At 69.9% G+C, this 56,560-nt stretch carries 48 protein-coding genes (1 of these 48 running past the window's edge); 25 read left to right on the forward strand and 23 right to left on the reverse strand.

The window, feature by feature from the left end; all coding sequences use genetic code 11:
* Positions 1-190: 190 nt before the first annotated feature.
* On the forward strand, positions 191-1,081 hold the full coding sequence (locus ACN469_RS00245) for a zinc metalloprotease (protein ID WP_498762976.1): 891 nt from the start codon (positions 191-193) through the stop codon (positions 1,079-1,081).
* A gap of 158 nt (positions 1,082-1,239) precedes the next feature.
* On the opposite strand, the gene ACN469_RS00250 is transcribed toward ACN469_RS00245, so the two are convergent.
* The gene (locus tag ACN469_RS00250; RefSeq protein WP_498762978.1) at positions 1,240-2,571 is read right to left on the reverse strand and encodes a beta-helix domain-containing protein; all 1,332 of its coding nucleotides are present in this window, start codon (positions 2,569-2,571) and stop codon (positions 1,240-1,242) included.
* Between the two features lie 194 nt (positions 2,572-2,765).
* Here ACN469_RS00250 and ACN469_RS00255 point away from each other — a divergent pair, with 194 nt between their 5' ends.
* Genes ACN469_RS00255 through ACN469_RS00265 form a run of 3 tightly spaced genes read left to right on the forward strand, consistent with a single transcriptional unit; the run spans position 2,766 to position 5,190 of the window.
* A complete protein-coding gene (locus ACN469_RS00255; RefSeq protein WP_498762980.1) occupies positions 2,766-3,116 on the forward strand; it encodes a hypothetical protein in 351 nt (116 codons plus the stop codon).
* On the forward strand, positions 3,116-3,835 hold the full coding sequence (locus ACN469_RS00260; RefSeq protein ID WP_498763586.1) for a response regulator transcription factor: 720 nt from the start codon (positions 3,116-3,118) through the stop codon (positions 3,833-3,835). Before ACN469_RS00255 ends, ACN469_RS00260 begins: the two co-directional genes overlap by 1 nt.
* Positions 3,832-5,190, forward strand: coding sequence for a HAMP domain-containing sensor histidine kinase (locus ACN469_RS00265; RefSeq protein ID WP_498762982.1), 1,359 nt, complete (start codon positions 3,832-3,834; stop codon positions 5,188-5,190). Before ACN469_RS00260 ends, ACN469_RS00265 begins: the two co-directional genes overlap by 4 nt.
* On the opposite strand, the gene ACN469_RS00270 is transcribed toward ACN469_RS00265, so the two are convergent.
* The 5 genes from ACN469_RS00270 to ACN469_RS00290 are packed head-to-tail and all read right to left on the reverse strand — an operon-like array spanning position 5,187 to position 15,270.
* Complete coding sequence (locus ACN469_RS00270; protein ID WP_498762984.1) at positions 5,187-7,418, reverse strand: SpoIID/LytB domain-containing protein; 2,232 nt, start codon at positions 7,416-7,418, stop codon at positions 5,187-5,189. The genes ACN469_RS00265 and ACN469_RS00270 overlap by 4 nt on opposite strands.
* Positions 7,419-7,421: 3 nt before the next feature.
* A complete protein-coding gene (locus tag ACN469_RS00275) occupies positions 7,422-12,140 on the reverse strand; it encodes an alpha-2-macroglobulin family protein (protein WP_498762985.1) in 4,719 nt (1,572 codons plus the stop codon).
* Positions 12,137-13,762 (reverse strand): hypothetical protein, encoded by a 1,626-nt coding sequence (locus ACN469_RS00280; RefSeq protein WP_498762987.1) that lies wholly within the window; start codon positions 13,760-13,762, stop codon positions 12,137-12,139. Before ACN469_RS00280 ends, ACN469_RS00275 begins: the two co-directional genes overlap by 4 nt.
* Positions 13,759-14,337, reverse strand: coding sequence for a DUF1175 family protein (locus ACN469_RS00285; RefSeq protein ID WP_498762989.1), 579 nt, complete (start codon positions 14,335-14,337; stop codon positions 13,759-13,761). The genes ACN469_RS00280 and ACN469_RS00285 overlap by 4 nt, the downstream gene beginning before the upstream one ends.
* A 33-nt stretch (positions 14,338-14,370) precedes the next feature.
* Positions 14,371-15,270, reverse strand: a complete 900-nt coding sequence (locus tag ACN469_RS00290) for a DUF2135 domain-containing protein (RefSeq protein ID WP_498762991.1) — start codon at positions 15,268-15,270, stop codon at positions 14,371-14,373.
* Positions 15,271-15,508: 238 nt separating this feature from the next.
* Between ACN469_RS00290 and ACN469_RS00295 the strand changes: the two genes are divergently transcribed.
* From ACN469_RS00295 to ACN469_RS00335, 9 genes are all read left to right on the forward strand, one after another.
* Positions 15,509-16,198 (forward strand): DUF7693 family protein, encoded by a 690-nt coding sequence (locus ACN469_RS00295; protein WP_498762992.1) that lies wholly within the window; start codon positions 15,509-15,511, stop codon positions 16,196-16,198.
* Between the two features lie 125 nt (positions 16,199-16,323).
* Positions 16,324-16,941, forward strand: a complete 618-nt coding sequence (locus tag ACN469_RS00300) for a hypothetical protein (protein ID WP_498762994.1) — start codon at positions 16,324-16,326, stop codon at positions 16,939-16,941.
* On the forward strand, positions 16,938-17,507 hold the full coding sequence (locus tag ACN469_RS00305) for a hypothetical protein (RefSeq protein ID WP_498762996.1): 570 nt from the start codon (positions 16,938-16,940) through the stop codon (positions 17,505-17,507). Before ACN469_RS00300 ends, ACN469_RS00305 begins: the two co-directional genes overlap by 4 nt.
* A 209-nt stretch (positions 17,508-17,716) precedes the next feature.
* A complete protein-coding gene (locus tag ACN469_RS00310) occupies positions 17,717-19,564 on the forward strand; it encodes a glycoside hydrolase family 15 protein (RefSeq protein ID WP_498762998.1) in 1,848 nt (615 codons plus the stop codon).
* A gap of 17 nt (positions 19,565-19,581) precedes the next feature.
* On the forward strand, positions 19,582-20,940 hold the full coding sequence (locus tag ACN469_RS00315; protein WP_498763000.1) for a glucose-6-phosphate dehydrogenase: 1,359 nt from the start codon (positions 19,582-19,584) through the stop codon (positions 20,938-20,940).
* A gap of 97 nt (positions 20,941-21,037) precedes the next feature.
* Positions 21,038-21,499, forward strand: coding sequence for a DUF3302 domain-containing protein (locus tag ACN469_RS00320; protein ID WP_498763002.1), 462 nt, complete (start codon positions 21,038-21,040; stop codon positions 21,497-21,499).
* Positions 21,499-22,680, forward strand: a complete 1,182-nt coding sequence (locus tag ACN469_RS00325; RefSeq protein WP_498763004.1) for an HlyD family secretion protein — start codon at positions 21,499-21,501, stop codon at positions 22,678-22,680. The genes ACN469_RS00320 and ACN469_RS00325 overlap by 1 nt, the downstream gene beginning before the upstream one ends.
* 13 nt (positions 22,681-22,693) lie before the next feature.
* Positions 22,694-24,124, forward strand: a complete 1,431-nt coding sequence (locus ACN469_RS00330) for an efflux transporter outer membrane subunit (protein ID WP_498763006.1) — start codon at positions 22,694-22,696, stop codon at positions 24,122-24,124.
* Positions 24,125-24,273: 149 nt separating this feature from the next.
* On the forward strand, positions 24,274-24,636 hold the full coding sequence (locus ACN469_RS00335; protein ID WP_498763008.1) for a cupin domain-containing protein: 363 nt from the start codon (positions 24,274-24,276) through the stop codon (positions 24,634-24,636).
* 7 nt (positions 24,637-24,643) lie between these two features.
* Here the strand turns inward: ACN469_RS00335 and ACN469_RS00340 are convergent, their stop codons facing one another.
* Positions 24,644-26,254 carry a hypothetical protein gene (locus ACN469_RS00340; protein WP_498763010.1) on the reverse strand — a complete coding sequence of 537 codons (1,611 nt, stop codon included), beginning with the start codon at positions 26,252-26,254 and terminating at the stop codon, positions 24,644-24,646.
* A gap of 80 nt (positions 26,255-26,334) precedes the next feature.
* Between ACN469_RS00340 and ACN469_RS00345 the strand changes: the two genes are divergently transcribed.
* A complete protein-coding gene (locus tag ACN469_RS00345) occupies positions 26,335-27,183 on the forward strand; it encodes a hypothetical protein (RefSeq protein ID WP_498763012.1) in 849 nt (282 codons plus the stop codon).
* Between the two features lie 10 nt (positions 27,184-27,193).
* On the opposite strand, the gene ACN469_RS00350 is transcribed toward ACN469_RS00345, so the two are convergent.
* The gene (locus ACN469_RS00350) at positions 27,194-27,736 is read right to left on the reverse strand and encodes a DUF1579 domain-containing protein (RefSeq protein WP_498763014.1); all 543 of its coding nucleotides are present in this window, start codon (positions 27,734-27,736) and stop codon (positions 27,194-27,196) included.
* 24 nt (positions 27,737-27,760) lie between these two features.
* Between ACN469_RS00350 and ACN469_RS00355 the strand changes: the two genes are divergently transcribed.
* Together ACN469_RS00355 and ACN469_RS00360 are read left to right on the forward strand one after the other, a co-directional pair.
* Positions 27,761-28,882, forward strand: coding sequence for an ATPase, T2SS/T4P/T4SS family (locus ACN469_RS00355; protein ID WP_498763016.1), 1,122 nt, complete (start codon positions 27,761-27,763; stop codon positions 28,880-28,882).
* A 323-nt stretch (positions 28,883-29,205) separates the two neighbouring features.
* Positions 29,206-29,970 carry a TonB family protein gene (locus ACN469_RS00360; RefSeq protein WP_498763017.1) on the forward strand — a complete coding sequence of 255 codons (765 nt, stop codon included), beginning with the start codon at positions 29,206-29,208 and terminating at the stop codon, positions 29,968-29,970.
* Here the strand turns inward: ACN469_RS00360 and ACN469_RS00365 are convergent.
* Positions 29,951-31,501 (reverse strand): DUF4153 domain-containing protein, encoded by a 1,551-nt coding sequence (locus ACN469_RS00365; RefSeq protein ID WP_498763019.1) that lies wholly within the window; start codon positions 31,499-31,501, stop codon positions 29,951-29,953. The genes ACN469_RS00360 and ACN469_RS00365 overlap by 20 nt on opposite strands.
* A 137-nt stretch (positions 31,502-31,638) precedes the next feature.
* A complete protein-coding gene (locus ACN469_RS00370; RefSeq protein WP_498763020.1) occupies positions 31,639-32,046 on the reverse strand; it encodes an arsenate-mycothiol transferase ArsC in 408 nt (135 codons plus the stop codon).
* Between the two features lie 270 nt (positions 32,047-32,316).
* Here ACN469_RS00370 and ACN469_RS00375 point away from each other — a divergent pair, with 270 nt between their 5' ends.
* A complete protein-coding gene (locus tag ACN469_RS00375; RefSeq protein ID WP_498763022.1) occupies positions 32,317-33,297 on the forward strand; it encodes a TerC/Alx family metal homeostasis membrane protein in 981 nt (326 codons plus the stop codon).
* On the opposite strand, the gene ACN469_RS00380 is transcribed toward ACN469_RS00375, so the two are convergent.
* The 6 genes from ACN469_RS00380 to ACN469_RS00405 form a co-directional block, all read right to left on the reverse strand.
* Positions 33,294-34,151 carry a hypothetical protein gene (locus ACN469_RS00380; RefSeq protein WP_498763024.1) on the reverse strand — a complete coding sequence of 286 codons (858 nt, stop codon included), beginning with the start codon at positions 34,149-34,151 and terminating at the stop codon, positions 33,294-33,296. The two genes, ACN469_RS00375 and ACN469_RS00380, sit on opposite strands and share 4 nt — an antisense overlap.
* A gap of 132 nt (positions 34,152-34,283) precedes the next feature.
* On the reverse strand, positions 34,284-36,542 hold the full coding sequence (locus ACN469_RS00385; protein WP_498763025.1) for a sensor histidine kinase: 2,259 nt from the start codon (positions 36,540-36,542) through the stop codon (positions 34,284-34,286).
* Between the two features lie 278 nt (positions 36,543-36,820).
* Entirely contained in the window at positions 36,821-37,303 is a 483-nt protein-coding gene (locus tag ACN469_RS00390) for a thermonuclease family protein (protein ID WP_498763026.1), read from the reverse strand.
* Positions 37,291-39,195, reverse strand: coding sequence for a lamin tail domain-containing protein (locus ACN469_RS00395; RefSeq protein WP_498763028.1), 1,905 nt, complete (start codon positions 39,193-39,195; stop codon positions 37,291-37,293). The genes ACN469_RS00390 and ACN469_RS00395 overlap by 13 nt, the downstream gene beginning before the upstream one ends.
* A gap of 67 nt (positions 39,196-39,262) precedes the next feature.
* Positions 39,263-41,485, reverse strand: a complete 2,223-nt coding sequence (locus ACN469_RS00400) for a hypothetical protein (RefSeq protein WP_498763588.1) — start codon at positions 41,483-41,485, stop codon at positions 39,263-39,265.
* A gap of 124 nt (positions 41,486-41,609) precedes the next feature.
* Complete coding sequence (locus ACN469_RS00405) at positions 41,610-41,801, reverse strand: hypothetical protein (RefSeq protein WP_498763030.1); 192 nt, start codon at positions 41,799-41,801, stop codon at positions 41,610-41,612.
* Positions 41,802-42,020: 219 nt separating this feature from the next.
* Between ACN469_RS00405 and ACN469_RS00410 the strand changes: the two genes are divergently transcribed.
* Positions 42,021-42,794 carry an alpha/beta hydrolase gene (locus ACN469_RS00410; RefSeq protein ID WP_498763590.1) on the forward strand — a complete coding sequence of 258 codons (774 nt, stop codon included), beginning with the start codon at positions 42,021-42,023 and terminating at the stop codon, positions 42,792-42,794.
* Between the two features lie 10 nt (positions 42,795-42,804).
* Positions 42,805-43,377: a TIGR02265 family protein gene (locus tag ACN469_RS00415; RefSeq protein ID WP_498763031.1), complete on the forward strand. Its 573-nt coding sequence runs from the start codon at positions 42,805-42,807 to the stop codon at positions 43,375-43,377.
* A gap of 6 nt (positions 43,378-43,383) precedes the next feature.
* Here the strand turns inward: ACN469_RS00415 and ACN469_RS00420 are convergent, their stop codons facing one another.
* The 3 genes from ACN469_RS00420 to ACN469_RS00430 all read right to left on the reverse strand — a co-directional run bounded on the left by ACN469_RS00420 (position 43,384) and on the right by ACN469_RS00430 (position 46,451).
* Positions 43,384-44,547 carry an ATP-grasp domain-containing protein gene (locus tag ACN469_RS00420; RefSeq protein WP_498763032.1) on the reverse strand — a complete coding sequence of 388 codons (1,164 nt, stop codon included), beginning with the start codon at positions 44,545-44,547 and terminating at the stop codon, positions 43,384-43,386.
* 151 nt (positions 44,548-44,698) lie between these two features.
* Entirely contained in the window at positions 44,699-45,751 is a 1,053-nt protein-coding gene (locus ACN469_RS00425; RefSeq protein ID WP_498763033.1) for a GNAT family N-acetyltransferase, read from the reverse strand.
* Entirely contained in the window at positions 45,744-46,451 is a 708-nt protein-coding gene (locus tag ACN469_RS00430) for a hypothetical protein (RefSeq protein WP_498763034.1), read from the reverse strand. Before ACN469_RS00430 ends, ACN469_RS00425 begins: the two co-directional genes overlap by 8 nt.
* 392 nt (positions 46,452-46,843) lie before the next feature.
* Between ACN469_RS00430 and ACN469_RS00435 the strand changes: the two genes are divergently transcribed.
* On the forward strand, positions 46,844-47,443 hold the full coding sequence (locus ACN469_RS00435) for a PH domain-containing protein (protein WP_498763035.1): 600 nt from the start codon (positions 46,844-46,846) through the stop codon (positions 47,441-47,443).
* Positions 47,436-48,233 carry a PH domain-containing protein gene (locus ACN469_RS00440; protein WP_498763036.1) on the forward strand — a complete coding sequence of 266 codons (798 nt, stop codon included), beginning with the start codon at positions 47,436-47,438 and terminating at the stop codon, positions 48,231-48,233. Before ACN469_RS00435 ends, ACN469_RS00440 begins: the two co-directional genes overlap by 8 nt.
* Before the next feature lie 101 nt (positions 48,234-48,334).
* On the opposite strand, the gene ACN469_RS00445 is transcribed toward ACN469_RS00440, so the two are convergent.
* From ACN469_RS00445 to ettA, 4 genes are all read right to left on the reverse strand, one after another.
* Positions 48,335-49,978: a LysM peptidoglycan-binding domain-containing protein gene (locus ACN469_RS00445; protein WP_498763037.1), complete on the reverse strand. Its 1,644-nt coding sequence runs from the start codon at positions 49,976-49,978 to the stop codon at positions 48,335-48,337.
* A 395-nt stretch (positions 49,979-50,373) separates the two neighbouring features.
* Complete coding sequence (locus ACN469_RS00450; RefSeq protein ID WP_498763038.1) at positions 50,374-50,892, reverse strand: hypothetical protein; 519 nt, start codon at positions 50,890-50,892, stop codon at positions 50,374-50,376.
* Positions 50,893-50,929: 37 nt separating this feature from the next.
* On the reverse strand, positions 50,930-51,430 hold the full coding sequence (locus ACN469_RS00455) for a hypothetical protein (RefSeq protein WP_498763039.1): 501 nt from the start codon (positions 51,428-51,430) through the stop codon (positions 50,930-50,932).
* A 94-nt stretch (positions 51,431-51,524) separates the two neighbouring features.
* The gene (ettA, locus tag ACN469_RS00460; RefSeq protein WP_498763040.1) at positions 51,525-53,204 is read right to left on the reverse strand and encodes an energy-dependent translational throttle protein EttA; all 1,680 of its coding nucleotides are present in this window, start codon (positions 53,202-53,204) and stop codon (positions 51,525-51,527) included.
* A 332-nt stretch (positions 53,205-53,536) separates the two neighbouring features.
* Between ettA and ACN469_RS00465 the strand changes: the two genes are divergently transcribed.
* The 4 genes from ACN469_RS00465 to ACN469_RS00480 all read left to right on the forward strand — a co-directional run.
* Positions 53,537-53,977, forward strand: coding sequence for a hypothetical protein (locus ACN469_RS00465; RefSeq protein ID WP_498763041.1), 441 nt, complete (start codon positions 53,537-53,539; stop codon positions 53,975-53,977).
* 180 nt (positions 53,978-54,157) lie between these two features.
* Entirely contained in the window at positions 54,158-55,099 is a 942-nt protein-coding gene (locus tag ACN469_RS00470) for an ABC transporter ATP-binding protein (RefSeq protein WP_498763042.1), read from the forward strand.
* A 22-nt stretch (positions 55,100-55,121) separates the two neighbouring features.
* Positions 55,122-55,883, forward strand: coding sequence for an ABC transporter permease (locus ACN469_RS00475; protein WP_163863583.1), 762 nt, complete (start codon positions 55,122-55,124; stop codon positions 55,881-55,883).
* 99 nt (positions 55,884-55,982) lie between these two features.
* Positions 55,983-56,560, forward strand: the 5' portion of a protein-coding gene (locus tag ACN469_RS00480; RefSeq protein ID WP_498763043.1) for a serine/threonine protein kinase. 1,060 nt of this gene lie beyond the right edge of the window; the window shows 578 of its 1,638 coding nt (coding positions 1-578); its start codon is at positions 55,983-55,985; its stop codon lies off the right edge, out of view.

The following is a 56,560-nucleotide window of genomic DNA, read 5'->3' on the forward strand; positions in this document are numbered from 1 at the left end:
CTCCGGGCGTCAGTCGACACAATGAAAGACATTTTACAATCGCCCCACCAGGTGGAGCACCCTTGTCTCATCCGCCCCGGAGTACGTCATCGGACACACGGGGATTGTCTACAGATTCCCTCGGGGCGGCGTTGACTCTCGCTGTTTCATTCAGCTATTCAACGTATCTCCATCTTCCCTGGAGATGACAATGATTGGCAGCGTCGTGAAGAAGAATGGTCGTCTGGCCGTGTTTGCCGGTGCCCTGCTGAGCCTCGCCGCCTGTAAGGGCGAGGAGGCCGCGGAGGCCCAGACGCCGGCGGACCCCGCCGTGGAGCAGACGGCGCTGCACCGGGGTTGTGCGGCGGTGGAGCCCTCGGTGGAGGAGCGCGCGGCCATCGACGCCTTCCTGGCCGAGCAGAAGACGGCGATGCGCGCGGTGGGCTCGGTGACGGTGCCCACGTACTTCCACGTCATCAACAAGGGCTCGGGCATCGCGAACGGCGACATCCCGGACTCGCAAATCACCGCGCAGATGAACGTGCTGAACGCGGCCTATGCCAACACCCCGTTCCGCTTCGTGCACCAGGGCACGGACCGCACGACGAACACGAAGTGGTTCGCGCTCAAGGACGGCAGCGCGAACGAAAAGGCGATGAAGAAGGCCCTGCGCAAGGGTGGCAAGGAGAGCCTCAACATCTACACCGCCAACCTGAGCGGCGGCCTGCTGGGCTGGGCGACGTTCCCCTCCAGCTACACCTCACAGCCGCTGCAGGACGGCGTGGTCATGCTCTACAGCAGCGTTCCGGGCGGCACGGCGGCGCCCTACAACGAGGGCGACACGGGCACGCACGAGGTCGGCCACTGGCTGGGCCTGTACCACACGTTCCAGGGCGGCTGCACCGGCGCGGGTGACTCCGTGAGCGACACCCCGGCCGAGGCGTCTCCGGCGTACGGCTGCCCCACGGGCCGCAACACCTGCTCGACGGCGGGCGTGGACCCCATCACCAACTTCATGGACTACACGGACGACAACTGCATGAACACGTTCACCGCCGGCCAGTCGGCGCGCGCGGACCAGCTGACGGCGACCTACCGCTAGGACGTCTCACGACGGCACGGACTGTCGGCTCGGCGCCGGGGTCTCCCACGAGGAGGCTCCGGCGTCGTTGTTTTCAGCGGCGTCGGTCGCCCGGCGCCCGCATCGCGTCACGCTCCGGCGCCCATGACTCGCCTGGGCCCCCCCTGTTCCGTGAAGGCTCAGGGGCTGCGAGGACAGACGGGCGTCTCGGAGGGGCAGCGTCCGTCGCGGTCCTTCGGCTTCGTCTCCGTGCACTCGGCGATGCGCGCGAAGGTGGTGCTCGCCGCGAGGCTGAGGTCCGAGCCATTCCACCCGCGCAGGATGCCGTGCCCCGCGCTGTCCTCGATGCGCGAGTTCGCGATGAAGGGCGCCGTCGGCTCGTTGAACACGAGGATGGCCGAGCTGACACCGAACCCGGGCGGCAGGTAGTTGCACCCGTAGCTGGAGCACTGGCACGCCCCACCCGCGTACCGCACCACCACCGACTCCAGCCGGTTGGCCGCGTTCATCCCGTCGAAGCGGATGCCCGTCCAGTCACCCGCCCTGGGCGTCGTCTCGTCCGACGTGAAGGTGATGGGCCGCGCGGCCGTCCCCGCCGCGATGAGCGCGCTCGTCTCGTCATAGATGCGCAGCGTCGTCGCGGACGCGAAGCGCAGCTGCGTGCCCGCTTCGATGGTCAGCGCCGCCGGCACCCGATTCCCACCCACCTGGAGCCCCTCCAACCGGTAGGGCACCCCCAGGTCCTTCAGCGTGGCATTGGCCCCCAGGTAGAACACCGAGGCCGACGCGATGGATGGCCCCACGTAGATGGCGTCATCCAGGTTGCCCGTGTACGTGCCCGACGGCAGCGTCCCCAGGGCATTGGGATTGACGGCGAGCGGCTGCGGACGGGCCGTGCTGCCCGCCCCACGAATGGTCAGGTCCGAGGAGCCCGCCGCGAAGCCCGAGGTGCCGTTGAGCAGGATGCCGGGGCCCTGCGAGCTCTCGATGGTGACGTGATTGACGAACAGCGGCGTCAGGCCGGGAAGGTCCGCGCCCGCGTTCACCCGCACCGTGGCCAGGGCCGTCGACGTGTCTCCGCCTCCAGAAAACACCGTCCACTCCAGCCGCGCCGAGCCTCCCGTCCCGAGGAGCACCTGGCCCCACGGCTTGCCCGACTCGCGCGACTCGAAGCGCACGGGCTGGCCCTGCTTGCCCTCGACACGGAGCACGCCGCCGCTGTCCACCTGGATGGAGGTCCCCGCCGCGATGCGCACCGTCGCGCAGGCCGCCACGGTGACCTGCCCCCGGATGGAGAGGTTGTTGGTGATGACATGCGGACTGCCGGCGGCCCATGTCTCCGAGGTGGAGAGGATTCCCTGGTGCTCCACGACGGCGCCGGTGACCGCGGGACACCCTTCCTCCGTGTCGGGTCCGTCCCGCGGAGTCTGCGAGTCCTCGGAGCAACCAGACGACAACAGCGAGGCACTCAAGAGCAACGAAAGCGCGAACCGGCGCGATGCGACGTGCATGTCATCTTCCCCAAAAGTAGATGCAACAACCCCTCTGTCCGGGAACATCGCCGATTCCCGGGGAGGTGCCAATGCGCCCGCCCACCCTGGCGGCCCGTTACATTCGTTTACATTCCGCACATCCTCCCGCGACATCCCCGCGCTGAACTGCGCAGCATCCAATGGACCCCGAGGTCCTGGCCCTGGGAGGTTCGATGTCCCCACGCCCCACCCGACGTTTCCACGCGGTTGCCCCGCTCGTCGTCCAAGTCCTGCTGCTGCTCGCCTTCGCTTCGAGAGCCGCGATGCCCCCGAGCCTCGACACGAGGTCCAGCGCTCGACCACGAGACCTGGTGGAGCTGGGACAGCTCCTCGTCGACGGCGGCGTGTGGCAGGCGCGCCGGCTGATGCCCCAGGAGTGGGTGAAGCAACTCCTGACGCCGGGGGGCGCTTCCGCGACAGCTCTGCTCCTGCTCGACTGGCGGAGGCGGCTGGTGGGTGATGCCCTCCCGTGGTTCGACGGCGAGCCCGATGCGGCCAGGGTCCCACTAGACTGGGAGACATGATGGGACCCGCCACATCGTCACCTGGCATCGAGGTGCTCCTCATCGAGGACGACGCTCACCTGGCGCGCCTCACGGCCGAGTACCTGGAGCGCCAGGGCGTGCGCACGTGCCTCGCGCGAGATGGTGAGCAGGGACTCGCCGAGGCTTCGCGGCGTGCGTTCGACGCCATCCTCATCGACATCATGTTGCCCCGGAAGGATGGGCTCACTGTCTGTCGAGAGCTGCGGGAGCGCTCGGCGGTGCCCATCCTCATGCTCACCGCGCGCGGCGAGGAGGCGGACCGGGTGATGGGGCTGGAGCTGGGCGCGGACGACTATCTTCCCAAGCCCTTCTCGTCCCGGGAGCTGCTGGCGCGCATCCAGGCGCTGGTGCGGCGCAGCCGGGGCCTGCTGGGGCCTTCGCGCGAGGTGGTGCGCGTGGGCTCGCTCACGTTGAACCGGAGTGACATGCGGGCGTCGCTGGATGGACAGGTGTTGTCGCTGACGCAGCATGAATTCGCCTTGTTGCTCGGGCTCGCGGAGCGCGCGGGACGGGTGCTGTCGCGCGAGCAGTTGCTGGAGCTGGCGAAGGGCAGCGACCCGGACGGACCTGTGGACCGAGCCATCGACGTGCATGTGTCCCGGCTGCGGCAGAAGCTGGGGGACGACGCGCGCAACCCTCGGATGCTCAAGACGGTGCGGGGCGTGGGGTATGTGCTGGAGCGAGGCGAGGAGTCATGAAGCTCTTCGACAGACTCCGTCCCCGCCGGATGTTCTGGCGCATCTATCTGTATGGCCTGTTGATGCTGGGGGGCGCCGTCTTGTCCTTCTCCCTCATCATCAAGCTCGTGCAGGTCCAGGGGAACCAACCGAACATGGAGCACTTCACGGAGCTGGTGGACCTGGCCAACTCGGACTCCTCCGACCTCGCACCCATGCTCCAGGCCCTCGACTCGAACAAGAACGTCCAGGCCACCCTGTATGACCTCCAGGGCAACGTGAAGGTGTCTTCGGCGCACCCTCCGCTGAGGCCGCTCGACGACGACGAGTGGCGACAGGTTCGCAAGGCCGACAACTGGTTCGCGAGGGATGACCAGAACTATTGGGCGGCCCCCACGTGGCGCGGCGATGTCGTGACGGGCGTGCTGATCTACCGGACCGCGACCCATCATCTGGTCTACACGGCGCTGGGTAGCAGCCTGGCCGCCGTGCTCCTGTTCCTGGCGGGAATCTCCGTACCCCTGGCGCGTGCGATTGTCTCCCCGCTGGAGCAACTGACCACCGTGGTGGGCGAGTTTGGCCAGGGGAACCTGTCCGCGCGCGTGCGCTTGAAGGGGCGCAACGAGGTGGCGGTGCTGGGGCGCACCTTCGACGAGATGGCCGCACGGACGGAGTCGCTCATCCGAGGCCAGAAGGAGCTGCTGGCCAACGTGTCGCACGAGCTGCGCACGCCCCTGGCGCGCCTGGGCGTGACGCTGGACCTCGTGGAGGACGGACAGCCGGAGGAGCTGGCGACGCGACTGCCGGAGCTGCGGCGGGACATCGGCGAGCTCCAGCAGCTCGTGGATGGGGTGTTGCAAATGGCCCGGCTCGACCTGGAGGCGAACCAGGCGGGTCAGCCGGGGCCGCGCCTCCAGCGAGCGACGCTGCGGCTGACGGAGTTCCTGCAGGACGCCGCCGAGCGATTCCAGAAGGGCGCCCCCGAGTGTCCTCTCCAACTGGACGTTGCCGAGAACCTGCCGACGCTGGAGGCCGACCCGGTGCTGGTGCGGCGCGCGCTGCACAACCTGCTCGACAACGCGCGCAAGTACTCGGAGCCCGGCAGTCCGGTGACGCTGCGGGCCCAGGTGGCGGCCGACGCGGTGCACCTGGAAGTGGAGGACCGGGGCATCGGCATCAGCGACGAGGACCTGCCGAAGCTCACCACGCCGTTCTTCCGAACCGACCGCAGCCGCGCGAGGGAGACGGGAGGCACGGGCCTCGGGTTGACGCTCGTGCGCCGCATTGTAGAGGCCCACGGGGGAACACTGTCCCTTCAGGGTGTCACTGAAGGAGGAACCCGCGCCCGGCTCGTGCTTCCCCTCGCGAGGCCTTAATCCACGTCCCGAGGCTCGGGGCGGCTCCGTCCGTAGGCGTTCTCGAGAATCGCCTCACTGCGCAGTCCACTCGACTTCGCCGCCTCGACGTCCAAGCCCTCGCCGTGCCCGCGCCCGCGCCCCTCGAACACGAGCGTGTCCCCATTGAACGACGCCGTGCGCGGACATGACGGCAGCTTCAATCCCGAGCGCAACAGCTCACACGGCAGCGAGCGCCCGCTCTCGAAGGTCGACGCGCCCTCCTTCTCCGTGAGCAGGTATTGAACGCGACCCGCCTCGAAGCGCAGCGACACCAGGCCCTTGCCCAGCAGTCGCTCCACGTCCGCTCGCGGCCGCTCCTGCGTCCAGGGCTCCTGTCCTCCCTGTGAGAACAACAGCCACTCCCGCCACTTGAGCGCCGGGAGCCTCAGCGCCTTCGCGTCGTCTCGCTGCACCCGCACCGTGCCTCGAAAGGCCTGACAGTGCGTCGTGTCGCAGACGGCCCGGCCCGGGTGGCGACTGTGCTGCTCGTTGTGCGCCACCACCCGCGCCAACGCCAGCCGCGCCTCGCCCTTCAACGTCACATCCTCCGCCGCCACCACGCCCGCCGTGTACTGCAGCCGCGTCGTGCGGAACACGAAGTCCGAGCCCCTCCGCGCCTTCAATGCGCTCGGTGACGTGGGCACTCCCGCGGGCGGCCGGTACGCGGGCGGCGGCGACCAGGTGAAGACTCCCGCGTAGTCCCGCCCCTCCTCCGGCCCCTTCGGGAAACGCACCCGCCACGGCGCCCCCAGGCACACCGCGGCTCCGCGCGCCGTCAGTCCCTCCAGCCGCGCCCACTCCACTGGCGCCGCCTTCGGCAGCCCGTCCTCCACCTTGAAGCCCACCCCCGAGCACCGCGCCTCCACCTCGCGCGCGGGCACCAACCCCAACACCTGCACCCGCGCCGCCTCCACACCCGCCTGCTTGCGCGCCTTCGCCAGCGCCGCCGGAATCTCCTCCGCGAACTGGCGCGGCATCTTCCCCGGCCGCACCGCCACCACCACCAGGTCCCCGTCCACCGCCGCAATCCAGCCGTACTGCGGACGGCTCGCCGCGTCCCGCACCGTGCCCGTCTTCGTCGCCACGCCCACCAGCGCCTTCGACGCGGGCAGCTCCGCCAACGTCCCTCGCGCCGCGTTGTCCGCCAGCAGCGCCACCACGTCCGGCCGGGCCTCCGCCAACAACCGATACGCCTGCGCCATCCCCCACGGAGACAGCGCCAGCGTGGAGCGCAGCCCCACCACGTCCGCCATGTCCACCGGCGTCCCCGTCAGCCCCAGCGCCGACAGCACCGGCTCCCACGCACCAAACCCCTTCGGCGCCGAGCCGCCCGCCTCCCAGTCCAGGAAGTACCCGTTGCACGAGCGCAGCAGCGCCGTGCGCGCGTCCACCTTCGCCGGCAACCCCGGACCACACGCCCACTCCTGCACGTCCACGCGCGGCGCCAGCACCGGATGCCCCGTGCCCGCCGCGTACACGAAGGGCTTCAGTACGGAGCCATAGGGCAGCGCGCGCCGCACCTCGCCCTCCGACAGCAACACCTCACCGGAGTGACGACTCACCACCACCGTGGCCGGCCCCGCCGCGCGCACCTGCACGTCCGCCAGTTCGTCGATGGACAGCGGCACCACCCACCGCGCGCCGTCGTGACACTGGCGCAGCCGCCGCGACAGCGCCTTGGGAAACCCCACCGTCTCACTCAACAGCCGCGCCAGCGCCCGCCGCGCCCGCGTCGAGTCCACCGCGGGCGCCGCCGCCAGGTCCGAGGCCGCGCGTGACAGGGATTGATACGGGCCCTCGCGCCACGAGGGCAGCTCGCCGCTCAGCGCCACCGCGAAGGCCTCGTGGAACAGCCGGTCCTCGCTCGACTGGGGACACGCCCACCACAGGAGCTGATGCGCCAGCTCGTGCCGCAGCGCCACGCGCAGCCGCTCATCCAAGACGCCCGGCGTGTTCTGCCGCAGCTCCACGAGGCCCGGCCGGCCCTGCGCGTTGCGCTCGGGAGACAGGGCCACGCCTCGCTGGAGGACGATGGAGGCCGGGGCCTTCACCGGCGCCCCACCCGCCTCCGCCGCATACACCGATTCCAGCGCCGCCCAGCCGGCCTCCGCCTCGCGACGAAGGTCCGACTCGGGCGTCACGTCACCTCGCGTGACGAAGGTGGGGGTGGCCGTCAGCAGCACGGCCACCACGGAGGCCCACCCCATCAACTACAGGTCTCCCGTGCCCTTCTTCGACGGAATCACCTTCAGCGAGTCCGCGGCCGTGCGGCCGTGGATGCTCGCGGCGTACATGTCCTCGATGCTCGCGGGAGGCGCGGAGAACGTGCCGGGGAACTGCGCGCGCAGCACGTAGCCCACCGTGCGCGGGCTGTCGCTCCACCACGCCGGCTCCTCGAAGAAGAACGTCGCGCGCTCCGGGCTCAGCACCCGGCGCTTCAGCGCCTCCGGCACCAGCGGCAGCGAGTGCGGAGGACCGCGGAACGCCTTGTCCTCCTGGAGCGCCACGAAGCCCGCGGGCACCGCGTCCTCCACCACGTAGTACGCCGAACGCACCTTGTTGCTCCCACGCGCGTCCATCGTCAGCTCCACGTAGACCTCTTCGCCCTGCGACACCGTGTCCCCTGCGCCGAGCTTCACCTTCCCGCCCTCGCGCAGCACGTAGTACGCACGCGAAAGCGACATGCCCTCCGCCTGCGCACGCACCGCGGACAGCGGCGTGAGCGCGGTGGCCTGCAACGTCGCCACGCCGTCGAAGCCGCCCACGTCCACCGTGCGCGTCCCCGGAGCCAGCGTCGCGACGAGCCCCATGCCGCGCGGCGAGAACTTCACCCCGCCCTGGGTGCCCTTCACCTCCGGCGGCGTCATGCCCTTGAACGCCTTCGCGTCGCGCTCCAGCAGCCACAGCGAGTGCAAGAGCGCGGTGCTCCGGTCGAACGTGGACAGGTCCGGCTCCGACAGCATCTCCAGGATGCGCTTGCGAGCACGGGTGACATCCAGCGTGCCGAACGACGCCGCGTGCGCGGCAATCGCCGTCATGCCCACGCGACGCAGCGGGAAGCGGAAGAACGCCTCCGACGTCTCCAGCTCCTGCCCCGGCTTGTACGCGGCCAGCGTCGTGAAGCCCTCCGAGCTGCGCTTCACCAGCGAGTTGATGCGCGCCTGGAGCGCCGGCTCCTTGATGACTCCCGCCTTCTCCGCCGCGAGCACCGCCAGCGCCAGCGAGTACAGCTCACCGGACTCGGAGGCCTCCACCAGCGCACGCACGCGCGCCGCCTGCTTCGGCCCCTCCAGCCGCGCCAGCACGTAGGCCCGCGTGGCCTCGTACTCGGGAGGCAGGCCTTCCTGGGCCTCCAGCCAGCGCGCGCTCTCGACGAGGCGAGGGTCCGCGCGGTCCACGAGGCCCGCCTCGGCCGCGTACGCCAGACCGTCCAGCGCGATGAGCGTGAGCGGCAGGCTCGGCGTGCTGTAGCCACCGAACCACGTGAACCCGCCGCCCTTCACCGACAGGTTGAGGATGCGCGCGGTGCCCTGCACCGAGCGGCTGCGAGCCTCCGCCAGCAGCGCCTGCGTCTCCGTGTCCAGCTTCGCCAGCGCGCCCGCCTGCTGGAGCACCTGGTACACCGCCACGTTCGGCACCGTCGTCGACACCAGCTGCTCCAGGCACCCGTACGGGTACGACAGCAGCTCGCGAACGTTGGACAGCGCCGCGTCGACGATGGACGGCTGGAGCACCAGCTCCACTCGCGTCAGCGTCGCCTCCTTCGCCGCCGGCACCTCCAGCGCGCCACCACCCCAGGCGCTCACCTTGACGATGTCCTCCACCGCCGCCGGCTCCACCTGGAACAGCTTGCGGTCCTTCAACGGGTCCTTGCCACCGGACACGTCCACCGTGAGCCGCGCGTCACCCGTCGACGCGGCACGCAGCGTCAGCGGCACCACCTGCTCGCCGCCCTTCGCCAGCTCCACCTTGTGCTGCGACTGGTCCGCCTTCAGCGCGCCCAGCGACGCGAGCTTCACCTCGAGCAGCTGGCTGCCCGTCGACTTCTCCCCGGCGGAAAGCCGGATGGACGCCAGCGCCTCGTCACCCTCACGCAGGAACTGCGGCAGCGCCGCGTACAGGTTGAGGCCGCCGCGCGTGGCGAACTCGGATGTGCTCTCGCCGAAGCGACCGGACGTGTCCGCCGCCACCGCCGTCACCACCCACAACGTCTGGTTGGACGGCAGCGTGAAGCGCACCGTGGCGCGACCATCGCGGTCCGTCACCACCGTCGGGTCCCAGTGCGCCGTGTCCTTCTCCAGGTCCTTCGCCTGACGGCTGGGCGGCTTGATTGACGCGAAGGCGTGGTCCGGCAGCCCCGCCATCTTCCGCGCCAGCGCCTCGCCGTACCCGTACCCCTGGAACTCCGAGGAGTAGAAGTTGGACACGTTGTTGCGCGCCGGCGGGTAGAAGAAGTCCAGCACCCTGGGACGGAACTCGGACTGGATGGCGTAGACGGCCTTGTCCACCACGCCCAGCGACAGCTGAGCGACGACGCCCTTGCCCTCGTGGTCCACGACCCGCACGTCGATGGTCTGCTCGGTCAGCGGCGTGGCCTCGGCGCGACGCGGCTGCAGCTCCACGGTGAGCGTGCGCTCGCGCGGAATCACGCGGAACGCCACCGTGCGCTCCTCCCAGCGGCCCGTCGACGTGGGATACGCCACGGACGCATACACCGCGCCGCCGAAGCGCTTCTCCACGCTGAAGCTGTGCACCAGCGTGCGGCCCGTCAGCTCCACCACCTGCGTGTCATAGAGGCTGGCACCCGCCAGCGTCACCCACACCGGGCCCGCGTCACGGCCACCCGCGCCCCAGCCGTCCGGCAAGAGCGCCACCAGTCGCGCCGAGTCCCCCGGCTCCAGCGTGCCCGACAGCGACGCCAGCGTGAGGTTGGGCACCTGGGCCACGGCCTCGTCCGCCGAGCCGATGACGAGCAGCGACTCCTCGCCCTGCCACGTCTCGCCGCGCTTGTCCTTCACCACCACGCGCGCCAGCACCGAGCCCACGTCCGACGTGGGAGCCTTCTCGCGGTGCGTCCCGTCCGCCGCCGTGGTGAACGAGCGCTTGCCCAGGCTCTTCTCCGAGCCGTCGGCCTTGCGCAGCACGAACTCCACCTCGCCCTGCGTGACGCCGTAGGCCTTGCCCGACAGCGTCGTCGCGCGCACCGACAGCAGCGCCTCGCCGCCCTTGGCCACCACCGCGTCCGAGTAGCGCGCCGTGCCCAGCACCTCCACCTTCGACAGGAAGAACGACGTCGTCGAGTTGGCGAACGTCTCCTGGTCATCCCGCGCGCGCACGGTGAGCGAGTAGCGATACGGCAGCCGCTCCTCCCCTGCCTTCAGCTCCGGCACCGCGACTTCAATCGCCGCCTCGCCGCTCGCATCGAAGCCGGTGGCGCTGGCCCACGGGTCCTCTGTCACTCCGCGCTCCGCCACGGTGGAGTACAGCCGCTCGGGCACGCTCAGCTTGCCCTCGTTGCTGGACGCCGAGCCGTACGTCACGTCGCTGCCCTGGCCACCCTTGCCGGCGTCATCCACCCACGCGGGCGCGTCCAGCAGGCTGCGGTACAGGAACACCTCGTACTTCGCGCCGTTGGGCACGCCACCCGCGTAGCGACGCGCGCGCACCTTCACGCGCAGCGACTGACCGGGCACCACCGTCTCCGACTCGGGCTCCGCCTCCAGGTAGAAGGTCGGCTTCACGTAGTCCTGCACGCGCGCCTCACCCTGGTGCGGCTGACCGTCCAGCTCCGCCTCCACTCGCAACACGCCCGTGCCCAGGTCGTCGGGCACCTTGAGCGTGCCGTGGAAGGCGCCGAACTCGTCCACGGACACGCGCGTGGTGAGCGCGCGGCCCTCCTGCGAGACGAGCTTCACATTCACGTCCTTCTTCTTCGGCGTGAACAGCCGCGCGAGGAAGGTGTCCGGCTGGCGCAGCACGCCGCGGAACTTCACCTCGTGGCCCGGCTTGTAGATGGGCCGGTCGCTGTAGATGAACACGTCCGGCGCCACGGCCAGCGTGGAGTAGAAGTCCGTGTCGACAATCGCCGTGTCACCGCCCACCGACGCGGTGGCGATGATGCGCGGCTCCGTCACAGCCAGCCGCACCTCGCCCTTCGCGTCCGTCTTCCCCGTGGGTCCCTTGCCCTTGGGCAGGTACACCTGCACCTGCGCGCCCACGGCCGGCTTCTGGTCCTTGCCGGCCACGCGCACCAACACCTCGCCATCCGTCTGCTTGAGCTGCACCGTCAAGTCGCTGACGACGAGCACCACCTGGCCCTCGACGAGCCCCTGCACGAGCTGCAGGACGTAGGTGCCAGCGGGCAGCGGCGCGAGCAGCACGCGGCGCTCCTGGAAGCCGTAGCCACCGCCCGAGTTGAAGCCGGGCACGTTGAAGTCGCGCTCCGCGCCGCCCAGGTCCAGGTTGAGCCACTGGCTGCGCGCCACGGTGAAGCCCGGCGGCACGCCGACGAGCTTCTTGGGCCCTTCCGCCACCTTGGCCAGCGGCTCGTAGGTGAAAGGCACGTCCGGCGCGGGAGGCAGGACGCTCAGCGCGTCCTGGCGGAAGTTCTGGTCGAGCGCGTCGAGCAGCCACCGGCCCGGCAGGGCCATCGCGTTGACACCGCGGCTGAGCGCGCGGCCCGGGTTGTTCATCGTCGGAGGCGTCTGGTACGCGCGCCGCAAGTCCCCCTGCGCGCGGATGAACGCATCCACGTTGTCGGGCTTGAGGACGCGAAGCTCCACCGGCCCCTTGTCCTCGAAGGCCACGTCCACCGCCACCGGCTCGCCGCTGCCATAGGAGCGCGGCACGGTGATGTAGAGCGGCTTGGCCATCGCCACGCCGGACAGCGCCACCGCCATCAGTACCGCGAGTCGAGCTGCCATCCTCATGACCCGAAACCTCCAGGAACCAGCGAATCGCCTTGCACGGTGCCGCGCAGGCCCAGGTACGGCAGCGACTCCAGGTCGCGCCGCGCCGCTTCGATTTCAGGGGGCGCCGACTTCGGAATCGGCGCGTTGCGCCCCACTCGGGACTCGGACAGGAAGCCGTCCATGGTGAGGCCGCTGAGCAGCCGTCCCAGGTTCACCCCGAAGGCCAACGAGCCAGGCTCGCGAAGCCCCGCCACCACGGGCCCCGGCGCGGCGAGCATGTTCGGCTTGCCGCCCGAGCACGCCATGCGCAGCGCCTGCAGCTCCTCGCTGCTCGACGCCAGCACCACGTGATTGCACACCGTCTCCTTTATCAGCGTGCTGCTGCCTCCGGAGAAGAAGCCCTCCAGCGCGGGCCCGTCCTCGGGCCGGCCCCACAGCACCGCCACCTCCTGGAACAGCGCCGAGTCCCCGCGCGGCGTCCACACCACCGCCACCTGCCGCGTGCGCGTCGCGCCCCCGCCGCCCGACTTCCAGAAGGCCTTGAGCGACTCGGCCGTCAGCGTCTCCGGCAGCTTGAGCTGCATGGCCAGCAGCACCGGCGTCTCCTCCGGCACCAGCTTCAGCAAGTCGTCGGACAGCGGCGCCTTGTCCAGGCGCGCGGTACCTTCCATCAGCTCGCCGGCGATGCCCCGCCCCACCAGCCGGTCACCCTCCACGCCGAACTGCAGGCGCGTGTCCGGCGACAGTCCCAGCACGTGCGTGAACAACTGCGCGTCGCGGCCGAACGCCTCGGGCTGGAAACCCAGCTCCACGTCCACGTTGTCCTCGCCGCGCAGCTCCGGCACCTCCGCGCACAGGCCCTGGAGCACCGCGATGGGGTGCCGCGCGACGACGAGCCGGTCCGGCGTCCTGCCCGCCCATAGCGTCTGCTCCGCCACCAGCCAGCGCTTCAGCACCAGCCCCTCCGCGACGGCGGTGGGCGTGCCACCCGGGCACGTCTTCGCCGTCAGGGTGCCTCGGCTCGCCACCGCGTCCAACGCGGTGTAGGCCGCCGTCGCCGACGCCGTCGCCTTGGGCAGGATGAACGCGGGCGTGCTCGCGCGCGCGACACCGGCGAACCACGCCACGCGGAACGGAGTGTTGCCCACGCGGCCCACGAGCAAGTCCAGCACCGCGCCCTTGAAGTCGCCCTTCAGGTCCTCGCCCGTGGAGCCGAGGAACGCGGCCCAGCCTCCGACGAAGCCCTGTCCCAAGGGCTGCGCCAACTGCGCGCGCAGCCAGGCGTTGCGCGCCAGCGCGTCACGCACCTTGGGCGGATGGAGCACGTCCAGCCAGACGGCCTGGGGCGCGCTCGCGCCGGGCACCTCCAGCTCCGTGCTGGTGGGCTCCGGCAGGCCCTCCACCTGCGCGGGGGGGACGGAAACGCCGCTCGCGCCGCTGATGAGCGGAGTCGAGCTGGCGCCGTCGTCACCGCCGGACGTCGAACCGGTGCGACGGCCGAGGACGAAGGCCCCCGCCACCGCCGCGCCGACGATGACCGTGCCCAATCCAATCAACAGGCCCTTGGGAGGACCGCCCCGCTTGGGCGGTGGGCTCACCGGGGGCGGCGCGCCCGGAGGCGGGCTCGACGGAGATGTCATGGCATCCACTCCTTGAAGCGAAAGAAGCCGAGGAAGGCGCCGTTGCCAGGCACCGGACGCCACTCGCGTGGCGCCTCGTCGGCGAGGTTGTGGAGGAGCCCGGTGCGCACCGCGGCGCCCTTCTCCCCCGGGTGGTAGACGACACGCGCCGGTGCATGGGCCCGGTCCTCCGGGCGCACCACCAGCATGAGATGGAAGTCGGGCCCTGAGTCCTGCTCCTGGCGGAACGCGAGCACGTCGCCGGTGCGCACCGCGTCGCGCGTGGCCTCGTCACGGCCCAGGAACACCAGGCTGTGATGCAGCAACGTCTCAGCGTCCGCGAAGTCCGACGGCTTGCCGCGCGAGTCCAGCCACAGCGGCGTGGCGAGGCGCTCGGGGGCGATGCGCTTGTAGGCGGTGCGGAAGGCGAAGCGGATGAGGCCCGCGCAGTCGCGCTGGTCCGGATGCCACGCGGCGTCCTGCTGCTTCAGCTGCGCGAGCGCGACCTGCGCCACCTGCCGACGCAGCAGCACGTCGCGCGACTCGGGCGCGGGCGCGGTGGCCTCCAGCAGCAGGAGCAGGGACAGGGCGAGCATGGCGGTGGACGGGGGCGCGTCAGCCAGCGCGCGTCAGTAGTCGCCCTCGCCGCCGCTGTCGCCGTTCGTCTGGAGCTCCTTGAGGGCCGCGTCCAGGTTGGTGGGCCAGCCCTTGCGCGTGGGCTTCGGGTCCTGCGAGGGCACGTAGACCTCCGCCTGTCCGTCGCCGAGGATGTTCACCCACGCGAGCACGCGCGTGGTGCCGGGCGTGGCCAGGGGGATGCGCACCATGCGGCGGACCTCGTTCGGCGTGCCCTCGAAGAGCGCGAGGTTGAGCGTGGCCAGGGTGTGGGCCTTGTCGCCGCTGGGCCAGTAGTTGGTCGCCACCAGGTACACGCCCTTGGGCGGCGCGCGGTGGACGTAGAGGTACGGGCCATACGCGGGCTGGTCGAAGTCACCGCCCTGCGAGTTGAGGAAGAAGGTGCCACCGGACGGGCTGGAGGTGTCCGCCCAGTACACGTGGGCCATGGAGCCGATGGTGAGCTGGCCGTCCTTCTCGCTGGTGTCGGTGGGCTCGTAGACGTGCAGGTCGGTGTACACGCCGTCGGTGTCGCTGGTGAGGATGACCTTGAACGGGACGGGCGGCACCTGCGCGTAGCTGGTGGCCTGGGTGCGCGCGGTGCCGGCCTGGTTGGTGGCCATCACCGTGACGACGTTCTTGCCGCTGGCCGCGGGGAACTTGCGGCTGAAGCGCCCGTTGAAGGTGCGCATCAGGTAGCGGTCACCGTTGAGGGACACGACGATGGGGTCGATGGTGGAGTCGCTGACGGTGCCCTCGATGAGCAGCATCCGGTCCACCGTCCAGCCGCCGGAAGGCGCGCTGAGGCGCACGGTGGGCAGCGTCTTGCCCTTGCCGATGGGCACGCCCTGCTGGCGCGGGTTGGCTGCGGGCGACGTCTGCGACAGGAGCAGGGCGAGGATGACGGGAAGCATCGCGCGTCCTTCAGCGAAAGGGGTCCGACGGAGGCGTCGGTGATGGGCACACTGCGCCCGCTCCGCCTTCCATTTCAAGTCGCCTGCCAATCGTCAATAGGGGCGGAACCTCGCGGAATCACGGCCGTGCGGTGACGCGGCGCGGGCGCCCGGACACATCGTCGGGGCAGGCACGAGGCTCTTCTGCCACACCAGGAGTCCCGGCAGACTCACGCGCCACGACAGGGGAGCGGCGAACATGATTCAGGGGATTGATCACATCCAGCTCGCGATGCCCCGAGGCGGGGAGCCAAGAGGCCGTGTTTTCTACGGCGACCTGCTCGGGCTGCGAGAGATTCCCAAACCTCCAGAACTCGCGAAGCGGGGCGGGCTCTGGTTCGAGCTGCCGGACGGGCGAGGGCTGCACCTTGGCGTGGAGGAGCCGTTCATCCCGGCGAAGAAGGCGCACCCGGCGTTCCGGGTGACGACGCTGGATGCACTGGTCGCGCTGTTTCTCGAAGCGAAGCATCCGGTGAAGTGGAGCTTCGAGGTGCCGGGGGTGCGGCGGTTCCATGGAGAGGACCCGTTCGGGAACCGGCTGGAGTTCCAGGAGCAGCCGAGCGAGCACAAGCTGACGGAGGACGAGGTGCTCGCGGTGCTGCACGCGCTGGAGCGGGGCGAGGTGACGATATCGACGCGGCAGCTCCAGCAGGTGGAGGACTCCGGAGGTGGCGACACGCCGATTCTCTGCTCCAACGGGTGGTGCTTCGTCATCTTCAACGACTCTTGCGAGTGGGACTACATCTCGCGCGTCACCGCGCCAGATGGACGCTGGCTGACGTACGCGGACATGACCGGAGCACCGGGCGAGCCCGAGCCGATGCCGAGGCTCGCGGACTACCGGCCTCCTCCGGACATCGCGCTCGACGTGTGGGGGCTGCCTTCGTGAGTGCGCGCAGCGTCGTTGGGTCTGTGGTCCTACTCACGCTCGCATGCGCTCCCTCGCGTCCGAGCGACCCCGACATCGTCCGCCCCACGCCAGGACAGCCCATCCTCGAGAAGCTCCCTGGCCCCATGCTCGGACCGTTCGAGTCCTATTCCGATGCACTGCTCGCGGCGTGCGGAAGGATTCTCACGAAACCGCATGCGAGCGCGGGACGCGCGGACAACCAGGAGGCCAGCACGTTCTGGCGCGTGTCGAGTGAGTACTGCGCCTGGGTGTATTACACACCGGACGACCAGTACATGGTGAGCAAGCTCACGGACCAGTCTGCGGTGGACCCACTTCATCGACTCAAAACGTGTCTGCTGCCCTCTACCGTCGAGGATTCGCGCTACCCTCCGAACAGCATCAAGTACGTCTATGCGATCCACAACCATCCGTTCGGAAGTTCGCTGTCCAGGAGTGACATCCGCTTCATCGTGGAGCAAGGCTCCGTCCATGGCTTCGAAACGCGGACAAAGGAGGGCGTCGTTCGACTCTCCATTGTCGCGTTCTTCGCTAACAACCTCTCGAAGCCCGCCTGTGACGGGTTCCACCAATACGTCCCCGTGACAGGCCACATCATGAAGTGGACCCGAGAGAGAAACCGCTGGAGTTGCGAGCAGACCGCGAACGTCTCCTGGAACGAAGACGCCACAGATTTCACGCTCCGCGCCACGGCAGGCCCTTGCTTCGAGCAGGCCCGATGAGACGATTGCTCATTCCTTGGCTGCTGCTCGTCGCGGGCTGTCCGCGAGCGACACCTCATCGCCCCGTCGATGTGGACCCAGCACTTCGCTTTCCGGAGTTCTTCGCCCAGCCAGCGCGCAGGCTGGATGGTTCAGGCGTCCCCATCGAACTGGATGGCGCGGTGCTCAAGTCCCTGATGCTCGCGGCCAATGACTTCCTGCCCTTGGGGACCCAGAAGGGACACTGCTGGGAGCGACAGGATGCTCGCCTCTATCGCTTCATCCGGGAGGGCGACGTCATCTTCGTCCGGATGGACGTGGACCCCGCAGCGTGTGACGGCAAGGTCCTTCCCCTGGACTCGGGCGCCGCCTATGCCGTCCATGTGGATGGTCGCATTCTTCGTCGCGTCTTCGATGGAGAGCCGGGCTCAGGGACGGACATCGAACCCTCGGACGCGGGCACACCCGAAGACGCGGGACCATTGACGTTTGAGGTGCCTGTCGGCTCGACCGGGGGCGCGCCTTCCGACACGACACCAGCACGTTGGCTGGATGGCGGCTCCCTCGACGCCGGTGCTTCGCGCTGAGACCTCGCGCGGCTTCGGCGCCCACCGCCCTTCTTCGAGACTCCACGGCCGCACGCGCCTGGGGCCGTGCCGTCTGACTCGAATTCCCTAGCGCTCCGCCGCCCGCGTGCAGGGGCTTCGCGACGACAAGCCCTGGACTCGAATTGCATCCGAAGTGCCGGCACCTACCTTTTTTCGGGAAGGCGCGCGGGCACGCGCGGGGGGATGACATGACTTCGACAGAGACCGTGCAGACGAGGGAAGCCCCAAGGACAGGCTGGGGAGGAGACACCCGAACAGAACCCGGTCTGCTCATCGAGGACCACGCTCTCCTCGGGGACCTCTACACCGCCGCCCTCGTCGCCCGAGACGGCTCCATCGACTTCCTCTGCCTCCCGGACTTCGACTCCGACGCGTGCTTCACCTCCCTGCTGGGCACCCCCGACAACGGACGCTGGAAGCTCGCGCCGAAGTCACCCGTGCGTGAAGTCCGCCGCCGCTACCTCGGCAAGACGCTCGTCCTGGAGACAGAGCTCGTCACGGATGAAGGCACCGTGCGGCTGGTCGACTTCATGCCCATCCGCAAAGGCAGCCCTCACCTCGTGCGCTTCGTGGAAGGAATCAAAGGCACGGTGTCGATGCGCTCCGAGCTGCGCCCCCGCTTCGCCAACGGCTACACCGTGCCCCTGGTCAGCAAGCGAGACGGCATCTCCGCCGCCATCGCCGGTCCAGACGCCATCTACTTGCGAGGCGGCCCCGGGGAAGCACCTCCGCCCTTCGAGTCGGAGTTCACCATCCGCGCCGGCCAGCGCATCTCTTTCGTAATGTCCTGGGGCCGCCCCTACGAAGACATCCCCGAGGTGCTCGACGCGGAGGCCGCCCTGCGCGACACCCAGGCCTACTGGGAGGACTGGGCCTCGAAAATCCGCCTGCCCGCCAGGTACCAGGACGCGGTCGTCCGCTCCCTGCTCACCCTCAAGGCGTGCAGCTTCCAACCCACGGGCGCGCTCGTCGCCGCGCCCACGTTCGGACTCCCGGAGACTCCAGGCGGTGAGCGCAACTGGGACTACCGCTTCTGCTGGATTCGCGACGCGGCCCTGACCCTCAACGCGCTCATGCTCGGCAACCTCACCGACGAGGCTGAAGCGTTCGGCACCTGGCTGTTGAATGCCATCGGCGGCGCCCCCGACCAGCTCCAAATCATGTACGGCATCCGAGGCGAGCGCCGCCTCACCGAAGTCCCGCTCGACTGGCTGAGTGGTTACGAGGGCGCCCGCCCCGTGCGCATCGGCAACGGTGCCTACTCGCAGTTCCAGCTCGACATCCTCGGCGAGTTCGCCGCGGTCCTCTACCTCCACTCGCGACTCAAGGGTCGGATGACGGAGCGCGCCCAGAAGGCACTCAAGAGCGTCGCGACGCACGTGTCGGAGGTGTGGACCCATCCGGACCACGGCATCTGGGAGATGCGCGGCCCCAAGCACGACTTCACCGCCTCCAAGGTGTCCGCGTGGACCGCCGTGGACCGCTGGGTGCGCGTCATCGAGGAGTACGGCCTCAACGAAGACAAGGCGCCGTTCGTGAAGCTGCGGCAGACCATCTTCGATGAGGTGTGCAGCAAGGGTTTCGACGCCCAGCGCAACACCTTCACCCAGTACTACGGCTCGAAGGGAGTGGACGCGAGCCTGCTCTTCATCCCGCTCTCCGGGTTCCTCCCGCCGGACGACCCGCGCGTCGCCGGAACGGTGCTCGCCATCGAGCAGGAGCTGATGCCGGAGGGGCTGGTGCTGCGCTACCGGACGGAGGACAGCGTGGACGGGCTGGAGGGCGAGGAGGGCGCGTTCCTCGCCTGCTCCTTCTGGCTCGCGAACACCTACCACCTCATGGGGCGGACCGAGGACGCGCAGCGCTTCTTCGACAAGCTCTTGAAGCTCGGCAACGACGTGGGCCTGCTCGCCGAGGAGTACCTGCCCAAGGAGCGCAGGCTGTTCGGCAACTTCCCCCAGGCGTTCAGCCACCTGGCGCTCGTGAACTGCGCCTACCTCCTGGCCGAAGGACACAAACCCCCCATGCATTCGTAAGACGGGAGGATGAGTGAATGATTGACCCGCTGGTCGTCATCGGCGCCTCGGGAGACCTGACGGCGCGGCTGCTGTTGCCCGCCGTCGCGGAGCTCGTCGAGCAGAAGAAGGCCCCCGACGGACTCACCGTCACCGGGGTCGACCGGATGGACTGGACCGAGGAGCAGTTCCGCGAGCGCATGCGCGAAGCGCTGGACTCGCATGCGACGCGCGCGTCCCCCCAGACGCGCACGGAGGTCCTCCGCCGCCTGCGCTACCGACACGCTGACGCCACGCGCGCCGAGGACCTCCGGCGCGCGCTCAGCGGCTTCCAGCAGCCAGTCCTCGCCTACCTCGCCCTGCCCGCACACCTCTTCGAGCCCGTGCTCGAAGCCCTCTCCCAGGCGAGCCTCCCGGAGGACAGCGTCGTGGCCGTCGAGAAGCCCTTCGGCGTCGACCTCGCCTCGGCCTGTCGCCTCAACGCGCTGCTGCGACTCCGGTTCCCCAGCACCCTGGTCTTCCGCATCGACCACTTCCTGTCCGACGAGCTGGTCCAGCGCATCATCGCCCTGCGGTTCGGCAACCGCGTGCTCGAGTCCATCTGGAGCCAGCAGCACATCGAGCGCGTGGTCATCACCTGGGATGAGCCGCTCACCGTCGAGGGCCGCGCGGCGTACTACGACAGGGCCGGCGCGCTCCGGGACATGATTCAGAACCACCTCCTGGAGGTGCTCGCGCTCGTCGCCATGGAGCAGCCCTCGCGCATCGACGAGCGCTCCATCCGGGACGCTCGCGCCGCCGTGCTGCGGGCCATTCCGACCATGTCCATGGACCAGGTGCGCCAGCGCAGCCTCCGGGGCCGCTACGCGCAGGGGCTCATCGCCGGCAGACAGGTGCCCGCCTATGTGCGGGAGCGTGGCGTCGAGGCCTCGCGCGAGACGGAGACCTTCGCCGAGCTGACGCTGGAGTTGGCGAACTGGCGCTGGGCGGGCGTCCCCTTCGTCCTGCGCACGGGCAAGGCGCTGTCCAGGGCCCACGCCGAGGTCGCCGTGTACTTCCGCTTCGAGCCGGACCATGACCTGCGCAACCCGACGGGCGGACAGAACGTGCTCCGCATCGGCCTGTCGGAGCCGTACATCCGCCTCGCGGTGAACATCAATGGACCGGAGCGGACGCTGGTCACCACCGACCTGGAGCTGTGGTCTCACGCGGCCGGACGGCTCGCGTACTCGAACCTCCTGCTCGACATGTTGCGCGCCGAGCCCATGCTCACCCTCCGGGACGACGAGGTCGAAGAGGCGTGGCGAATCGTCGGGCCGGTACTCGAGGGCTGGCGCAAGGGCATCGTCCCGCTGCGCGAGTACCCAGCCGGAAGCACGGGCCCGAGTGGTCCATGAACAGTGGGGACAGACGGGAGTGCCACCCGCTCGAACGTCCCCTTGACGGTGGGCCCGCCCCTCCTACTTTGTGAGCGCGACAAGGGGGACGGGCGTCATGCGATGGCCAAGGGGGGCCACCACCGCGATGCGATGGTGGGGATGGGTGGCGTGGGCTCCGCTGCCGGCGAACGCGTCGCTCCTCAGCGGCGACACGCTGGACACCGCGGCGGACGTGCTCAGCTGGATTGTCATCGTCATCGCCCCGGTGGCGTTCATCGCGGGGTTCTGGATGCTCCACATCCTCCCGGAGAAAATCGCGGAGAAGCGCCATCACCCGCAGCTGGCCGCCATCAAGATGCTGTGCCTGCTGTCGCTGTTCTTCGGCGGGCTCCTGTGGCCGCTCGCGTGGCTCTGGGCCTACTCCAAGCCGTCCCTGTACAAGCTGGCCTACGGACATGACAGCGTCCCGCCTCCGCACGGTCCGGAGCTCGGCGAGGGCGACGACTCGGCGCTCGCGGTCCGCCCGGGCCCGGCCTCCGAGAGCACCACCCCTGGCGAGCGCGGGGAGCCTCACTGATGGAACTGCTGCTGCTCCTCGTCTACGCGGGCGTCGTCTGGCTGGTCTTCTTCAAGTTCAAGCTGCTGCCCTGGACCTTCGTCTCCCAGGTCATCGTCTTCACCCTGCCCATCATCGGCATCGCGGCGCTGCTCCTCCTCGCCAACGTGTACGCGCCGTCCTCGTCGGACGCGCGGGTGATGAACTACGTGGTGCAGGTCGTCCCGCGAGTCTCCGGGCGCGTCATCGAGGTGCCCATCCAGCCCAACAGCGCGGTGAAGAAGGGCGACGTGCTCTTCCGCATCGACCCCGAGTCCGCGCGACTGGAGGTGGACGGCCTCAAGGCCAAGGTGCGGGAGGCGGACGCGAAGGTCGCCGGGGCTCGCGTCATCGAGCAACAGCTCACCCTGGAGCGCAAGACGGCCCAGGGCAGACGGGCGTCGGTCGCGGCCCGGCTCAATCTGGCCCGGCGGCGCGTGCAGCAACACAAGGTGCTCACCGCCAACGGCTCGGGAAACAAGTTCGACCTGCAGCAGGTGCAGACGGAGGTCCGCAACCTCGAAGGTGAGCTGGCCGCCGCGAACGCCGCCGTGGGGCAGGTCGACCAGAGGCTCCAGTCGCGGACGGACGACGGCACGCTCGTGGACCTCGCCCAGGCCGAGGCCGGACGAGAGCAGGCGCGCGCCACGCTGGCGGACGCGGAGTGGCGGCTCCGGGAGACGGTGACGTACGCGCCCGCCAACGGAACGGTGGTGAACCTCCAGCTTCGCGCGGGCTCCTACGCGGCGGCGCTGCCCATCTCCCCCGTGATGAGCTTCGTGGAGGACGAGCAGTACGTGGTCGCGTACTTCAATCAGAACGAGCTGCACCAGGTCCAGCCGGGCGACGAGGCGGAGGTCACCCTCCTGGCGTTCCCGAACCGCGTCATCAAGTGCCACGTCCAGTCCGTCGTCTGGGCGACCGGCCAGGGACAGCTTCCCCTCACGGGGGTCCTGCCGGAGACGGGAGCCGAGACGCTTCCTCCCGGGCGCTACGCCGTCACGCTCAAGATTGAGAAAGAGCAGGGGGACAAGATCCTCCCAGCCGGAGCGCGCGGACACGCCGCCATCTACACCCAGTCGTTCCACCCGGTGCACGTCCTGCGCAAGGTGATTCTCCGGGTGGGCACCAAGCTGGACTGGCTGATTCTCAAGCTGCACTGAGGAAGGGCGGAACATGTGGGAGCGCCGGCGGTGGGGATGGCTGCGGGCCGGGGCGGTGCTCGTCATCGGCGGGGGTGTCGCGGGGTGTCCCACGCGCGCGCCGCCGCGTGGACAGGAGGTCATCCAGCAGGCGCTTCCGCACACCGCGCTCGCCACCGCGTGGACGTCCCCCGGCGCACCGGAGGGCGGCATCCAGGATGGGTGGCTGGCGACGTTCCAGGACGAACAGCTCCAGGCCCTGGTGACGGAGGCGCTCAGCCGCAACCCAGACCTCCGCTCGACCGCGGCGCGGGTGGACCAGGCGTCGGCGATGCTGGGCGTCGCTCGCGCGGGGCTGCTTCCCACCCTCGACCTGGAGGCAAGGGAGTCCCTGGGGATTGGTCAGGGGCTGGAGGGCGTGCTGCGCGGCATCGACCTCTCCGCCGGATGGGAGGTCGACCTGTGGGGCAAGCTCCGGTACCGCCGCAACGCGGCCCAGGAGACCATGGCCGCGGCCGAGGCCGAGTTCGAGTTCGCCCGGCAGTCCCTCGCGGCCACCCTGGCCAAGGGCTGGCTGCTGGCCACCGAGGCCCACCTCCTGGGATGCATCGCCGTCGAGCGGGTCAAGATGGGAGAGGAGCTCGTCCAACTCACCACCACGCGACTGCAGGTCGGCGTCACCAATGAGCAGGAGCTGTCGCTGGCGATGGCCAACCTGGACTCGTATCGCGACACCGTGAAGCAGCTGGAGCTGACGCGCGTGCAGGCCACGCGCGCGGTGGAGCTGCTCGCCGGGCGCTACCCCTCTGGGACGCTGGAGCCGAGGAGCTCCCTCGTCGAGCTGCCCGGCCCGGTGCCCGCGGGGATTCCCGCCTCGGTGCTCGAGCGAAGGCCGGACCTGATGGCCGCCGAGCGCCGCGTGGCCGCCGCGTTCAACCGGGTGCAGGAGGCCAGGGCCGCGCGGCTTCCCTCACTGCGACTCACCGGCGCCGTGGGCCTCGTCGACAGCGACGTGGTGGTGCTGAAGGAGACGCTCACCAATCCCACGGGCGGCGTGGCGGCCGGACTGCTGGCGCCTCTCTTCCACGGCGGGGCCCTGGCGGCGCAGGTGCGCGCGCGGACGGCGGAGCAGGAAGCGGCGCTCGGCGAGTACGCGTCCGCGGCCCTGCGCGCCACGAACGAGGTGGAGAACGCGCTGACGAGCGCGAGAGTCCTCGGCGAGCGTCGCGAAATCCTGGAGCGGGTCGTCGCCGAGCACGCGCGCGCCTTGGAGCTCTTGAATGTCGACTACCGCGTCGGGAAGGTCGACCTGCGCACGCTGCTCCAGCAGACCCTGCTCGCGGACGCGGCGCGAATCTCCCTGCTGCGCGTGCGCAGCGAGCAGTTGATTCAGCGCATCAACCTCCACCTCGCCCTGGGCGGTGGGTTCGCCGTCCCCGCCGAACCGAAGCCGGCCGCGAAGTAGTCCGCGCGCCATCCGGTCTCGACGGACTGTTCCTGTCGCGTCGAACAGTGGAGGTGACTCGGTTCACTCCGAAGGGGTGGGTGTCGGGGGCCACGTGCGGTAACCTGCCCGACCCAGACACACCACCCCGCGGTCTCACCGAGCCCTCGATGCCAACCCTGATTCCCGCCCCCATCCGCGTGACAGCCGTGGGCAACAAGCCGAAGCTCATTCACGAGTTCGTCGGTCGGGCCACCTCCAAGACCTCCGACGTCAGCGTCGCCCACATGAACAGCCCGGGCGGCTGGGAGGAGCCGGGCCAGAAGCCCGAGTTCAAGGAAATCACCCTCGTCCTCGCCGGCGTCCTGCGCGTCGAGCACAAGGGCGGCGTGCTCGACGTGCGCGGCGGACAGGCCGTCATCTGCGAGCCGGGCGAGTGGGTCCGCTACAGCACCCCCGAGCCCGAGGGCGCCGAGTACGTCGCCATCTGCCTCCCCGCCTTCTCGCCCAGCACCGTCCACCGCGACGCCTGACGCGCCTTCAGCGCGCGTTCACCATCGTCACGAAGAACTCGCGCAGCGCGCGGAACAGCCGCTGCGTCACCCGCTCGTACCAGGCCTGGTCCTCGTCGGACTCGAAGAACTCGTCGTTCCACGAGCCCATGCCGCCAAAGACGTCCGCCACGGAGCAGGCCAACAGGCCGCGCAGCCGCTCCTCCGACGAGGGGAACACCTGGAACAGCTTCACGAGCGAGAAGCGTCGCTCGAACGCGTCCCACGCCCGCTCGCTCAGCCCCGCCCCCTTCAATGCCTCGCGCACGGCCGCCAGTCGGTCCGGCGCGGCGTCCCGGAGCTGGAAGCCGGTGTTCTCCAGGACGGAGCGCGCCAGCCCGAAGGCCTCCGCGAAGGGCGAGCCCTTGCGCAGGGCGAACTCCTCCGCGTCCTTCAGGCTCGACAGCAGCTCCGCCCGCGTGTCCGTCGACGCGCGCGGCGACAGGAGCGGCGAGCGCGCCACCTTCAGCGCGTTGAACAGATACATCTGGTAGCGCGAGTCATTGGGCACCAGCCGCAGCCGCTCCCGCTCCGGAATCAACCCCGGGTCCTGCGCCCGCGCCTCCTTCGTGAAGCCCTGCGCCCGCACGCGCTCGCGCAGCGGCTCCGGGACGATGAGCTCCGCGCCGCGTGCCTTGCAGCACATCTGGAGCTCCTCCATGAGATTGCCGGAGGGAATCCCCTGCACCACCGCGGGCTCCGCCGCGGCCAGCAGCTCCTTGAGCGACTGGGACGTGTACGGCGTCGCATCCGGCGCGATGAACCGGTTGAGGTTCTCCGCCGAGCGCGCCCAGACCTCCTCCGCGAAGGGTTGCGCCTCCACCAGCGTCACGAAGTCCCGCCCGAAGTCGTCGCCCGACAGGTACACCCGCTCGTCCGACGGAACGAACTCCGCCAGTCGCTCCGGCGGCAGCAAGCCCCGCTCGAAGTCGTCCGGGTCCAACGTCTGGAAGAAGGGGCGGAAGTCCTCGGACAGCGCCACCACGCCACCGGTGCGCACCACGGTGGACTGGAGCTCCTTGAGCAGGTCCCCGCCGAGCAAATCGAACAGCGCGGCCCCCTCGCGCGAGCACACGTAGTCCGCCACCTGTGACGGCGACACGGCGGGGCGCTGGTTCAACGTATTGGAGTCGGTGATGACGCGTGAGAGTGCCTCCAGCACGCGCTCCGCGTTCGGCTGGGCCCGGGCGAAGTCCACGAACTGCCGGGGGGTGATGAGCGAGGAGCTGCTGAAGACGACCTCCAGCCGGTACAGGTTGTTGCCCTGCTTCGTGCGCACGTCCAGCACCAGGGCCTCCGAGTTGACGAAGGCCGCGGCCACGTGGTCCGGCAGCTCACCGGGCCCCAGGCCGCCCAGGTCCATGGCGCGGACGCTCACCAGCTCCTCGCCGTCCAGCACCTCGCGCCACGCCTCCAGCGGCAGCTCCCGCCCCTCCCGCGTGCGCGCGCCCACCGAGTACGTCCCTGGCACCTCCAAGAGCCGCAGCGTCCACCCCGACCCCAGCCCCGTCTCCAGCCGCGTCAGGACGTCCAGCCACTGCTCCCGCTCCACGCGCAGCAACGAGACGGTCAACGCCAGCACCAGGTCATCCAGCTTCATGCACGTCCTCTCACCGGGCCCTGGGCCCCGCACGCGTGTCCCTCCGGTCGCGCGCGCCGTCCGCCTGCTAGGGTTATCCCATGCGCAACGCCCGACGGGCGCTCCTCTTCCTGCAATTGTCCATCGCCCTCACCTCCGCCCGCGCCGAGGATTCCGCGTCCCGGGATTTCCCCCTGGGGTCGGCGGGACACGCGCCCCGCCTCGAGGCGGTGGCCGGGCCTTGTGAGAACGGCTCGCGCACCCTCCGCGTCCAGCTCACGTCCGAGGGCGCGGCGAAGGCCTCCGCGACGATGCCGGAGCCCTGGGACACCCTGCCATGCGGGCTGACGCGCTCGTCCAGAGCGGGGTGGCAGTGGGCCGGTGGCGAGGAGGAGCAGCTGCGCTCCCTCTCCGTGCGAGGAGTGGCGCTGGGCCAGGACACGACGGGACTCCTCATCTCGGTCGAAGGCGGCTTCGAGCACGTCCGTCGCCATCATGTCCTCTTCGTCCCAGGCCCCACGGGCGCCACCCGCGTCTGGGAAGGCACCGAGCCACAGGGCCCGAGCACCGGGTCCAGCGCCACGCCTCGTGGAGACGCAATCCTCTTCCTGAACACGGACCACGGCGGCGCGGCGGGGCTGGAGGATATCTGGAAGCTCACCCGGGTGACCTGGGACGCGAAGCGCCGGAAGGTGACCGAGGCCCCCGCCAGCGCCTGGGCCGTCCTGCTGGCCACGGAGGACTCGCTCACGAAGGCGCGCGCGACAGAGGCGAAGCTGGAGGAAGCCACGGGGAACAAGGCGCTCCTCGTGCTGCCGACGGATGACTTCCCCAAGCTGAAGCCCGGCCTCTGGGTGGTGGGGCTCTTCTTCCCCTCGCGTCAGGAGGCCGAACACATGCGGGTGGCGCTGGAGCCCAAGGCGAAGGGCTTCGTCCGCCGCGTGCGCTGAAGCGCTGCGACTAGCCCTGGCGGCGCGTCAGCCGCGTCTCCACCGCGCGGTCCTCCTGGCCCTCGGGGGAGATGTTGAAGGACTCGAGGACCACGGTGTCCGCGTCCGGGTGATGAATCACGGTGCGCCAGCCCCACTTCTGCTTCTGCGTGACACCCTGCTCGTCGCACATGCTCGCCGTGTAGCTCCCGAGCATCGACACACGTCCGTCGTCCCGGGGCGCGCCGGTGGAGAGCATCATGTTCGCGCTCATGTGGAAGCTGTCCACCCAGGCCGCGGTGTAGTGCCCCTCCGTGCGGTCGAAGCCGAGGATGAGCTGGCCCGCGTGCGGCTTGCCCATCGCCGTGGAGTGGTAGTCGATGCGCACGAAGCGCCCGCCAAGCAACGGCTCGATGCGCGCGTGGGTGCGCGACTCCTCGGGCGCACCGGACGGGTCGAACCACGTGCGCGTCGGCCCTTCCCAGGCGCCCACCCACCGGGTCAACACTCCGTGCTCCGCGCCCGGGTCGAACTCCGCCGTGGGCGCGTTCGTCGCATTCCAGTCTTGGCTCATGCCCTCTTCGTAGCCCCGAGGCTCGTGGTCGTCATCACAAAGACACGTGACGCATGTCATCATCGACGCCCCACGGGAGACCACCGCCTGAGCACACTCGCCACGACCCACGCCGCGCTGATTACCGGTCTGCTCGAACAGTTCGCCGCCGAGGGCATCCCCGTGCCCCGGCCACCGCCGCTCCCCACGACACCCGGGGAGGCCGCCACGGCCCTGTTCTCCATCGCCGCGCAGACACGCACCCTGGTCTTCTCCGTCTGGGCCGATGAGGACGGAGACACACTCATCGCCGGTACCTCTTTCTTCATCGCCCGCGCCGATGCGCCCGAGCACCAGGGCCTGCTCGGACAGGACCGGCTGCCGGTGCGTCAACCCTTCGCGCCCGCGCTGCATGCGTCGCTGAGCGAGGCCATCCAGGCGCTGTCCCGACGCGGCCAGGACGACGCGCGCCCCGCGCGTGGCACCGTCGCGTATCCGCCCGATGCCAGCGACCCGGACGTCCTCTTCTGGGTGACGTTCCAGGACGGGCCCCTGGCCCCCAGCGTCACCGCGTACGCACGGGACCGTCAGCTCCGCGCCGCGCAGCCTGACTTCGCGTCGCTGAACCTGGGCGCGAGCGAGGCCGCGTTCCTCACCGAGCGCTTCCTGCGGCTCGACACGCTGTTCCAGGGACAGCCGGTGGTGTTCTCCGGCGCGCGCGGCACCGGACGCAGCACCTCGCTGCATGCGGCGATGGAGGCGCTGCCGGACTTCACCAACGTCCTCGTCGCGCTGGAGCACCCGCGCGCCGTGGATGCGCGGCTCGGCATCGTGCGCGTGAGTGACACGACGCCGCTCGCGCAGGTGGTCCGCGCGTTCCTGCGACAGGACCCGGACGTGATTCTGGCGGACGAGCCTCGCGGCGCGCAGGACCTCCAGTTGCTCATCAACTCCGCGCTCACCGGCCACGGCACCGTCTTCGTCCTCGAAGCGGAGAGCCCCGAGGCCGTCCTCGCGAGGCTCCACGAAGCCCTGCCCGAGGTCCCCGTCACGCCGCTCATCGTCCACCATGCGCTGGACGCGGCCACCGGCAAGCCGGTCCGTACGCTGCACACCGTCACCCGGGACGAATCGGGGCAGAGCCACCTCCGTCCCTACGGAGCTTGAGGGGACACGGGCGTCGCGCAACGTCCTCGCGGGTCCTGAAGTGGAGTCCTGTGGACACGCGCATCATGGAACGCGCATGGATTGGGCAGGAAGTCAGCACCATCGTCTGGCGCTCCGGGGCAGGTCCCCTTCACCGCGACGAAGACAGGCACTACCCCCGTGTCAGGTGGATGGGGCCTCCCGCTAGACTTTCGATTCCAAGCGGGAGGAAAGGGGGTTGGGACATGCCGGACGAGAGTCCGAAGGACGGCCACGTTGGGGCGGCGCTTTTCGCCTCCGTCGCCCACGCGCACTCACGCAGGGCGGCGAGCACGACACGCACCTTGTGGTTGGCTCCCCTCGCGGTGGCCTTCCACGTGCTCGTGCTCGTGGGCTTGGACACCATCTGGCACGGCTCCACGCGCGCGCCCCAGCTCGCCACGCAGGATGACGACACGCTCGTCCTGCGCCTCCTGGCCGCGCCGCCGCCGCCTCCTCCCGCTCCCGCCGCCAGCACGACGTCCGCGCCACGTCAGGCCTCCGCTCGACGCGCCCGCTCCTTCCCGAAGCCCAGCACGCCCAGGGCCTTCACGCGGCCCTCGGAGCCTCGGCCGCTCCCGACTCCCGAGGCGCCACCTCCGACGGAGCCAACCACCCCGGACTCCGCCACCGTCGAGGCCCGCGCCACGGCCTCTTCAAGCGGTGTCTCCGGCGGCGTGGCCGGAGGGGTCATCGGCGGCGTGGTGAACAGCGTCCTCGCCGCGAGCAGCGCGGGGCTGCTCCCCGTCGCGCAGCCGCCCCCCTCCCTGGAGGAGCGCACCGCCTGGGAGGAGAAGTACTTCGAGGTGATGTTCCGAGACCGCTTCGAGAACGTGCGCTACCCGCACCAGGCCGCCATGGCCGGAATCGAAGGGCGCTTCTCGCTGCGCATCACCGTCGGAGCCCGAGGCCAGCTGCTCGAGGTGTCCGTCGTGGGCCCCTGTCCCCACTACGTCCTGTGCGACGCGGCGCAGGCGGCGGTGCGCGACGCGGCCCCCTTCCCGCATCCGCCCGCCGCGCTCGGCCCTCGCGTCACGGTGGAGCTGCCCTTCAACTACCACCTGCGCTGACGCGCGACGCGACCACCGACTCCACCGCGCGACACGCCCGCCAGCGCGACAGGCTCCACTCCGGCCACGACATGGCCTCACATTTTTCCGTCAGCTCGTCCTCGGCCAGGCCCACCCTGCTCGTGAGCTTCCCCGAGGCGACCCCCCGCACCAGCTCCGGCACGGCATCCGCGGAGAGCGAGTACAGGTAATCATCATCCACGTGCTGGTCCGGCGCCATCCGCGCGATGTTGAGCCGGACGATGAGCGCGTCGGGGTTGATGACATTCACGGCCAGCACCGCACCCAGCGCCGCGACGAAGGCCCCCACGGCGAAGCGCTCCGGCCGCCACCACAGCGTCACCGCGCGCCACGCGAGCACCCCGCCCAGCGCGAACATGAAGACATGCGTGAAGACGCGCAGCCGCGTGTAGCCGAACGCCTCCTCGTAGAGCGTCATGCGCTTCACCGCCGAGGCGACGATGACCAGCGTCAGCGCCACCATGACGGAGGCCCCCACCTGGAAGACAGTCCTGGCCAGCGGTGACTCGCGGCGGGTCCACCGCGCCAGCGCCATGACCAGCCCCAGCGTCAGCATGGACACGACCATCAGCTCGAAGAAGCCCCGGCGGGCGTACGTCGCATACGAGTACCCGGGCGCCGGAGACGACGCATCCCCGATGAAGAGGTACGCCACCTGGACGCCCGCGAAGGCGAGGAACAGCGCATCCACCGCGAGGATGAGCGTCAGCGCCTCGGTGAGCCCCAGCCTCGGCGACGCGAGCGCCACCTCCTCCTCGCCCGCCTCGCGCCCCGTGCGACGACGCAGCGAGTGGCCCAGCACGCTCGCGGCCACCGCCGCCGAGAAGAGCACCCCCACCACCCGGCCCACCGACGCGCCCAGCAGCGCGCCCACGTCCACCTCCCACACCCGCTGCACGGCCGACGCGAACACCGCGTCCGCGGACGACAGCAGCACGGCGAACACCGCCAGCACCGGCACCGCGAGGAGCAGCCCCCGCGCGAACGGGAGGATGCGCGGCGCGTGCCGCTTCGCGGCGCTCAGGTCCACCGACTCACGCACCAGCGCGGGCGGATGGAGCAGGCCACGCAGGGCGGTGCCCAGGACCACCCCGGGATAGCCCCACAGCCCCAGCCGCTGCACGCGGCCCGCGCCCCAGAAGTGCGCCAGCAAGAGCACCAACGTCCCCGTCGTCAGCATGTTCAGCGCCGTGAGCCACGGGCTGTCGCGCACCGCCACGAAGCCCGACACGGCGAGCAGCGGCGCCAGCAGCCACGCATTGGGCCGCGCGCGCTGCCAGCCCTCGCGTCCCCCCAGGCCCACGAGCACCGCCACCAGCGCCGACACCAGCAACGGGAAGGACACGCCCCAAAAGGGCCGCCCCCACAGCAGCACCTCCGCCAGCACGCCCAGGGCCAGGGCGGCCACCAGCGTACGGCGCGGCGCGCGCGGCCTGGGCAGCCCCAGCGGCGGGGGCGGCGGCGCGGACGGCGCGGCGATGACGGGCGTGGACGGAAAGGTCGAAGACATGACGGCGCACCTCGGACGGACGTCGGCTCGAAACGTCCTCAGGATGCGCCAGGGGCCGGGAGCAATGAGGCTGGAGCGGGCGAGCGGTCGGCTCTCCACCCCAGCCGGCTCCCCTGCCCGGCTGACCGGCCGGCACTTCAGCCGGCGCGCATCCAGCCCTCGCGCTCCAGCAGGCCCGCCACGCGCGCGGCCACCTCGTCGCGGATGCGGTGCACCAGCACCTCCGACTTGCCCTTCGGGTCGTCCAGCGGCCAGTCCTCGCGCTGGAGCCCCGTCACCTGGGGACACGCCTCGCCACAGCCCAGGGTGATGAGCCAGTGGGCGTCCCGCGCCAGCTCCTCCGTGAGCTGCTGGGGCCGGGCGTCTGTCAAATCCAGGCCCGCGTCACGCATCGCCTCGAGGACCTCCGGATGCACGCTCTCGCCAGGCTGCGTCCCCGCGGAGATGGCCCGCGCCTTCTCCGGGTCCGCCAGCACGTTGAAGAACGCCGCCGCCATTTGCGAGCGGCCAGCGTTGCGCACGCAGGCGAAGATGACCTTGTTCATCGGTACCACTCCTCCAATTCCATAGGCTCGTCGCGCCCCTCCCCCACGCGACAGTCATGGGCATCCCCTCACGGGCCGCCCCGCGCGGAAACTGACACATCCCGTGAAGGGATGCTCGCAAAGAGAGCGAAAAGCCCCCCGCCCGCCAGTATGGGTTGGTCAGCCCACATCCCCCTGCCCGGGGGTGTCTGGCCCACCCCATTCCTGACGCGGCGCGTACGGGAAACTCCCCCCGCCCGCGGGGAGGATGCATAGATTCACACGACGAACATGCATGCGATTCCCACATGGCTCTGGGGGGTCTTCTGGGTGGCGGTGCTGACGCTGCTCGTGGTGGACCTGCTGTCGCACCGGGGGCACCACGGCGAGTCACGCCGGGCGGCCTGGATCTGGAGCGGCGTCTGGATTGCCGCGGGGCTGGGCTTCGGCGGCCTGGTGTGGGCGGTGCTCGGGGGGCACGCGGCCCAGGAGTACGTGGCGGCCTGGCTCATTGAAAAGAGCCTCAGCCTGGACAACGCCTTCGTCTTCCTCGTCATCTTCCAGAGCCTGTCGGTGCCCCTGCGCGCGCAGCACCAGGTGCTCTTCTTCGGCATCTTCGGGGCGCTCGTCTTCCGCGCCCTCTTCATCTTCGTGGGGGCCGCCGCGCTGGAGCGCTGGGGCTGGGTGTCCTACGTCTTCGGCGCCATCCTGCTCGTCACCGCGCTGCGCGTGGCGCGCGAGGACCCGGCGAAGCAGAAGGACAACGGGGCGGTGCGCTGGCTGTCCAAGCACCTGCCCGTGACGCAAGAGGTGCACGACAAGAAGTTCATCGTCCGGCGCGAGGACGGCCACCGCGTGGCCACGCCGCTGCTCCTGGCGCTCATGGGCCTGGAGCTGACGGACATCCTCTTCGCGGTGGACTCGGTGCCGGCCGCCTTCTCGGTGACGAAGGACACCTTCATCCTCTACAGCTCCAACGCCTTCGCGATTCTGGGGCTGCGGGCGCTGTACCTGGTGCTGGCGGGCACGCTGGGCCAGCTGCGCTACCTGCACTACGGACTGGCGGGAGTGCTCGGCTTCGCGGGCCTGAAGATGGTGGTGGAGCCCTGGCTCCACATCCCGCCCCTGCCGTCGGTGGCCATCATCGCCACGCTGGTGGGCGCCTCCGTCGTCGCGAGCCTCCGGGCCCGGCGTCGGGACGCCCGGGGGCCCCCCGCTCCGGCCTCCTCCGACGGGGAGGGACCGGAGCCGGAGCCTCCGGCGCGACGCTAATCCTCGAGCTCTCCGCCCGCACCGGCGCCCGCGCCGCTCAGCTCGTCGGTGGCGCCACCGAGCACGAAGCCGTCGAAGGCCGGGTTGGCCATCACCTTGACGCGGTCCTCATGCTTCTTGAGCAGCGCCAGGTTGGCGGCGGTGGCCTGCTTCGACTCCTCGGACGGGGGCTGGTCACCCGTGCCGTCCTCGATTTCGGACATGGCGGCAAGCTGCTCCTGGATGGCCGCCTGGGACGCCTCGAAGTCCGCGCGCTCCTCGGCGGACAGCTTGTCGTTCTCCAGCTGCTTCTCCACCACCTTGAGCTGCTTCTCCATGGCCTCCACGGCCTTGCCGCTCATCTTCTTCATCGCCTCCGTGCCCTCCGCCACCATGGACGCGTAGACGGTGCCGGTGATGGTCTGGAACTCGTTGGGCGACATCCCGTGCTGCTTGAGGCTGGCGATGTACGCGGTGCGCACGTCCGCCATCATCGACATCATGAGGTTCGCGGCCTCCATCGCGGAGTCGAAGGACGGCTTCGCCTCCTCGTTCTTCGTGTCGTGCTTCTCCTGGAACGCCTGCGACTTCTCCTCGTAGGTCTTGAAGACCGGCAGGGCCGACTCGCGCACGGAGAGGTAGGTCAGCAGGCGCTCTTCCTTCAGCGGCAGCACTTCACCGTCGGCCGGCACCGCGAAGGGGTGGCTCTTGTTCAGCTTCGCCAGCTCCTCTTGCTGCACCTGCATCTGCTTGACGGCCTCGAGGCTGCCGCCCGCCTTCTTCGCGACCCACACGCCACCGATGACCACCGCGGCGACGATGCCGAAGATGATGACGCCACACCCAATACCAAGCCCGATGAGGACTTTCTTCATTCACCCCTCCGAGGGAAATATGCCTGAACCCCCCGTGCTAGCCGGGTGCGCCCCCAGGAGCAAGTGGCCGCTGCCTGCCAGGTCGCTCCAGGACACTCCTCCCTCGGATGACGGAGGGCGGGCCCTTCGAGGTCACGGACTCATGGGCGGTGGGGAAGAGAGCGCGCGGGGCAGCCGCACCATGAAGAGGGTGCCGGCCTCCTCCGACGAGCGCACGCGCAGTCGGCCGCCGTGCGCGTCCACGATGTGTTTGACGATGAAGAGGCCCAGGCCCAGCCCTCCCCGTCCGTCCTTGGCCTCCGGGCGCTCGGCGCGCTTCATGGGCTCGAACAGGCGCGGCAGCAGCTCCCGGTGGATGGGCGTCCCCATGTTGTGCACGCAGAGCATCACCGTGTCGCGCGTGCCATGCGTGCGCACCAGCACCGGACAGTGGATGGGGCTGTAGCTGAGGGCGTTGTTCACCAGGTTGGTGATGACCTGGGCCAGCCGGTCCGCGTCCCACAGGCCGGCGCCGTCCCCACCGAACTCCAGCTCCAGGATGCGCTCGGGGTGGGCCAGCCGCACCTCGTCCATCACCTGCCGCGTCAGCTCGTGCAAGTCCAGCGGCCGGGGCTGCATGGGGATGCCACCGCCCAGCCGCGCCTGGGTGAAGTCCAGCACATCGCGCAGCATGCGCGTGGCGCGCTCGGCGCTGGAGAGGATGCGGTCGATGACCTTGCGCTGCCGCTCGTCCAGGTTGTCCCGCCGCAGCAGCGTGGTGGACGCCATGGTGATGGCGGAGAGGGGGTTGCGTAAATCATGCCCGACGATGCCGATGAGCAGCTGCTCGAACTCCGCGCGACGCCGGGCCTCCTCCTCCGCGAGCCGCCGCTCGGTGACGTCATGCATGGCGCCCACCATGCGCAGGGCCCGGCCCTCCGCGTCGCGGACCACCTGTCCCCGGTCCTCGACGACCGCCCATGAGCCGTCTCCCCGTCGGAAGCGGTACTCGTCTCGCCACTGGTCCATGCCCTCGTCGATGACCCGCTGCATCTCCCGGGCAACGCGCTCGCGGTCCTCCGGATGGATGGCCCGGGTCCACCAGTCGATGTCCATCTCCACCCCCTCCGGAGCCAGGAGGAACTGCCGGGCAGCCAGCTCGCTCCACTGGATGTCGCCGGTGGACAGGTCCCAGTCGTAGATGACGTCGCGGGTGGCCAGCGTGGCCAGCCGGTAGCGCATCTCCGACTGGCGCAGCACCTCCTCGGCGCGGCGGCGCTCGGTGATGTCCAGGGACACACCGGACACGCCCACCACGCTCCCGTCCGGCCCCAGCTCCGGGGAGACGTAGGCCATGAACCAGGAGCCCCCCATCTCCAGCTCCAGGGAGAAGCTCTCACCCGCCTGCCCGCGCCGAGCGGCGTCCAGCAGCTCCGGCCGGCCCGCGTACACCTCGGAGGTGTTCCGGCCCACCACGTCGCCCGTCCGCACGCCCATGGCGCGCAGGCCCTCGCCCTCCATGAGGGTGATGTTGCCCACCGGGTCCGTGGCCCACAGCACGACAGGCAGCTCGGTGATGACGCGGCGCAGGCGCTCGCGGGCCTGGTCCCGCTCGTGCTGGGCGCGCCGGGTCTCGGTGACGTCCGTGGAGATGCCGCACACCCCATCCACGTGCCCTCCTACGCCTGGCAGGGGGAACTTGAGCGCCTGGTGGATGTGCCAGCCATCCTTCCACCGCACGTGCTCGTCGTACTCCAGGGGCTGTCCCGTCTCGAGGACCCGGCGGTCAGCGGCGGTGAACGCGTCCGCCACCTCCGGTGGGAACAGCTCGTGGTCCGTGTGGCCCACCACGTCGGCGCGACTCACGTCCGCGGTGCTCTCGAAGGCGCGGTTGACGAAGAGATACCGGCCCGCCTTGTCCTTCGCGTAGATGACGGCCGGCGCGTGCTCCAGGATGTCGTGCAGCTTCGCCTCCGTGGCGCGCAGGGTCCGCTCATGCGCCTCCGCGTGCCGGACCACCGCGTCCGCGATGCTCGCGTCGATGGCGCGGTTGAGCGCGCGCAGCCCCTGGAAGTCCGGCGCCCACCCCGACTCCTCCAGCACCTCGACGAGCACGTCCCGCAGCAGGCCGTACTCACGCACCACCGCGGCGATATCCGCGCCCACCCGGGTGTGCACGCCACCACTCCCCTGAGGGAACTGGACCTCCTCCTCGGCCGAGACACCGAACAGCCGCAGCAGGCCCACCACGGAGTCCACCCATTCCAGCGAGCCCGTCGCCTGCGTCGGAAGCCGCAGCAGCCCCTCTCCTCGCCTCGACACCGCTCGCTCCTCCCAACGCCGGGCGATGTCCTCCCGACGGGAGACCAGGACGTCTGTCAGGGGGCCGATGGGCGCGGGACAGGAATTCATGAGAGCCCCCTTCCCACCCTGGCGCGGGGAGCACCCTCGTCCTCGGGGGCGCGCGGCCATGGCGGACGGGTTCCAGCCGGACAGCACACGCCCTCCCGGGTGCGCGCCGTCGCTGGCCTGCCCTTCGCCGGCCGCTCCCTCGAGCGGACCGGCCTGGATGATTGGCGCGTAGGCATGGCCGTCAGGATTGGAATAGGGCGCCCGGTGCCTCCAAGCTCCCTGCCTTTTCGGGCCGCCTGGGTGGCGCCTCGCCCTGGAAGCGTGCTCGGAGTGACTCATCACGAACAGGGCACCGGCGAGCAGGCACCCCACAGGCCCCGCCGCGCTCGTCGGGCCTGGGACTCCAGCGCCTCCAGCTCCGCGCGTCGTGAGCTCCCGGCGGGTGGAACATGGAGCACGCAGGCAAAGCCTCGCTCCACCAGCAGCGCGCTCACGTCATGGCCATCGACGGTGACGTAGGCGAGCCGCCGACCGAAGCGGTCCTCGCACGCCTCCGCGTCCACGAGCGTCACCTGCCGCCCTTCCACCAGACTCCGGTTGAAGGCCAGGGCCTCTCGACCGAAGCAGTCGTGACGTCCCGCCGTGCTCTCCGGGGTGTCGGCGAGCAGGTAGCGGATGCGCTCCCCGCCTTCGAGCACGAGCGTGTCGCCGTCGATGACCTCCACCACGCGGCCCGTGTGCGGTCCACACCCCGGCCCCGCGTCACCACCACAGGCCCCGAGCAACCCCACCAGGACGAACGCGAGACTCAGGGCACGCATGCGCGGTTCTCCAGTCCCGGCGTTCCCCGGTCCCCCAGGCCATAACGCGCCGACGCTGGCGCGAGGCAGAAGCTCCCTGGCGCGTCGTTGCGCTGGGGGTCGCTGCTCGCGGGGCTCACCTGCCAGGACACTCCCGAGGTCGCGGCGTTCGTCCAGGTGATGGCATCCAGCATCCGGCCGCCCAGCGCGAGGCGGAGCGAGTGGTTGCCCGCGGCATTGGGCAGGTTGAAGGAGAACGTGGCGAGCACCGAGGGAAGCCCGCCATTGAGCGCCGTCTCCGCGCTGCGCGCGAGCACCCCTCGGGCCCCGGCCTTCAAAGACAGACACAGCGCCGCGTCGAGCACCGTGTTCGCTCCGCCCTCGTTCATCAGCGTGACGCCATTGAGGTCCACCTCGCGCGGCGCGAGGACCTCCACCCACTCCCCCACGCTGTCCGCCACGGCGCTCGGGTCGGCCATGAACTCCGTGAGCACGAGCGAGCCCACCTCCGGTAACCGGACTGGGCGCGGCGTGCCCGTCACCCGGTCGATGCACGTGGGCACCGGGCTCCCCGCGTCTGGAGCCCCCGCGTCTCGGGCTCCACCGTCGGGGGCACCCGCGTCTCCGAGCCCCCCGGCGTCCTGTCCACCGTCACGGGTTCCTCCACCCGTGGAGCCCGCATCGGAGCCACCATCACGCCCGGCATCCGGAGTGCCTCCACCCGCGTCGCGTCCTCCAGCGGGGGCGCCACCATCCGGCCCTCCACCTTCGCCAGCCGCGCAGCTCCGGTTCGCACGCCCAGGCGTCCCCAGGTTGCCGCGCGAGCCATACGCCTCCGAGGCCCGACACCACGCCTCCGCGGAGTCATTGGTGGACGCGTTCGACTTCTCCACGGACACCTGGGTCGCCACGCCGTCCTCCGCCGCGCCGTAGGCAACGGCATCCACGAGCGCGTCACCGGACCGCACCTGCACGACCCCTCCCGTGTTGCGCAGGTCCACGTTGAACGTGGCCACTGGCACGGGGAGCCCACCGTTGAGCACGGCCTCCGAGCGTCGGGCGAGCACCGCGTACCCTCCCGCCTGAAGCGACAGACAGTGGGGCCCCTGCACCTTCGTGCCCGTGGTGTCGGTGCCCAGCGTCAGTCCATTGAGGTCCACGGGCACGGTGGCCAGGACCTCCACCCACTCGCCCACCGTGTCGTCACCGAGCGGATTCACCATCAACTCCGTGATGACCAACTCGCCCACGCGAGGCCGCTTCACGGCCCGAGCAACCAGGGAGCCCACGGGGATACAGGTCTCCGCGCGCTCGTGCTCCTCGGCCGCGCCTTCCGTCGGCGCACAGGGCGCATTCGCCGCGCCAGGGCTTCCCCGCGCTGCCCCCGTTACCGAAGGGACCGCGCCGTCACACCATCGCTCCGGGTCATCATTGCCAGCGGAGTCCGGGACGAGCCGCCCGTCATAGCCACGGGCGACGCCGCTCTTCGTGGGCGCGGTGAGAGGCGCTTCGTCAATCACCCGCTCGCCGCAGCGCACGCCCAGCCGTCCCGACGTGTTGCCCAGCGCGCCCAGCGACTCGCCATAGGACAGGTCCACATGCGCGGGCATGGGCCCTTCGCGAACATCCCCCAGCACCAGGTAGTCCCCGGGCGATACCGACAGCGGCTCCGCGAAGAAGAACCCCTTCTCCTGCGAGCCATCCGCGCGTGATGCATAGAGCGTCATCGACTCCAGGCTCACGGGCACCTTGAGGGGGTTGTGAAGCTCCACGTACTCCCGCCCCGTGTCGGTCCCCTCCGGGTCATTCAGGAACTCGGTGATGACCAGGTCCCCCGGCAACACGTCCGCGCACGCGGCCTCCGCCCCCTCGTCCAACGGCGCACCACACGCGGCCATCCCCAACCAACACATCCACCCCAGCCTCCATCCCCAACCCCTCACGTCGATGTCCTCCCCTCTCGTTTCTCCGCGTCCCACGTCAGAAGCGTGTCTCCACTTCCAGGTGGAACAGATGTCGCGGCGCGTCCGGCGGAGTCTTCGCCGCCCGCGCATCCTTCAAGTCCACCACCCAGGCATACCGGCCTCGCACCGTCGTCGCGGACAGGAGCGTCCAGCCCGAATCCACCGTGGCGCGGACCTCCTGTCGAAGCCGGGTGCGCTCGGCGAGGTCTTCGTCCTTCCACTGGACCCGGGCTCCCAGTCGCAAGGACTCCACGGGGCGCAGCTTCAGCTCCACGAGGACCCGTCCATCGTTTCGAGGCCTCGGGCTCCCAGGCTCGACCACACGCGCGTAACCGGACTGCGCCGCCACGGAGACGGCCTCCGAGAGCTCCGAGCGGACCCGCGCGGTGACACCCCATCGGCCACCCCGGGAACAGGCGGGCACCTCCTCCACCTCCGCGTCGTCTTCCATCGCGGAGCATGCGAGGGCCCGACCCAGACCCGCCTCACGTGCCTCCAGTCGCAGTGAAGGCCGCAGCCACGACCAGGCCAGCCAGTCCACTCGCGCGGAGGCGCGGAGCTGCGTCAGTCCCGCCGTGCCCTTCACCGCGCCATCGGCGGGCAGCGTCCAGCCATCCACCTGCGCGCGAAACCGCCAGGTCTCCACGTTCCGATACAGGTAGCGCAGCCGCGCGCCCAGCTCGTTGCGCACCCGCTGTCCTTCGAGCAGGTCCGGTCCCGAGGTGGCACCGCTGTAGGGATTGGCGAACCCGCGCCCGTAGTAGCGCAGCGCCAGCTCCAGCTCCTGCCCTGTGCCGGAGAGCACCGTGCGCTGAAGGGCCGCCCAGCTCCCGCCACCATCCGGCGCCGAGTCGAGGCTGCGAGAGCCCTCGAAGAAGAGGTCCACCGCGCCCAGCCCCCAGCAGGCATCGAGCCCCACCGCGCCGAAGCCGCCTCCCATCGGGTAGCGAGCGTCCGGCTGGAAGTCGAGCGTGGCGCCCTTCACCGACCACACGGGCCTCGCGACCCAGCCCGTCACACCGATTCGCGCTCGCGGCGAGAGCGTGAGCGTCGCGTTGCCACCACCGGCCCACTCGCGGAAGACACCGGGCAGCGTGCGCGCTCGAAGCGGCTCCAGCCGAGCGCGCGACAGGGGAACAAGGACCTCGGGAGCCTCGCAGTCCGATGCGCCCTCGCGCGACGATTCACACGTCGCCCGGTCCAGGACAGCGGACCGCTGGAGCGAACGACTCTGGTAGGAGCCGAAGCCCGTGAGCGACAGCTCCAGGCCCGCGCCCACCGGGCCACGCACGGTGCCCGCCACGCCACGGAAGCCCTCGTCCCAGCGGAAGTCCGGAGTGACGTCGCGCTCGGCTTCGGAACACGCGGCGCTCGCCAGCAGACACTCCCGCTCCAGTGTGCCGGGAGGCCGCACGCCATCATCCGCGAGGAAACCCTCGGGTGAAGGAAGCGCCGTCGTGTCCAGCGTGAGGCGCTGTCCGAAGCCGAGCTTGTAGCTGCCCACCAGCACGGAGGCCTGGGTGCCCGTCCATTGCGCATGAAACTTGGGCAGCAACACCGCCGAGCCGGGCGCGTCCACCATGAGCGCGCGCGTGCGAGTGTCTCGACGAAGCGCGCCCAACCGCCAACGCGCCCACGTCGCGAGTACGCCCACGCGAAGCCCCGCGAGCCCACTGGCCCGGACCTGCAAGGCCACGGGAGGAGGCAGCGAGTCCGACAACGCGAAGGCCGTCAGCAGCCGCGCATCCCCCGACAGCGTCCCTGACTCGCGACTCACCAGGAACGGCGCGAGTCGACGCCGCTCCTCGTCCGTGAGGATACCGGGCCAGGCCCGCCTCGACCTGGTTCTCCTCGCCGCGGCACCTTCGTATTGAGACAGGGGCGCCTCCGCCCTCGCCACGTCCTCCGCACGCGACAAGGAGGTCACCGCCCTCGCCGCATCGCCCGCGTCAGCCGCTCCCGAGAGACGCCTCGCACTCCGGCGCTCCAACCGGGCATCGACCTCCGCATAGGTCAGCCCGGGCAGCGCATAGAGCGCGCCCCGCGTCGCCTGCTCGGGCTCCACGCCCGTCCGCCGCAGCGACACCAGCGCGGCCCACGTCTCCGCGGAGAGCGTCCCGTCCTCCAACAGCGCGAGCAGCTCCAGCTCACCGTCGACTTCGGGCTCCACCTCGTACGGCGCGGCCCACACCGGCCACGCGCCGAGGAGCCAGCAACCCAACCACCCATGGAGCAACATCCCGAGGAACCGAGGCACGCGGCGCCGGCACTGCACGCCAGGGACCACCGTTCCCTACAGGCACACCCCACCCCGACGCCGTCCGAGCCCCGGACCGGCCGTCCACGGGCCAGACGCAACCGCGTCACACCTGAACGCTGGGCGGGTCCGCCAACAACAGCTCCTCCGTGACGGACCTCGCCGCCACCGCGCGAGCCTGGGCGGCGGCATACCGCAGGCGCGCCTCCTCGCTTCCATCCAAGGCGGCCCGCGCGCGACGCACATCGGCCTCGGTCGACATCAACAGCGCGGAGAGGTGCAGTCGGTTCAGTTCCATCGAGGGGGACTCCGGAGGGGGCGGCCCGCTGCGACGCCAGTATGGCGGCAGCCACCGACACCTTCATGTTTCCCGCCAATCCGTGCATTCCCAGGACCAGCTCGCCTGCCCCCGGTGCGGGCCTTCCCCACCCGCTCCCTCGCGGTGTGGGCGCCTGAACCACCGGCCGGCCCGGAGCGGAGCAACGGGGGACATTTATGTATGCTGCACCCCGCATCCATGGGCCACGTCCACATCGTCCGAGACCTTCCCTCCCCGCAGGAGGGCTTCTCCCGCACCGTGCGCATCTACACGCCGGATGCCTATGACTCGATGCCCTGGCATCGCTTCCCCGTGCTCTACATGCACGACGGGCAGAACGTCTTCGCGCATCCGGAGTCCGCCCTCTTCGACACCTGGTGCGCCAACCTCGCGCTCGAGCAGGGCGTGGACGAAGGCCACCTGGAGCCGTGGATCATCGTCGCGGTGGACTCGGGCACCGGGCGCCTCCAGGAGTACTCGCCCTGGGATGATTCCCACGGCAAGGTGAAGGCGCGCGGCGAGGCCTACGGCCGCTTCCTGGTGGAGCACCTCAAGCCGCTGGTGGACCAGAACTACCGCACGCGAGAGGGCGCCGAGTGGACCGGGGCCATGGGCTCCTCCCTGGGCGGCCTCATCTCGCTGTACCTGGGCTGCCGCTACCCGGAGGTCTTCGGCCGCATCGGCGCGCTGTCCCCCACCGTCATGTGGAGCGACGGCCGCCTCTTCTCCGAGTGGGGCACCCACCCCCGCCGCTGGACGCGCATCTACCTGGACGCTGGCGCCCAGGAGTTCCTCCACGCGGATGGCCTCCCGCTCAACTACGGCGAGGCCACGCGCGCGTTCTACGAGCACCTCAAGGCCCTGGGCTACGCCGACCACGAGGTGTCCCTCGTGCTGGAGCCCGGAGGCGAGCACCACGAGAAGGACTGGCAGCGCAGACTGCCCACCGCGATGCGCTGGCTGCTGACGTGAGGCGCCCGGCGTGAAGTCCGGCAAGCACGTCCCGCTCGAACACCGGTTGGTCTACGTCCAGGTCGTGGAGGGCCTCCTCCAGCACGGCCTCCAGGGCCGCATCTCCCCTCGCCTCAAGACCAGGCTGGGTCAGGTGGGCCTCGACCTGAACATGCCCTTCTTGCCCGCCTACTCCGTGCTCATGTGGACGCAGTGCCTGCGCGTCATCGCGGAGGAGACCTGGCCTGGCTTGTCCCTGGAAGAGGCCTTCCGCCACCTGGCCGCCGCGCACGTGCATGGCTACGGCCGCACCCTCATCGGACGCGCCGTTTTTGGCGTCATGCGGCTGTTGGGCCCGCGCCGGCTGGTGCAGCGGATGCCGCAGACGTTGCGCGGCACGGACAACTACACGGAGGTGGAGCTCGTCGAAAAAGGCCCCACCACGTACGAGATGCGGATGAACTCCGTGCTCGACTGCCCCGGCTACTCGGAGTCGCTCTTCGAGCACATGATTCGCGTGGGCGGCGGCGAGTCCCCCAAGGTGACGACGCTGTCCGTGGAGGACGGCCACACCACGTACCTGCTCACGTGGACGGAGCGCTGACGGCGGCTAGGACGTGGCCTGGATGAAGCGCACCGCGTCCCGCATCGTGTCCTGGTCCGTGTGGCGGGTGAGGTACATCTCCTCGCCCAGCAGGCTGTGGTAGATGGGCGGCAGCTCGCGGTGGAGGATGAACGCGGACCCGAGCCGCTTCACCACCTCATCGTGCGTGTGTTTGTAGCGACGGCCGTGACGGCGCGCGCTGTGACAGATGTGGTAGCGCGGCGTGTAGCGGAAGTCCGCCACCGGGTCCCCCGTCACCACCCGCGCCCAGAGCCGGTACACGTCGATGTCGCACGTGTAGTTCATCATGTCCGTCATGAAGCCACCGGGAGGCCGCAGGTTGGCCTCCAGCACGACGAAGCGGCCATCCGGCAACCGGAAGAACTCCAGGTGGAACCAGCGCTCGCGCAGCCCGAAGGCGGCCACCACCTGCCGTCCGAGCACGTCCAGCGCGGGGGGAATCTCCAGGTGGCTCCAGAAGGAGATGTCCCGCCGCTCCACCACCGTCTCCATGCCTCCGTCGCTGTACTCGTGGCTGAGGGTGAAGACGATGACGCCGTGCCGGTCGACGATGCCGTCGTAGGTGACGATGGTGCCGCGCACGAAGGGCTGCGCCACGTACGTGGTGGGCAGCGGGTGGGCCAGCGCGGCGTCCACGTCCGCGGCGCTGGAGACCTTGAAGGTGTTGGCCGCGCCCACGCCCACGTCGGGCTTGAGCACCAGCGGGTAGCCCACGCGGCTGGCGAACTCCTTCACCTGCGCGGCGTCGCGCACGCGGATGAGGTCGGGGTGGGGCACGCCCGCCTGCTGGAACACCTGCGCCATGCCCGACTTCGAGCGCATGCGGTGGATGTCCGCCGGATGGAGTCCCGGGACATGGAAGTCCTCGCGCAGCCGGGCCTCCACCTCCAGCCAGGACTCGTTGAGCGAGTCGATGCGCTCCAGCCGGCCATGTCGCCACGTGAGGTAGCCGGCCGCGCGCGTGAGGGAGTCTTCGTCATGCAGGCTGGGGACGAAGTAGTACTCGCGCAGGGAGTCGCGCAGCTCGGGGCGCAGCGACTCGTAGGCCGCGTCGCCGATGCCCAGCACCGTCACGCCCCGCTCGCGCAGCGCGGTGACGAAGTGGAAGAAGTGGGACGGGAAGTGCGGAGAGATGAAGACGAAGTTCATGGCTCCTCGGGGCGACAGTCCCGGTACCCATGGACCATAGCGCGATGCGCGCCCGCGCCCAGTTCCTTGTCACAGCCCCCCTGCCCTCCCGAGGAGGTGCCCGCCGGGCCCCAGCCTGGACCCGGGGCGGGCCCCCCAGCGAGGGAGACCTTCAGCGCAGGTGCGTGAAGACACGCGGGGAAGCGGGCCACTCCAAGTCCGGAGACAGCAGCTTGCTCATCACCTGGCTGCCTCCCGCCCAGGGCAGCCACCCTGCTCCGAGCATCAGCCGAGTGGACACACACGGCCCCCGGAGCATCGCCGCGCAGCTCGCGCCCCGGCCCGCCATGTCCCGCATGGCCACGCGCAAGAGCCGCTTCTGCTCCGCGCGGGGCACCGAGTCGTGGAAGGCGAGCAGGTCCACCATGGCGATGGTCAGCGGCCCCCGGGAATTCATCTGGAGCGTGTAGAAGTTGACCAATCCCCTCACCACGCCGGCTCGCTCCAGGACGAGGGTGTGGGGCACGTCCCGGTACTGGAGCTGATGCGCGAGCCGCTCGGGCGTGTAGGCGTAGCCCAGGCTCACCGACTCCGTCATCCGCTCCACCAGCGCCATGCACGCCGGCAGGTCCTCCGGACGATAAGGCCGGATGCCCGCTTCCGTGTCCACGTGCGGAGCGCTCCCGCGCAGCCACGGCCGCGCGAGCGTGAAGAGCGCGCGCTCGGCCGCCGTCGGGGACCAGCGCGCCACCGCCGCCGCGTCGAAGACGTGGAGCCACAGGCCCATCGTGCCGAAGGTCCGCAGGCCCGGGGTCTTCCTCCAGAAGCGCCCTCCCGCGCCGCCATCCGCCATGCAGCCCAGCATCATCAGGGCCCCGCGCTCGCGCTGACGCGAGAACATCGTCTCCGTCAGCTTCCGGCCTACGCCCAGCCCACGGAACGCGGGGTCCACGCTGAGCCAGCTCCCGTACGCGCCCTCCACGGCGCGGTTCCCCAGTCGCAGGCGGGTGGGCTCCGCGAAGAAGACCCCCGCCAGCTTCCCGCCTGAGTACGCGGCCAGGCGGTACTCCCGCGGCGCGAGCCTGTTGCCGAAGACAAACCAGTCCAGCATGCGAGGCTGGAAGTCCGTCAGCGGCCCCTGCGCTCCGTAGTATTCGCCCCAGACACGGTTGACGAACTGGGACGCAGCCACCGCGTCCCCCTCGTAGGTGCGCACCTCAACCATGCAGGCGCTCCGGCGGAGCAGGGACACTGACGGCCTGCGACGGATGCGGACCGAACAGGTGGGTGTAGAGCGCGCGGGTGGACGGCGTCAGCACCTCCCACTCGGGAAGGTGGACGCGCTCCTCTTCCACGAGGACCTTCGAGTAGAGCGCCTCGTAGACGCGCTTCACCGTGCCCGGGGCGATGGCATCCACGTCGAAGGCGGGCACCAGTCCCACCAGCTTGAAGCCCTGGTTCTCCGCGTTGCGCTGCGCGCGCGCCGTCTTCAGCGTGGAGTAGTAGAGCACCACCTCCGCGCCGATGTTGCGACCCACGACCTCCAGCGCCGCGGTGCCCAGGAAGCCGATGCCCAGCCCGCGTCGAGAGGGCTCCAAGACGCCCAGGGCCGCGGAGAGCTGCAGCCCACGCACGTTCCGCTCCATGGTCAGCAGGCCGATGATGTCCCCGCTCTGGCTGGCACGAACCAGGATGCCGTACAGCGAGCGGTCCGGAGACTCGCCTCGCAGGAAGAACTCCCGCTCGTAGAACGAGGGCTCCAGGTGACGGCTCTCCGTGCCGACCCGGATGTCCGGATACCAGCGCTCCAGCAGTGCCGTCAGGCGAGGAAGGTCCTCCCGCGCGAGCTGCTCCGCGGAGCAGCCCTCCGGTACTTCAATCCCCGACAACATCTCCTCGAGACTCCGCCAGCGCATCAGGTCCATGCGCGCCACGGTAGGGCGCGCGGATGGGGAGCAAAGGGCCCGAGGACCTGAAACACCGCGGGTCTGTTTTTGATGAAGCAGCGGTGGCTCGAAACCGTGGCGTGCCCCACAAGCAGCGCGTCGCGGAGTGGGCACCGGCGGGGCGGGCCTTCTTCGTCGCGCGGACCGCTGTCGTCGGGCCGACGGGCGCACGCCTCGCGGGGCCGTGTCCGTGGAGGAGGGTCCCGCGTGGGCTGGCGGACGCGGGCACCGCGCCCTCGGGCAGGCGGGGTGGCGTCCTCTCCCGGGCGGGGACATGACGGGAGGGAGCCGGCCGACGTATGAAATGGGTGTCGCCCCCACACGTTGGGAACAGGGAGCGATTCCCGGAGGAATACCCAGGTGAGCCCCTCATGACTCTCGGCGGACCCGTGACTTCCTCGCCCGGCCCGAAGCCCGCGCTCGTCCCCGCGCGCCCCGGCTCGCCGTGGAAGTTGCCCACCGTGCTGCAGCCGCACTCGAGCCTGCTCACCAACTACCTGCTCGGCTCGCTGCTCGCGGGGCCGGGGTTCCCCATCCTCGCGCTGCTGCGCTACTTCAAGTTCCGCACCCTGCGCTACGAGCTGGACGAGGAGGGCATCACCATGCGGTGGGGCATCCTCTTCCGGCGCGAGGTGTCCCTCACCTATGCGCGCATCCAGGACATCCACCTGTCCAGTCATGTCGTGGAGCGCTGGCTGGGACTTGCGCGCATCCAGATTCAGACGGCGAGCGGCAGCGCGCAGGCGGAGATCACCATCGAGGGCATCCAGGACTTCGAGGCGATGAGAGATTTGCTCTACTCGAAGATGCGCGGCACGCGAGACAGAGGCGCCGCCGTGGCGAAGTCCTCCGCGCTGGCGCCGGGCGAGTCGGAGGCGCTGACGTCCGCGCTGCGCGAGGTCGCCGCCGAGGTCCGCGCGCTCCGGCAAGAACTTGGCGCGCGCACGGCGAAGGAGCAGGCGGATGAGTGACGTCCCCCACGCGTGGCTCCTGCGGTTCTTGAAGGTGGACCCCGAGCCCCAGCTCCCCGAGGGCACGGTGCGAGTGTTCCGCGCGGCGCCCCAGTATCTGCTCTACCGACGGGTGTTGCTCGGGTTCAAGCACGTGCTCGCCGCCGCGGGCGCGGTGGTGGCCTGGGTCTTCCTGGGCCGGATTTTCGCCAACGTCCTGCGCGAGCTTCCCGCCACTGCGCTCGTGACGAGCATCCTCTACGCGGCGGAGGTCGTGGCGTGGCTGGGCTTCCTGGTGCTGGTGGTGCCGGTGAGCTTCTTCGTCGTCCGGCTCGACTACGAGCTGCGCTGGTACGCGCTGACGGACCGGAGCCTGCGCGTGCGCGAGGGCGTCATGTCGCTGAGGGAGAAGACGATGACCTTCGCCAACATCCAGCAGGTCTCCATCCACCAGAACCCCATCCAGCGGGTGCTGGGCATCGCCGACGTGAAGGTGGAGACAGCGGGCGGAGGCAGCGGCTCTCGCTCCAGCGAAGCGGACACGGACATGCAGGAGCACCTGCATGAGGCCCGCTTCCGGGGCGTGAGCAACCCCGAGGCGATTCGCGACGCCATCATGGACTGCGTGCGGCGGCACCGGGACACCGGCTTGGGAGAGCCCTCGGAGCTCGCCACGAGCCCGGAGCCCGCCGACACGGCCATCCCCTCGACGCTGGAGGCTGCCCACGAGCTGCTGACCGAGGTGCGCGCGCTGCGAGGCGCGCTGGCGGAGCAACCGGCGCCTCGCGGGGTGACGACCCGGGCGTCGTGAGCCGCACCCGCGAGCCTGGGTTTCTCCAGCGTGCGGACATGAAGAAGCCCGGTCGGCCACAGGGGCCGCCGGGCTTCTCCTCTCCGCGCGTCAGGTGACGACTACGCGTTGGGGCGAATCATCGACACGTCGAACTGGCGGCCGACGACGTTGCCCGTGCGGGGCCCCGGGCGGGTGAGGCCGCCGGTGTTCTCGTCCACGTAGAAGCGGTTGTTCGGGTTGGAGTCCGCGCCACGGCTCTGGTTGCGCGTCGCCGGGTCGTTGAACGTGTAGTAGGTGCGACCCTGCTGGTCCACGCCACGACCGGTGATGACGACGAAGTGGTCGGTGATGCCGTCAGCGTTGCCCACGTTCGCGGTCGACTTGTGGTTGACGCCCACGACCACCGGCTTGCCCGCGGCGAGCTGCTGGTCGATGTAGTTCCGGCCGCGCTCCGCCGCCCGGCGGTCCACGCTGATGCCGTTGGGGCCCTCGCTCGTGGCGACCTGGATGCGGCGAGAGGGGTCCGTCACGGTGGCGCCACCCTGGCGGGCCATCGCGGTGGCGGCGCGGAAGCACGCCTTGTCACCAGCGCGCTCCACCTGGCTGGCGTCGTACTGGCTGATCCACGGGGTGCGCGTCTGCACCGCCGCGCGGTCGGTGCTCGCCGCGACGCGCTCGGTGTCGTTGAGGTTCGTCGGCGTCGCGCCGTTCGTGGTGGTGGGGCGCTCGGAGGCCGGGCGCGGCGTGGGAGCGGCCGTGGGGCGCTCGGAGGCCGGGCGCGGCGTGGGAGCGGCCGTGGGGCGCTCGGAGGCCGGGCGCGGCGTGGGCACCGGCACCTGACCCTGCGGGACGCCGTCGGTCTGCGTCGTGCCGGAGCGATAGCCACGCGCATCCAGCGCCGAGACGAGCGCCGACTCGCGGCGGTTCTGGTCGGCGCGCAGGCGGGACTCGCTGTGGTTGAAGCCGGCGGCGCGCAGGACGCCCTGGTCGTTGCGGTACGCATTCACGCGCGCATCGACGAGCGACTCGCGGGTGACGCCACGCGGGTCCTGCGCCAGCTTGGGCAGCTCGCGGTTGATGAAGTTCTGCGCGGCGCGGGGCGACTGGGTGTGCAGGTCGAAGTACGTGGAGGCCAGCAGCGCGTTGTTCGGGTCCAGGCCCGCGGCGCGGGCGGCGGCCTCGTAACGAGGCGTCTTGCTGGTCAGCTCACGGTTCCAGATCTGGTCGGCCTGCTGCGGGGTGCTGGCGCCCTGTCCCTGGTAGGAGAACGAGCCACGGTTGTGGGCCGCGTTGCCCGGGTCCGTGTGGCCGCCGTAGCTGGACGTGAAGCCACCGTCCGGACGGCGGTTGCCCTCGGAGGTGCCGACGACGATGGCCGCCTCGGAGTTGGAGCCGCCCCGGGTGAAGGCGCCCAGGTCCTGGATGTTGCGGTAGCCGTTGTTCGTCCCCGACACGTTGGGCGACGTCAGGCCCGCCGCCGCGGTGGTGCCCGCGTCGAAGGTGTCGCCGGGAGTCTGGGTCCGGCGCGCGCCCGTGTTGGTCTGCGTCGGGTTGGCCGCCGTGCGGTCGAACCCGTCGCTGGCCGAGGGAAGCTTGAGGGTCGCCCCCGCCCGAATCTTGTTCGGGTCGGCGATGTTGTTGAGCCGGGCCAGCTCATCCACGGAGGTGCCGTTCCGGGCGGCGATCTTGCTCAGCGTGTCGCGCTCACGGATGCGGTAGGTGCTGCTGGTGTCCCGGCTGCTGGTGTTGTTCCTGACAGTCATGTGGATGGCTCCCTATGAGGTCCGAGACACCCCTCCCCAATCACTGCCGCTGGAGAGGGCATCCACAGACGCCACCCGGATTTTCAAGATCATCCGCCAAAAGTTGCGAACCCACCGAACTTCGCTTTGCCCCAGAGGGAGCGCTACAGGCCCGCACGGGGTGTCCGCCTGTTAATGCACTGCATTATTCCCGCAAATCCGGAGAGCCCGTGACCAATCCGTCACACGCGGATTTCAGTTTCACGACTATTTTTTGGCCAAACTGATGCAATCAATTGCGGGCAGGGAGTCTGGGATGACCACCCGGGCGACTGGCCTGAAGACGCCAGTGCCCCGCTGGCGTGAGCCAACAGGGCACTGTGATTGGAAAGATTCCGTATCGCGGTATCCGCCGCCTACTGGCAGTTCGCGGGCTCGTTGCAGGAGAAGGTGACGGTGTATCTGGCGGTTTGACCGCCCGAGCCGGCCGAGCAGCCCGCCTGCGCCTCCGTCACGTTGCACGCCCCGGCCGGGCACCGGCCCTCCATGCGCGCATAAGCGTCTTCCTGTGCGAGCCCATAGGCCGCGGAGCAGTTGAAGCTGGTGCCCCTTCCGGTCTCCACGAGCCGGGTGCTCCCACAGGTACACGCCACGGTGGGGCAGTACTTCCGCACGCCATCACACTCCACCCAGCCGCCCGACTCAGTCCCGGAGGCACAGACGCCGCTCGCGGAGGAGCAGGAGACGGACGTCGAGTTCGAGCACTGCTGGGTCACCTGGCAGGCCAGCGCCGCCTCGGAGCTCTCCAGGGCCAGGTCCTCGCCACCCGGCGCAGCCCCGGTGCCACACGCGGTCAGCGCGAGGACGGCCAGGAGGGCACCACGGCGCATCAGGTTACTGATTTGTATTTGCATCCCCGAGACGATAGAGGCCATGCCACCACGGCCTCCATCGTGGGAATCCGGTATCCGGTTACCGGCAGTTCGCGGGCTCCTTGCAGGAGTACGTCCGGGTGACGCTCGCGCGGAAGCCATCCGTGCGGTTGGGGCCCAGCGCGATGCAGTCACCGAGGATGTCGGAGCTGTTGCAGCCCCCCGCCGGGCACCGCGCGGTCACGGCGGAGGCCAGCAGGGTGCGCGCCTGGCTCATCGCGGCGCCGCAGGTGGCCCCTTCGCCGGACCGGGTCGCCGTGTAGCGCGTCGTGCCGCAGGTACACGCCGGAGGACAGTAGGTGCGCACGCCGTCGCACTCCACCCAGCCACCGTTGTCCGCGCCCGAATTACAGCCCGTCGTCGGAGAGGAGCACGTCACCGGCGTACCGCTCGGACACGTCTGCTCGACGCTGCAGAGCGCCGCCTCGGACGTCTCCAGCGAGCCACCCTCCTCGCCGCTCACGTCGCCCGCGTTGCACGCGGCCAGGCCCAGCACCGCGCCAATCACTCCACTCCACAGCCAGCTCAGTCGAAGGTTCATCCCCCAACGGTAGAACCGCCGGTGAACCCTCATCAACCTCTGGAAACCCAGGGCTCCGCTCCCTCCTGGAGAGAGCGGAGAGATTCCCGTCTGACTAATTCTTTGAAATGGGGCGGTAGCGGATGCGGTGCGGCTCCAGGGCGTCGGGGCCCAGGCGCTTCTTCTTGTCCGCCTCGTAGTCCTGGAAGTTGCCCTCGAAGAAGAAGGCCTTGCTGTCGCCCTCGAAGGCGAGGATGTGCGTGGCGATGCGGTCCAGGAACCAGCGGTCGTGGCTGATGACCACCGCGCAGCCGGCGAAGCTCAAGAGCGAGTCCTCGAGGCTGCGCAGCGTCTCCACGTCCAGGTCGTTGGTGGGCTCGTCGAGCAGCAGCAGGTTGCCGCCGCTCTTGAGCATCTTCGCCAGGTGCACGCGGTTGCGCTCGCCGCCGGACAGGTCCTTCACGCGCTTCTGCTGGTCCTGTCCCTTGAAGGCGAAGCCCGCCAGGTACGCGCGGCTGGGCACCTGCCCCGCCCGGCCCAGGTCCAGGTGGTCCAGCCCGCCGCTGACCTCCTGGAACACGCTGTTGTCGCCGTTGAGCGCGTCGCGGCTCTGGTCCACGTAGGCCATCACCACCGTCTCGCCAATCTTCAGCTCGCCCGCGTCCGGCTTCTCCGTGCCCGTCATCATCCGGAACAGCGTCGTCTTGCCCGCGCCGTTGGGGCCGATGACGCCCACGATTCCGCCCGGGGGCAGCTTGAAGTTCAGGTCGTCGATGAGGAGCCGGTCACCGTACGCCTTGCGCAGCCCCGTGGCCTCCACCACCAGACCACCCAGCCGGGGGCCGGGGGGGATGATGACCTCGCCCGTGGCCTCGCGCTTGTCCTGCGTCTGGTTGAGCATCTCCTCGTACGCGGAGATGCGCGCCTTGCTCTTGGCCTGCCGGGCCTTGGGCGACTGGCGCACCCACTCCAGCTCGCGCTTGAGCGTCTTCTGCCGCTGGCTCTCCGACTTCTCCTCCAGCTCCAGCCGCTTCTGCTTCTGCTCCAGCCAGCTGGAGTAGTTGCCCTTCCAGGGCACGCCCTCGCCGCGGTCCAGCTCCAGAATCCACTCGGCCGCGTTGTCCAGGAAGTACCGGTCGTGGGTGATGCAGACGATGGTGCCCTTGTACTCCTTGAGCGCGACCTCCAGCCACGCGACGCTCTCCGCGTCCAGGTGGTTGGTGGGCTCGTCCAGCAGCAGCAGGTCCGGCTTCTCCAGGAGGATTCGGCACAGCGCCACGCGGCGCTTCTCACCGCCGGACAGCTTCGTCACGTCCGCGTCGCCCGGGGGCAGGCGCAGCGCGTCCATGGCCATCTCAATCGTGCGGTCCAGCTCCCACCCGTTCGCCGCGTCGATGGCGTCCTGGAGCCGGCCCTGCTCGGCGAGCAGCTTCTCCATCTCCGCGTCGCTCATGGGCTCGGCGAACTTCGCGCTCACCTCGTTGAAGCGGTCCAGCGAGGCGCGAATCTCCTTCAGCCCCAGCTCCACGTTCCCCTTCACGTCCAGCGAGGTGTCGAGCTGCGGCTCCTGCGCCAGATAGCCGACCTTGGCCGTGGGGTCCGGCTTCGCCACGCCGAAGAACTCCGTGTCCACGCCGGCCATGATGCGCAGCAGCGTCGACTTGCCGGAGCCGTTCGGCCCGATGACGCCAATCTTCGCGCCCGGGAAGAACGACAGGTAGATGCCCTTGAGGATCTCCTTGCCATTCTTGACCTTGCGCAGGTCCTGCATCGTGAAGATGAAATTCTGGGCCATCTGGGGGCTTCCTGCTCTGGAGCGGGTGGGGGCTCGCGGATACCAGGGTGGAACAGCGCACTCAAGGCGAGAGAGTCCCGGAGCTTCCCCACCACACCCTCGGCGCCGGACGTCCGCTGCGGAACACCCCGCCAGCCCCAGGACGGTCCGGGCGCGCCGCCCTGCTTCTTCATCGCCACGGGTCCCGCGTCGTCCCGCGCCAACGGGCGCTGCACCGCGCTCCTCCAGGCCCACGGCCCCGCTGAAGTTTTTCAGTCTTATCCAGTGTTAATTGAATTGTTTGATTTACACACCTAGTTTCCTGTCTCCATCTCGTCTCACTGGAGGCAGTCATGAAGGATTTTCTGAGCATCCATCTCCCGCTGGTCCTGACCGCATCCCTGCTGTCGGTGGCCTGCGGCAGTCCGATGGAAGAGCGCGCCGAGGGGGTGGACCAGACGGTCCTCGCCCAGGATGAGCAGGCCCTGGCGCCGCTGGCCGTGAGCATCACGTGCAGCTCACAGGGCATCACCAATCCCAACTTCTTCACGCCGTCCTTCCGGTGCACGGGGACCGGCAGCGGCGGCGGCGGCAACAGGCCCACCTACAGCTTCGCGTGGACGGCCCTCACGAACAGCTTCATCACCAGCCAGAAACCCGGCCTCGGGACTTCGGAGATTGGCGGCTATTGCAACCCGAACGTGTCGGCCGAGGTGCAGGTCACCATCACCGACTCGCTGGGCGCCACGGCCACGACCACCCAGTCCTTCTTCTGCTTCGCCTTCGTGGGCTGACGCGAACCGCCCCCCGCGCACCGCCCCCGAGGCCCCCCGGAGGCGGTGTCGGCGCGCTCGACCCAGGCCGCGGCACAGCCGTTACCGGGAGTGCGGCCGGGCGCGATTCCCGAGGGAGGACTCCAGAAGGGATGCGGGAGTTCTGACGGCGGAGGTCCGAGGTGTTAGGAGAAGCGCGCCATGTCGACGCCCACTCCCGCCCTCGAGCTCACGGGGCTCACCAAGCGCTACGGTGACTTCACCGCGTTGCAGCAGATGAACCTCACCATCCAGCCGGGCGAAATCTTCGCGCTGCTGGGGCCCAACGGCGCGGGCAAGACGACGATGATTGGCAGCGTCTGCGGCCTGGTGCGCAAGACGGCCGGCACCATCCGCGTCTTCGGCAAGGATTTGGACCAGGACGCGGTGGGCCCGCGCTACCAGTTGGGCCTGGTGCCGCAGGAGATCAACTTCGACCCGTTCTTCACCGTCGCGGAGTCCTTGCGAATCCAGCTGGGCTTCTACGGCCAGCGCCAGGACGAGGCCCGCGTCGACGAGGTGCTCAAGGCCCTCAACCTGCACACCAAGAAGGACTCGCTCACGCGCGCGCTCTCCGGCGGCATGAAGCGCCGGCTGCTCATCGCCAAGGCGCTGGTGCACAAGCCCAAGCTCGTCTTCCTGGACGAGCCCACCGCGGGCGTGGACGTGGAGCTGCGCCGCGACCTCTGGACGTACGTGCGCAAGCTGGCCTCGGAGGGCACCACCATCCTCCTCACCACCCACTACCTGGAGGAGGCCGAGGAGCTGGCGGACCGGGTGGGCATCATCAACGAGGGCCGCCTGCTGATGGTGGAGGACAAGGCGACGCTCCTGCGCCGCTTCGGCGAGAAGCGCGTCGTCGTCACCTTCCAGGAGCCCCAGACGACGCTGTCGGAGGCCACGCTCCGCTTCGCCCCGCGCCTGTCCGAGGACGGCCGCTCACTCACCTACGTGGAGCGCGAGGGCGTGGCCCCCGCGGGTGACCTGCTGCGCGTGCTGTACGCGGAAGGCCTGCCCATCGCCGACGTGGAGACGCGTCGCTCCCGCCTGGAGGACGTCCTCATCGAGGTCCTCCGAGGCCGTCCCTCCCCCCAGGCCGCCTGACCTTCCTCGCAAAGACACCACCATGAACGTCCTCGGGATGCAGACGCTGTTCGTGAAGGAGGTCCGGCGCTTCATGCGAGTGCCGGGGCAGACCGTCCTCTCACCGCTCATCAGCACCACGCTGTATTTCATCGTCTTCGGCTACAGCATCTCCGGCCGCGTGCACGAGGTGGAGGGCTCGCCGTACCTGCACTTCATCGTGCCGGGCCTCGTCTTCCTGGGCATCGCCAACAACGCGTTCCTCAACAGCTCCTCCTCGCTGTTCATCACCAAGATTCAGGGCACGGTGGTGGACCTGCTGGTGGCGCCCCTGGGGCCCGGGGAGCTGATGGCGGGCTTCATCGGCGGCGCCATGGTGCGCGGCCTCGTCGTCGGCGGCCTGACGTGGGCCGTGGCGGGCGCCTTCGCGGGCTTCAGCCTGGAGCACGCGTGGGTGGCCCTGTACTTCCTGCTCATCGCCTCCTACGTCTTCAGCATGCTGGGCATGCTCGCCGCCGTGTGGGCGGAGAAGTTCGAGCAGATCAACTTCTTCCCCACCTTCGTCATGCTGCCGCTCACCTTCCTCGGCGGCGTCTTCTATTCCGTGCGCGAGCTGCCCTCGCCCTGGAACACCGTCAGCCTCTTCAACCCCATGGTCTACATGGTGGAGGGGTTGCGGTACGGGATGCTCGGTCGCAGCATCTACTCGCCCCTGTTCGGTGGCGGAATCCTCGCGGGTGTCGCCGTAGTGGCAACCCTTGTCGTGTACTTCGTGCTCCGCTCCGGCTACAGGATGAAGGCATGAGACCTACCCAGACCTTCATGCCCCCGTGTCACTGTGGGGTGACGCCCGACTGCCCATTTCCCGCACGGTGAGAAAGGGAGATATTCTCCCGAGCACATCATGGCGGTGCCATTCGGTAAGTACGAGTTGCTGCGGAAGATTGCCTCGGGAGGCATGGGACAGGTGTTTCTGGCCCGTGAGCATGGAACGGGCTTCGAGCGGCTGGTGGTCCTCAAACTCATCCTCCCGCACCTCGCGGAGGATGATGAGTTCCTCTCCATGTTCCTGGATGAGGCCGGGCTGGTGGCCCGACTCACCCACCCCAACCTCATCACGATTCTCGACCTGTCCCAGATAGAGGGACGGCACTGCCTGGCCATGGAGTACGTCCAGGGTGACGACGTGCGTCGTCTGGAGAAGTACTCCCGGGCGCAGAACAAGCCGATGTCGGTGGGGTTGATTCTGCGCGTCATCGCGGATGCCGCGGCGGGTCTTCACTACGCGCATCAGGCGCGGGACGTTCAGGGCCGGCCCATGCGGCTGGTGCACCGCGACGTGTCACCGCAGAACATCCTGGTCGGCTTCGACGGTGGCGTGAAGGTCATCGACTTCGGTGTGGCCAAGGCGGCGACCAGCAGCGCCAACACGGCGACGGGTGTGCTCAAGGGCAAGTATCCCTACATGTCCCCCGAGCAGGC

The sequence above is a fragment of the Corallococcus terminator genome (genome assembly GCF_049194865.1).
In the GTDB taxonomy this organism is placed as follows: domain Bacteria; phylum Myxococcota; class Myxococcia; order Myxococcales; family Myxococcaceae; genus Myxococcus; species Myxococcus terminator_A.

What these genes read in the sequence shown, in the direction of transcription:
- ACN469_RS00435 (WP_498763035.1), top strand. Translation starts at nt 46,844, where the DNA reads ATGACTCTCGGCGGACCCGTGACTTCCTCGCCCGGCCCGAAGCCCGCG.
- ACN469_RS00375 (WP_498763022.1), top strand. Translation starts at nt 32,317, where the DNA reads ATGCATGCGATTCCCACATGGCTCTGGGGGGTCTTCTGGGTGGCGGTG.
- ACN469_RS00405 (WP_498763030.1), bottom strand. Translation starts at nt 41,801, where the DNA reads ATGGAACTGAACCGACTGCACCTCTCCGCGCTGTTGATGTCGACCGAG.
- ACN469_RS00305 (WP_498762996.1), top strand. Translation starts at nt 16,938, where the DNA reads ATGAGACGATTGCTCATTCCTTGGCTGCTGCTCGTCGCGGGCTGTCCG.
- ACN469_RS00270 (WP_498762984.1), bottom strand. Translation starts at nt 7,418, where the DNA reads ATGGGGTGGGCCTCCGTGGTGGCCGTGCTGCTGACGGCCACCCCCACC.
- ACN469_RS00285 (WP_498762989.1), bottom strand. Translation starts at nt 14,337, where the DNA reads ATGCTCGCCCTGTCCCTGCTCCTGCTGCTGGAGGCCACCGCGCCCGCG.
- ACN469_RS00385 (WP_498763025.1), bottom strand. Translation starts at nt 36,542, where the DNA reads ATGAATTCCTGTCCCGCGCCCATCGGCCCCCTGACAGACGTCCTGGTC.
- ACN469_RS00350 (WP_498763014.1), bottom strand. Translation starts at nt 27,736, where the DNA reads ATGAGCCAAGACTGGAATGCGACGAACGCGCCCACGGCGGAGTTCGAC.
- ACN469_RS00390 (WP_498763026.1), bottom strand. Translation starts at nt 37,303, where the DNA reads ATGCGTGCCCTGAGTCTCGCGTTCGTCCTGGTGGGGTTGCTCGGGGCC.
- ACN469_RS00450 (WP_498763038.1), bottom strand. Translation starts at nt 50,892, where the DNA reads ATGGCCTCTATCGTCTCGGGGATGCAAATACAAATCAGTAACCTGATG.
- ACN469_RS00280 (WP_498762987.1), bottom strand. Translation starts at nt 13,762, where the DNA reads ATGACATCTCCGTCGAGCCCGCCTCCGGGCGCGCCGCCCCCGGTGAGC.
- ACN469_RS00260 (WP_498763586.1), top strand. Translation starts at nt 3,116, where the DNA reads ATGGGACCCGCCACATCGTCACCTGGCATCGAGGTGCTCCTCATCGAG.
- ACN469_RS00295 (WP_498762992.1), top strand. Translation starts at nt 15,509, where the DNA reads ATGATTCAGGGGATTGATCACATCCAGCTCGCGATGCCCCGAGGCGGG.
- ACN469_RS00315 (WP_498763000.1), top strand. Translation starts at nt 19,582, where the DNA reads ATGATTGACCCGCTGGTCGTCATCGGCGCCTCGGGAGACCTGACGGCG.
- ACN469_RS00425 (WP_498763033.1), bottom strand. Translation starts at nt 45,751, where the DNA reads ATGGTTGAGGTGCGCACCTACGAGGGGGACGCGGTGGCTGCGTCCCAG.
- ACN469_RS00440 (WP_498763036.1), top strand. Translation starts at nt 47,436, where the DNA reads ATGAGTGACGTCCCCCACGCGTGGCTCCTGCGGTTCTTGAAGGTGGAC.
- ACN469_RS00465 (WP_498763041.1), top strand. Translation starts at nt 53,537, where the DNA reads ATGAAGGATTTTCTGAGCATCCATCTCCCGCTGGTCCTGACCGCATCC.
- ACN469_RS00300 (WP_498762994.1), top strand. Translation starts at nt 16,324, where the DNA reads ATGCTCGGACCGTTCGAGTCCTATTCCGATGCACTGCTCGCGGCGTGC.
- ACN469_RS00340 (WP_498763010.1), bottom strand. Translation starts at nt 26,254, where the DNA reads ATGAAGCTGGATGACCTGGTGCTGGCGTTGACCGTCTCGTTGCTGCGC.
- ACN469_RS00420 (WP_498763032.1), bottom strand. Translation starts at nt 44,547, where the DNA reads ATGAACTTCGTCTTCATCTCTCCGCACTTCCCGTCCCACTTCTTCCAC.
- ACN469_RS00470 (WP_498763042.1), top strand. Translation starts at nt 54,158, where the DNA reads ATGTCGACGCCCACTCCCGCCCTCGAGCTCACGGGGCTCACCAAGCGC.
- ACN469_RS00345 (WP_498763012.1), top strand. Translation starts at nt 26,335, where the DNA reads ATGCGCAACGCCCGACGGGCGCTCCTCTTCCTGCAATTGTCCATCGCC.
- ACN469_RS00330 (WP_498763006.1), top strand. Translation starts at nt 22,694, where the DNA reads ATGTGGGAGCGCCGGCGGTGGGGATGGCTGCGGGCCGGGGCGGTGCTC.
- ACN469_RS00380 (WP_498763024.1), bottom strand. Translation starts at nt 34,151, where the DNA reads ATGAAGAAAGTCCTCATCGGGCTTGGTATTGGGTGTGGCGTCATCATC.
- ACN469_RS00410 (WP_498763590.1), top strand. Translation starts at nt 42,021, where the DNA reads ATGGGCCACGTCCACATCGTCCGAGACCTTCCCTCCCCGCAGGAGGGC.
- ACN469_RS00310 (WP_498762998.1), top strand. Translation starts at nt 17,717, where the DNA reads ATGACTTCGACAGAGACCGTGCAGACGAGGGAAGCCCCAAGGACAGGC.
- ACN469_RS00265 (WP_498762982.1), top strand. Translation starts at nt 3,832, where the DNA reads ATGAAGCTCTTCGACAGACTCCGTCCCCGCCGGATGTTCTGGCGCATC.
- ACN469_RS00395 (WP_498763028.1), bottom strand. Translation starts at nt 39,195, where the DNA reads ATGTGTTGGTTGGGGATGGCCGCGTGTGGTGCGCCGTTGGACGAGGGG.
- ACN469_RS00245 (WP_498762976.1), top strand. Translation starts at nt 191, where the DNA reads ATGATTGGCAGCGTCGTGAAGAAGAATGGTCGTCTGGCCGTGTTTGCC.
- ACN469_RS00320 (WP_498763002.1), top strand. Translation starts at nt 21,038, where the DNA reads ATGCGATGGCCAAGGGGGGCCACCACCGCGATGCGATGGTGGGGATGG.
- ACN469_RS00250 (WP_498762978.1), bottom strand. Translation starts at nt 2,571, where the DNA reads ATGCACGTCGCATCGCGCCGGTTCGCGCTTTCGTTGCTCTTGAGTGCC.
- ACN469_RS00430 (WP_498763034.1), bottom strand. Translation starts at nt 46,451, where the DNA reads ATGGACCTGATGCGCTGGCGGAGTCTCGAGGAGATGTTGTCGGGGATT.
- ACN469_RS00400 (WP_498763588.1), bottom strand. Translation starts at nt 41,485, where the DNA reads ATGTTGCTCCATGGGTGGTTGGGTTGCTGGCTCCTCGGCGCGTGGCCG.
- ACN469_RS00475 (WP_163863583.1), top strand. Translation starts at nt 55,122, where the DNA reads ATGAACGTCCTCGGGATGCAGACGCTGTTCGTGAAGGAGGTCCGGCGC.
- ACN469_RS00455 (WP_498763039.1), bottom strand. Translation starts at nt 51,430, where the DNA reads ATGAACCTTCGACTGAGCTGGCTGTGGAGTGGAGTGATTGGCGCGGTG.
- ACN469_RS00445 (WP_498763037.1), bottom strand. Translation starts at nt 49,978, where the DNA reads ATGACTGTCAGGAACAACACCAGCAGCCGGGACACCAGCAGCACCTAC.
- ACN469_RS00335 (WP_498763008.1), top strand. Translation starts at nt 24,274, where the DNA reads ATGCCAACCCTGATTCCCGCCCCCATCCGCGTGACAGCCGTGGGCAAC.
- ACN469_RS00325 (WP_498763004.1), top strand. Translation starts at nt 21,499, where the DNA reads ATGGAACTGCTGCTGCTCCTCGTCTACGCGGGCGTCGTCTGGCTGGTC.
- ACN469_RS00290 (WP_498762991.1), bottom strand. Translation starts at nt 15,270, where the DNA reads ATGCTTCCCGTCATCCTCGCCCTGCTCCTGTCGCAGACGTCGCCCGCA.
- ACN469_RS00365 (WP_498763019.1), bottom strand. Translation starts at nt 31,501, where the DNA reads ATGTCTTCGACCTTTCCGTCCACGCCCGTCATCGCCGCGCCGTCCGCG.
- ACN469_RS00275 (WP_498762985.1), bottom strand. Translation starts at nt 12,140, where the DNA reads ATGAGGATGGCAGCTCGACTCGCGGTACTGATGGCGGTGGCGCTGTCC.
- ettA (WP_498763040.1), bottom strand. Translation starts at nt 53,204, where the DNA reads ATGGCCCAGAATTTCATCTTCACGATGCAGGACCTGCGCAAGGTCAAG.
- ACN469_RS00370 (WP_498763020.1), bottom strand. Translation starts at nt 32,046, where the DNA reads ATGAACAAGGTCATCTTCGCCTGCGTGCGCAACGCTGGCCGCTCGCAA.
- ACN469_RS00255 (WP_498762980.1), top strand. Translation starts at nt 2,766, where the DNA reads ATGTCCCCACGCCCCACCCGACGTTTCCACGCGGTTGCCCCGCTCGTC.